A 57,671-nucleotide genomic window follows, 5' to 3' on the forward strand; every position below is an offset into this window, starting at 1 on the left:
CTGGACCCGGCGCCGCCCGCCACCAGCGTGACGCCCTGGCCCGCGATGTAGTTGGCGGTCGCCGACAGGGTGGTGGCCACGGTGCCGCCGGTCATGACCGCCGCCCCGCTGACCACCAGCTCGCCGCTGGCACCCAGCACCAGGGTCCCCGTGGACTGGCTGTAGTTGCCCGTCACCGCGATGACGGTGTTGAGCGACACCGAGGCGCCGCCGTTGACCAGGGTGTTGCCGCCGACATTGACCGCGTCACCCAGGACGATGGCGCCCGAGGCCAGGGTCACGTTGGCCAGGGTGCTGGTGATGGTGCCGCCGCTGTAGGTGCCGGCCACCGTGCCGCCCGACAGGACCAGCCCGTTGGTCGACAGGTTGATGATGTTGCCGCTGATGGTGCCGGTGTTGACCACCTGGCCCAGCGTGCCGCCCGACGCCACCTCAACCGCGATGGAGCCGGCGATCGTGCCGCTGTTGACCAGGGTGCCCAGGCTACCGGTCGAGGCCACGTAGACCGCGCCCGTGTTGGCGCCGCTGTAGCTCAGCGCGCCGCTGTTGACGATGGAACCCAGCGAGCCGCCGACATAGTCGTTGCCGACCACCGCCAGCAGGTCGTTGCCCGACACGCTGCCGGTCAGGCCCAGGCCGGTGATGCCGCCGCCCGCCACCACCGTGGTGTTGTAGGACGAGCCCGCGCCGCCCTGCACCAGGGTGACGTTGCTGCCCCCCGCCAGGTAGTTGCCCGTGGCGTTGAAGCCGCTGGAGGTCACCGTGCCCGTGGTGATGGAGGCCGCACCGGTCACCGACAGCAGCGCGCCGCTGCCCAGCACCAGGGTGCCGGTGGCGCCCTGCGCGTAATTGCCCGTGACGATGACGGTGTTGGACAGGCGCAGCGAGGCGCCGCTGTTGACCACCGTGCGGCCGGTGGCGGTGATGTCGTCGTTCAGCAGCAGATTGCCGCTGCCGAACACCAGGTTGGCGCCGGTGCTGGTGATCCGGCCCTTGTCGGCGCCGCCGACGCTGCCGCTGACCCCCGTCAGCACGCCCACCACCGTGCCCGTGCCGCCGCCGATGGTCAGGGCCGTGGACGCGCCGTTCAGGATGGAGCCCGCGATGGTGCCGCTGTTGGTGAAGGTGCCGATGGTGCCGCTGCCGCCCAGGCGCAGCGCGGTCGGGCCCTGGATCGTCCCGCTGTTGGAGAGGGTGCCGATGGTGCCTTCGTTGAACAGGGCGGAACGGGAGGCGGACGTGATGAGGCCGGCGTTGGCCAGCTGGGTGATGCCGCCGCCGGTGTAGTTGTCCAGGCCGTTGATCACGCCGCCCACGGTGTTGGACAGCGTGCCGATGACCCCCGCATTGAACACGCCCGCCAGGCGGGACAGGGTGACGTCGGTGATGCTGCCGGTGGCGGCGATGGTGCTGGCGTTGGACAGGACGCCGATGGTGCCGCCCGACAGGTTGGCGATGCCGGCCACCACGTTGAAGCCGGTGACGGTGTCGCGGCCGGTGACGGTGACCAGACCGCTGTTGGACAGGGTGCCGATGGTGCCGCCGTTGGCGACACCGGCGACGACGTTGCCGGTGCCGCTGACGATGCTGCCGCTGGCGCCGATGGTGCCGCCCGTGGCGTTGGTCAGGGTGTCCAGGGTGCCGTAGTTCAGCACGCCGTCCGCGATGCGGGCGGCCGTGGCCAGGATGCGGCCGCTGTTGGTCAGGGTGTTGAGCGTGCCGTAGTTGGCCACGCCCACCGCGGTGGTCGACCCGCTGGTGATGGAGCCGGTGACCAGCCCGGCGTTCAGGAGGGTGCCCAGCAGGTTGCTGTTGGCGATGCCATAGGCGCCGGCGATGGTGCCGGCCGCCCGGTTGTTCACCAGGGTGATGGTATTGCCGTTGTAGATGCCCGAGTTGGGCAGGCTGTCCAGGATCTGGCCGCTGTTGTCGATGGTGCCGATGACGCCGTTGTAGTTGGCGACACCCACGCGGCCGGCGATGGTGCCGCTGTTGACCAGCGTGCCGATGGAGGCGGCCAGCGTGCCGGCCGACGCCATGAAGATGCCGTTGCCGAGGTTGGCCTCGCCGTTCAGCACGCCGGTGTTGGTCAGGGTGCCGATGGTGGCGGTGCCCGCCACGTAGAGCGCGGCGCTGGCCTGGCTGTTGGTCCCCAGCACGATGGTGCCGGCCTGCGTGAACGCCGCCGTGCTGGTGCCGAAGTAGTCGTTCTCGACCACGGCCTGCAGGTTGTTGCCCACCTGGGTGCCGGTGACCCCCAGGCCGCCCACGTTGGACTGCACCACCGGCACACTCTGGCTGCTGACCAGGCTGTAGGTGGAGGCCGCCCCCGCCTGCACCAGGGTGGTGGTCTCTCCCGCCACATGGTTGGTCAGGCTGTCGAAGCTGCCGACCTTAATGTAGCCGTCGGTGATGATGGCGGACCCAGTGACCACCAGGGGGGCGTTCGGGCCCAGGACCAGGGTGCCGTTGGCGTTGTTCTGCAGGTAGTTGCCCGTGACCGTCACCCCCGGCGCCACGCCCAGCGTGCCGCCGCTGTTGTACAGCAGCCCGCCGCCGACGTTGACCTGGTCCGCCAGGTAGATCTGGCCGCCCGAGACCACCACGTTGCCGCCCGTGCTGGTGATGGTGCCCAGCGTGCCGCCGGCGCCGGTGAAGGTGCCCCAGGCGCCGCCGCCGCCCCCTCGCAGGTTGAGGTCCGCCGAGCTGTTATTGGCGATGTTGCCCAGGATGGTGCCACTGTTCACCACGGTGCCGATGGTGCCGTAGCTGCCGATCCGGATGGCGGTGAGGCCGCTGATGGTGCCGGTGTTCGCCAGCGTGCCGATGGTGCCCTTCACCGTGGTGCCGCCCGAAGCGAAGCCGTCGACGAAGACGGCGGCGACCGTGGCCCCGGAAGCCGCGGTGTTCTGGATCAGGCCACTGTTGCTGAGGGTGCTCAGGGTGCCGGCGACCAGCGTGGTGGTGCCGCCAACATAGACGGCACCATAGCTGGTGGACTGGTTCTGGATGGTGCCGCTGTTGTTGACCTGGCTGACGGTGCCGCCGATGAAGATATCGACGCCAGTGCTGGTATGGGTCACCAGGCCGGCGTTGTTGATGGTGCCGACCACGCCGCCGGGTGCGTTGATGGCGGCCAGGGCGGCGGACGCGATGGTGCCCGTGGCACTGTTGGTGATGGTGCCGATGCTGGCGCCAATGGAGGCGTAGATGCCGCCGGCGCCGCCAGTCACACCACTGATCAGGCCGCTGTTGATCACTTGGCCCAGGGTGCCGCCGGTCGCCACCCGGACGCCGTAGAATCCGGAAACGGTTCCCGCCGCGGCATTGGTCAGGGTACCCAGGCTGCCGCCAACATAGACGGCAGAGATCGAGCCCGAAGGCGCCAAGGTACCGGTGTTGCCGATGGAGGCCAGGGTGCCGCCAACATAGTCGTTGCCAATGGACAGGATCAGGTTGTTGCCGCTGACGGCGCCGCTGGCGGAGACCAAGGTGGGCGCCAGCCCGGTCGTGCTCACGACGACGGAGCTGTAGTTCGAGCCTGTCCCGCCCGCGACCAGGGTGGTCACGCTGCCGGTGGCCAGGTAGTTGTTACTGGCCGACAGGCTGGTGAGAACGGTGCCAGCCACGGTGGCGGAGTTGGACACCGCCAGCTTGCCATTGCCCTGCAGCACAAGGGTGCCGGCCGACTGATTGTAGTTGCCAGTGACGCTCACCAGGGTGTTGAGCGTCACGGCGGCGCCCAGGTTGCTCAGCGTGTGGCCGGTGATGGTGACACGATCATTCAGCAGGATGTTGCCGGTCGACAGCACCAAGTTGCTGAGGTTGTTGATGATGGTGCCGAGGTTACCGACGGTGTAACCGGTCAGGGTGCCGACGACGCTACCGCTGCCGCCCGCGATGGTCAGGTTGTTGGAGGTCCGGTTCCAGATGTTGCCGGCGAGGGTGCCGCTGTTGGCGATCAGGCCGATGGAGCCCGGGCCACCGTCGATCGTGTGGATGAACAGGACGTTTTCCGCGCCCCGGATCAGCCCGGTGTTGGTCAGCGTGCCGATCTTGCCGCCGTTGTAGATCGCGGCCGCCGTATTATTCGTGGTGTTGGAAGACGAAAGCGTTCCAGTATTGATGAAATTGGTGATGGTGGAGGTGTTGTTATTGGACACCGCCAGCACACCGGCCAAAATGGTGGCGTTGTTGATCAGCGTGCCCATGACGCTCTGGTTGTTGATACCAGAGTAACCGGCATTGATGGTGCCGCTGTTGATCAGCGTGCCGACGGGAGCCGAGATCGATAGCACCGTGGAGCCTGAGCGCACGATGCCGCTGGCGATGGAAACAAGGGTTGAAGTGATGGAGACCTTGATCTGGGTGCTGCCGCTGGTCGAGACGATCGTATCGGCCTGGACGGCCTGCGGTGTCGCCAAGGCCACACCCACCATCACCAGCGACGAGCCCGCCAGCAACGTCTTCCGCAGGTCCGCACCGCTGCGCCGCGCCTTGATCATCGTACAGTCCCCCAACCTAGCCCATTGACGCGTGAGCCGAACACGCCACGAGGCGCTGGCGCGCCTGGGCGGAGAATTAGCATTCACGCGATGATTTGACATCTATCGACAGTAATATGACGGGGAATAGTTGAGGCCACGTCAACGTCACATATTATCACAATCGATATTCCGCATTTTCGCCACAACTGTTGGCCACCCATCCTTTGGGGGTACCTTTAGTGTCTTCAATTAGTTCGTGAGCAATATTATTTTTGTTTTGTCACCATGAATCTATTGTATATGTTAATCGAAATTCATTCTCGCATTCTCGAAAACCTAAATTATTTATAATTAGGTTCGCTTAACCCCGAATGGGACGCCCTATCCGTTGCCGCCGCGATCAGCAACAAGATCTCTTGAGTTTCAGCGCCAATAATTTGCACGCATGAATACATTCGTATTTCGCCGGCATGGATAAGGTGAATATCGCCGAGATACTTTTATTCGCGGTGGATTTAAAATGGCGGGACGCGCCGCGATGGGCTTGCCCCGCACCATCCGAAAAAGCGGGTGGGGGCCCCTCATCCCCACAGGCCTGTACATAAGGAATAGTCCAAACCTCGGCCTAAGCTTCCGGCATAAATGTGGCGCGCGCCGCCCTCACCGCCTCGACGATGAACTCGGACGTGATGCGCACCCGCGCCAGCGCGCGCAGGTCGGAATGGACAATCAGCCAGAAAGAGCGGGTCAAGGACACCGACTCGGGCAAGACCCGGCGCAGGCGCGGCTCCTGCCCCGCCATGAAGCACGGCAGGACGCACAACCCCTGCCCCGCCAGGGTCATCTGGTACTGGGCCAGCAGGTTGGAACTGGTGATGCTGGGCACCAGGTCCTTTTCAATCAGGGGGACGTAGTCCAGTTCCGGCGCGTAGATAAGTTCCCCCACATAGCCGATCAGCCGGTGATCGCGCAGGTCGGCCCGACGCTGGGGCGGTCCCCGCTGATCGAGGTAGTCCTGAGCCGCGTACAGGCCCAGCTGATAGTCGGTCAGCTTGCGGGCGTGCAGGCGCCCCTCGCGCGGCGGCGCGAGGCCGATGGCGATGTCGGCCTCGCGCTTGGTCAGGCTGAACAGCCGGGGAGTGGTCACCAGTTCCACCACCAGGTCGGGGTGGGCCGCCCCAAGGTCACCAAGGCGCGGCGCCAGGAAGACGGTGCCGAAGCCATCGGGCGCGCCGATGCGCACGCTGCCCGCCACCTTGAGGCTGGAACCCGCCACCTCCCCCAGAATGCCCAGCGCCACGGATTCCATGGCCTGGGCGGAAGCCAGCAGCTTCTCCCCCTGGGGTGTCAGGGCGTATCCCTGGACGCTGCGGGTAAACAGCTGGGTCTGCAGGGTGCGTTCCAGGTCGGCGATGCGGCGGCTGAGGGTGGAATGATCCACGCCCAGGCGCCGGGCCGCCGCCGTCAGCTTGCCCGCCCGCACCACCGCCAGGAAGGACTGTAGGGCGTCCCAGTCAAATGAGCTTTCCATATGGGAATTTCCGCACAGCCGAGGGCGAAATCAGCCCCTATACGTGCAGGAATATGAATGCTTAACTGGCGCAAAACAACCACAGCAGGAGGAACGCGCATGACCCGGGAACTGACCCATTTCGTCAACGGCCGTCCTGTGCCGGGCACGTCCGGCCGTTTCGGCGACGTCTACGACCCCAACACTGGCGAGGTGCAGGCCAAGGTGCCTCTGGCCTCGAAAAGCGAGGTGGAGGCCGCCATCGCCGCCGCCGAGGCGGCTCAGCCGGCCTGGGCAGCCACCAACCCGCAGCGCCGCGCCCGCGTGCTGATGAAATTCGTGGATTTGGTGAACCGTGACATGAACAGCCTGGCGCGGCTGCTGTCTTCCGAACACGGCAAGACCATCGCCGACGCCAAGGGCGACATCCAGCGCGGGCTGGAGGTGGCGGAATTCGCCATCGGCATCCCCCACCTGCTGAAAGGGGAATACACCGACAGCGCCGGCCCCGGGATCGATGTCTACTCCATGCGCCAGCCCCTGGGCGTGGTCGCCGGCATCACCCCATTCAACTTTCCAGCCATGATCCCGCTGTGGAAGGCCGCCCCGGCCATCGCCTGCGGCAACGCCTTCGTGCTGAAGCCGTCGGAGCGCGACCCGTCGGTGCCCCTGCGGCTGGCGGAACTGTTCCTGGAGGCAGGCCTGCCCGAGGGCGTCTTCAACGTGGTGAACGGCGACAAGGAAGCGGTGGACACGCTGCTGACCGACCCGCGCATACAGGCCGTGGGCTTCGTCGGCAGCAGCGCCATCGCCAACTACATCTACGCCACGGCGGCGGAACACGGGAAACGGGCCCAGTGCTTCGGCGGCGCCAAGAACCACATGATCATCATGCCCGATGCCGACCTGGACCAGGCGGTGGACGCGCTGATCGGCGCCGGCTACGGCTCGGCGGGTGAGCGCTGCATGGCCATCTCCGTGGCCGTGCCGGTGGGCCGGGCCACGGCCGACGCCCTGGTGGAACGGCTGGTGCCGCGCGTGGAATCCCTGCGCGTCGGCCTGTCCACCGATGAGGGCGCCGACTATGGCCCCCTGGTGACGCGCGAGGCGCTGGAACGGGTGCGCGGCTACATCGACACCGGCGTCAAGGAAGGGGCCAAGCTGCTGGTCGACGGGCGCGGCTTCAAGATGCAGGGGCACGAGAACGGCTATTTCATCGGCGGCAGCCTGTTCGACCACGTCACGACGGACATGAGGATTTACCAGGACGAGATTTTCGGCCCGGTGCTGTCCGTGGCGCGGGCCGACAGCTATGAGCAGGCCTTGCGCCTGCCCAATGAGCACGTCTACGGCAACGGTGTCGCCATCTTCACCCGCGACGGCGACACCGCCCGCGACTTCACCAACCGGGTGAACGTGGGCATGGTGGGCGTGAACGTGCCCATCCCCGTGCCTCTGGCCTATCACACCTTCGGCGGCTGGAAGCGCTCGGGCTTCGGCGACCTGAACCAGCACGGTCCGGACAGTGTCCGCTTCTACACCAAGACCAAGACGGTCACCTCGCGCTGGCCTTCCGGCACCAAGGAGGGCGCCAGCTTCGTGATCCCGACGATGAGCTGATACGGCAGGGTCGGGGCCGACTTATTCCAGCCGGCCCCGACCCACCGCCAGTTCCATGAAGGTCAGATCCAGCCAGCGGCCGAACTTGGTGCCGGCTTCCGAGAAGACTCCGGCGGTACGGAAGCCGACCTTGGCATGCAGGGCGATGGAGATGGCGTTCTCGCTGGCGATGGCCGCGATCATGCGGTGGACGCCGCGCTCATGGGCGCAATCCACCAGGGCGCGCAGCAGCGCCTCCCCTATCCCCCGCCCCTGGGCACCGGGCGCCACGTAGACGGAATTCTCCACCGAATGGCGGAAACCGTCGAAAGGGCGCCAATCGCCGTAGGCGGCATAGCCCACCACCTGATCCCCCGCCACGGCCACCAGCACGGGGAAGCCCCGAGCCATGCGGGCCTCGAACCACTGGCGGCGGTTCTCAAGATCCACCTGCACGTCGTTCCAGATGGCCGTCGTGTGCACCACCGCGTGGTTGTAGATGACGCGGATGCCTTCCAGATCGTCCAGGGTGGCGGGACGGATGGTGACGGATGAGCCCTGGGCCATGGCGAGATCGTTCACTATAGTTTCATCGCGTCCACTATGTGATACAGTGGCGGTATCGGCAAGTGGGGTTTTGAGGACGATGACTGGAAATGGGGATGAATTGGATGCGCGGCTGGGGGCCCGCATCCGGATGGAGCGTGAGGCGCGCGACTGGTCCCTGACCGACCTGTCGGAGCGGGCCGGCGTGTCGCGCGCCATGATCAACAAGATCGAGCGGGCGGAGAGCAGCCCCACGGCCTCCCTCCTCGGCCGGCTGTCGGGCGCGTTCGGCCTCACCCTGTCGGCCCTGCTGGCCCGGGCGGAGGATGACGGGCGCCGGCGACTGCTGCGCGCCGGGGAGCAGCGCAGCTGGCGTGATCCCGCCACCGGCTATGTCCGCCGCCTGGTGGCGCCGCCGCCGGGGTCCGACATGCCCCTGGAACTGGTGCACATCGACCTGCCCGCCGGCGCCCGCGTGCCCTTCCCCGCCTCGGCTTACGCCTTCACCCGCCACATCATCCACGTGCTGTCCAACGAGCTGACCTTCACCGAAGGCGACATCGTCCACCAGTTGGCGGCGGGCGACAGCCTGGAACTGGGCCCACCGGCCGACTGCGTGTTCGAGAACCGGAGCGACCGGCCCTGCACCTATCTGGTGCTGATCCTTCAGCCTTGAAACGGCTCGGCGAAGTCCGTCGACCGCGTCAGGTCCTCCCACGCCGCGATCTCGGCCTGTAGCGCCGCCAGCTTGTCGCGCACCAGGCCCAGCGCGTCGGTGCCGAGCACCAGGTGCACCGGCGGCGCATCCGCCTCGACCAAAGTCAGCAGCGCTTGGGCGGCCTTGGCGGGATCGCCGGCCTGACGACCGCTCTTCTCCTCCCGCGCCCGGCGCAGGGGGTCGAACAGCCGGTCGTAGTCCGCGATGGCGCGGGCCGAACGGACCATGGAGCGGCCGGCCCAATCGGTGCGGAAGGAACCCGGCGCCACAGCCGTCACCCGGATGCCCAGGTCCCGCACCTCCTTGGCCAGCACCTCGCTGACGCCCTCCAGCGCGAACTTGCTGCCGCAGTAATAGGCCAGGCCCGGCATGGTGATGAAGCCGCCCATGGAGGTGATGTTGACGATGTGTCCCGCCCGCCGCCGACGCATGAACGGCAGCACCGCCTGGATCAGGGCCACGGCACCGAAGACATTGACCTCGAACTGCCGGCGCATTTCCGCCAACGGAGATTCCTCCAGGATACCCTCGTGGCCATAGCCGGCGTTGTTGACCAGAACGGCGATGGGGCCAACATCCCGCTCCACCCCCGCCACGGCCGGCGCGATGGCGTCGGTATCGGTGATGTCCAGAGCGATGGCGTGGGCGCGGGTATCGTGCAGGGCGGTGAAGGCCTGGGCGTCCGCCGCGCGCCGAACGGTGCCCACGACAGTATTGCCGGCCGCCAGCGCCGCTTCCGCGAAGGCGCGGCCGAAGCCGCTGCTGACGCCGGTGATCAGGAAAATCTTGGATTGGGCCATGGGGTCACCCCAGCGCTGGTTTGAGAATGCGCGGGAGTGGGCCACAGCCGCCGGATCTGCGGTATGCTACATAAACTCGATGCGCCTGTTAGCTGGAGAGATAGAATGCGCGGCAGTGAATTCGCCGACCTGCGGGCCTTCGCCATGATCGCCGAACATGGGAACTTCTCCCGCGCCGCGGCCCAATTGCGGGTCACCCCATCGGCCCTCAGCCAGACCATCCGCGGGTTGGAGGAACGGCTGGGCGTCGCCCTGTTCAACCGCACCACCCGCAGCACCGCCCTGACGGAAGCCGGCGCGCGGCTGCTGGCGGGGTTCAAGCCGGCCCTGGAACAGATGGAGGCGGCGGTGGCGGACGTCGGCAATCTGCGCGGCACGGCCACCGGCACGGTGCGCCTGCATTTGCCCCGGCTGGCGGCCGCCACGCTGGTGGAACCGGTGCTGGGCCGCTTCCACGAGACATATCCCGACATCGTCCTGGAACTGGCCATCGACGACGCGGTGGTGGACATCGTGGAAGCCGGGTTCGACGTGGGCATCACCCTGGGCGAATTGCTGGCCAAGGACATGGTGGCGGCGAAGCTGGGACCCGACCTGCATCAGGTGGCCGTGGCCTCGCCTGACTATATCGCCCGCCACGGCCAGCCCAGCACACCCGCCGACCTGCACAGCCATCGCTGCATTAATTGGCGCAAGCCCGGCAGCGGCAAGCTGTACAATTGGGAATTCCAGGCCGACGGCCGCTGGTTCGCCGTGGCGGTGGAGGGACCGCTGGTGGTGTCCCATCGCGACACGGCCTTGGCAGCCGCCGCGCAAGGGGTGGGAATCGCCTTCGCCTATTGGTCGGACCGGTGGATGAAACCGCTGATCGACCGGGGCGCCCTGGTGCCGCTGTTGCAGGAGTACTCACCCCCCTTCCCCGGTTGGTACTTGTACTATCCCAAGCAGCGCCACACCCCACCGGCGGTGCGGGCGCTGGTGGATTTCCTGCGTCGCACGGCGCAAGAGCCGACGGCTTGATCATTTCAAACAGCAATTACTGAAATAGAAATTCATGTGATTATGTGATCATAAAGGCACCGCTATCCTCCCGGTCATCGCCACCACGGGAGTGACAGCCGATGCTGATCGCGCACTACAGCCACCGCCTGACGGCCGACTACGACCTGGATATCCTGCGCAAGCGGGCCGAGACCAACGCCGCCCGCTGGGCCGCCATGCCCGAGCTGTACTTCAAGGGCTTCCTGCTGCGGGAGGCGGGCCGATACGGGGCCATCGCCAACGCCTATTCCGCCCTGTACCTGTGGCGGCAGGACGCGGCCTTCCGCGATTTCCTGGTGCACAACCGCTACAAGGCTGTCACCGACACCTTCGGCCGGGCGGATATCGATGTGCGCGTGGCGCTGGACGCGCGCAAGGGTCGCGCCCGCGACGCCCGCTACGCCGTGGTGGACAATGCCCCCATCTCAGTGGACACCGCCCTGGGCGGGCTGTGGGCCGATGAAATCGCGCTGAACCGTGAGGTGGCGGAGGGGGACGACATCGTGGCGGCTGCGGTGGGCGTTGACACCCGCACCTGGACCCTGACCCGGGTTCGCCTGGCTACGGAGGCGCCCCCGAACCCGCCGGCCACCACCGTGACCTATCAGGTCCTGCAACTGGCCCGGCCCCTACTGGAAACGCTGCCCTCAAGCCGGCAGGAGTGAGGGCGCCAGCTGGAAGCGCTGGAACCGGCCCAGCGCTTCCTCGATGGCGGCCTTGAGATCCGGCCGTTCCGGCACCATCCAGGTCCAGCGTTGCACCAGCAGGCGGCCGGCCTGGCGGTCGGTCTTCAGGTCCAGGGCCGCCACGATCTCATCCCCCACCAGCACCGGCAGGGCGAAATAGCCCAGCACCCGCTTGGCCGCCGGCACATAGGCCTCGAACCGATGGACATAGCCGAAGATGGCCTCCAGCCGCTTGCGTTGGATGACCAGGGGGTCGAAGGGCGACAGGATGTGCACCAAGCCGGCCGGGACGGGCGGCAGCGCGCTTTCCAGCACCGCGGCCTCGGCCCAGTGGGGCACCTTCTCCGCGCCGGTGATGGTCACCTGAATCAGGCGGCGGGCGCGTACCGCCTTCTCGATCAGGGGCAAGACCTGGGCCTTCAGGCCCAGGTTGCCGTAGCAGATGGACTCCAGGCTGACGACGCCTTGGCTGCGCAGCGCGCGGTTCAACAGATAGTCGGCCACCTGCCCTGGTGTCGCCGGGCGAGGCCGCCGCTCCCAGCCGAAGTGGCGGTCGGTCAGCTCATAGGCCTTCAGCATGCCGTCGCGGCGGGAGATGGTGAGATCCCCGTTGTAGAAGCCGAAGTTCAGCAGGCGCTTGGACGGCTTGCGGCTGGCCCACAGGTGCTCTTTCTCCACCAGCACCTCATCGTCGATGTCGCGGATGCTGAGTGCCCCTTCCTCCCCGATGCGGCGCAGCAGGGCGTTGTAATCGCGCCGGTTTATGGCGGCGTAGTTGGGCGGCGGGTTGTCGCGCATCTGGCGCATGTCCGGCGCGAAATAGCGATAGTCCGCCGTGGGGATATAGGCCAGGGCGTGCGCCCAGTATTCGAAGACCGACTTGTCCACCGACTGCGCCGTCGCCAGGTCCGCCCGGACATAGTCGGGGATGCGCGTCTGCAGGATGTGGTGGTGGCTGCGCTCGATGACGTTGATGGTGTCGATCTGGACATACCCCAGATGCTGTGTCGCCCGCGCCACCGCCTCCGGTCCTGCGCCGAAGGGGGCCGGTTCCAACAGACGCTGGGCCGCCAGCCACAGGTGGCGGGCACGGGACGCGGAAATCTCGACAGGCGTGCTGGGCATCAGGCCGAATCCTCGGGGGCGTGGAAGCCGTCTTATAACCACCGGCGGCCGCCGCGCCTGTGATGAATGTACGGCGTATCCCCTTGACGCCCGCCGCCTGGCCGGGCCCATAGTCGCCCGCGTTCAAGCCTTGAGGAAGTCCCCGGTGAGCGAAGCGTCCCCGACCGTCCCCATCCCTGCCCACACCCTGCACATCTGCGTCACCTGCCGGCCCAAGGGCGCCCCGCCGGAAGCCGTGCGCGACGGCCGCCTGCTGTACGAGGCCGTGGCCGCCCTGCACGCCGACTGGCCGGGCCGCGACCAGGTGGCCCTGAACGGGGTGGAATGCATGAGCGGCTGCGACCGCGCCTGCACCGTGGCCCTGTCCGGCCGGGGCAAGCCCAGCTACCTGTTCTGCGACAAGGCGCCGACGCCCGAGACCGCCGCCGCCGCCCTGGACCTGGCGGCACAGTATGCCGCCAGCGACACCGGCGTGCTCATGCGCGGCGACCGCCCCGGCCCCTTCCGCTCCGGCATCCTGGCCAAGATTCCGCCGGGGTTGTAAGGGGTCACCTCGCGAACAGCGCCAGATCCGTGCCCTCCGCCATCAGGCGATAGCCGGTGTCGCCCGGATGCAGATGGTCGCCGCCATCGGCCTCCGGCAACAGATGGCCGGGATTCTTGGGATCCTGCAACGTGCGGTCTAGGTCGATGACGGCATCGAAGGCGCCGCTGCCGCGCATCCAGGCGTTCACCTTCTGGCGGTTGGGCTCCATGGCCGGGTCGCAATAGCCGATGCCCTGGCAGGGCAGGATAGTGGCGCCATAGACCAGCAGGCCGCGCGCATGGGCGCGGGCGATGATCTGGCGGTAGGCGTCGATGATGGCCTCCGGCGTCGCCCCCACCTCCTTGCGTTCCGCCGCCTTCAGGGCCGTCGCCAGGTCGTTGATGCCCTCCAGCACAATGACCCAGCGCACCGCCGTCTGGTCCAGCACGTCACGGTCCAGCCGATCCAGCGCGCGCGGGCCGATGCCGTCCAGCAGCAGGCGGTTGCCGCCGATGCCGGCATTCAGCACGCCCACCGGGCTTTTGCCCTGCAGCAGGCGTCGGGCCAGGGCGTCCGTCCAGCGGCCGTTGCCGTCGGTGGTGCTGTCACGTCCGTCGGTGATGCTGTCGCCCAGCACGACCACGGCATTGGCCGTGGCCGGCGCCTCCACATCCACGCCGGTGAGGATGTACCAGTGCGTGACTGTCGCGGCGTTGGGCAGATCGGCAGCGTCCAGCGCGTCACCGGTGGCGATGTAGCTGGTGGCGCGGGCCCCTGGATGCCCGGTGACCGTGGCCGGCACATCCTTCAGGCGCAGGCTGACGGCCAGGTCCACCATGTCGGGCACGGCCATGTCCACCGGGTCGGACCAGACCATGCCGCCGGCCGGAATGGTGACGGACGCCTGGCCGTTGAAGGTCAGGGCGTGGTCGCTGCCGGCGCGAATGGCGGCGCTGGGCGTTTTTCCCTCCTTCGCCGACAGGGCGACATGGGCGCCGGGAATGGTCAGCGGCGTCGTGCCGAAGGCGTTGGACAGGCGGAAGCGCACGCGGGCACCGCCTAAGGTCAGATGCACCACCTGGCGCAGGGTGGCGTCGGTGAAGCCCGGCGCGGGCGGCGTGGAATCGGCGCCGCCCGCCTGGGCGGATGCCATCCAGCTGCCCACCCACCGGGTGGTGAGCTGGTCAACATTCTGGGGGGCGGCATGAACCGTGGTGGAGGCCAGCAGGGCACCAGCCAGGAGTAGGGAACGGAGGCGCATGAGGCGTTTCCTGAATCTAGGGGGGGTCAGCGGCACAGACCGTCCAGCCAGGTGGATGGGTCGGCGCTGTGCGCCGGCTGCGGCAGGTTGCGGGCCGTCATTTCCCGGTCCAGCAGGCTGCCCGTGCCATTGGATGGCGTGTCGGGGTTCGTGGCGTAGATGGGGTCCGCCTCCGCCTTGGCCAGCGGCACGAAGGCCACGCCTTTGACCTTCATCAGCGACAGCAGTTCCGGCAGCATCACCGTCTCGAACCCGCCGATATGCAGCAGCATGACGTGGGGCACGTCGCGGCCGTACAAGGCCTGGGCCTGCTGCCACCCGATGGTCAGCGATTCCGCCGCCCGGTCCAGGTAGCTCTTGCGCAGCCGCGCCACCGCCGCCTGGTCGCCCTTGGCCATGCAGCGGGCATAGGGCGCGTTGTAGATGTAGTCGTTGAAGCTGAGCGTCACCTCGGCCACGCGATAGCCGTGGTCCTTCAGGAAGGCCGCCACCTCCCGCCGCTTTTCCGGTGTCTCGCCGATGTGCAGATAGGGGAAGCGCAGCCAGTGCCAGTCGGTGTTCTTTCCAGTTCCTGGCCCCATGTATTGCGTGAGCGCCGCCTCATCCGCTGTGACGGCGGCGGTGAAGGCGGCCACGTCGTGACCATGCAGGTCGTCATGGGCATAGACGTGGTTGCCCAGCGGATAGCCGGCCTGGCGCCACAGGGCCAGCACCTGGGCGGCATCGTCGCCCTCGTCCGCCAGGCCCTTGGCGTTGACGAAGCCGTAGACCTCCGCCACGCCGGCGCCCTTGAAGGCCCCCAGCACGCGGTGCGCCACCTCAGCCCGGGTCAGGCCGGGTGGCAGGGGGCCGTGCACCGGCAGGTCGTCCATGGTCAGGGCCACTTGCATCTGGGCGGCCTGCGGGGGCGCCTGCTGCGCCAGCACAGGGGCCGCGGTCAGCATCAGGCCGGCGGCCAAGGCCAACAGTCGTTTCAGGCGCATGACGTTTCCTTCCCCACCCTTTTCTTATCGCGCAGCCAAGCGGGCACTTTCCGGCGGGCCCAGGTAGCTGGGCTTCACCCCGCCCAGATCCACCACCAGCTTGGTCAGCACCACCGCCGGATCCACCATCCAGATGTGAAGCGTGTGATAGCCGGCGCTGGCCACGGTGTGGTGGCTGGTGGGCTTGCGCGCGTTATCCTCAACCGACTTGGACCAGTCGGCGACCCCGTTCAATGCCAGGATGTCCACCACCTGCGGCGCCTCGTCATCGATGGCGACGGCATAGCGCAGGCCGCGCCCGGGCACGAAGTTCAGGGTGGGGCCGACGATGGCCTGCACTGTCAGCGGGCCCGCCGCCGGCAGGTACACGCGGTAGTCCAGACGCGGCCCCTGCCCGGCCGCGAAGCTGGCCGAGGTCACCGGGAAGGGCGCCAAGCCCGACAGGGTGCGGCCATAGTCCGGAATCTTCTGCCAAGCAGCCCCGCCGGCGTCGGCCTTGGCGGTATAGTGCTCCGCCTCCATCGACACATAACCGTCGGCGGCGATGAAGGCCGGCTGGCCATCCGCTGGAACGGGAGTGTTCACGGCCCGCAGATGCACGGTGACGCTGCCCCCGGCCCCCGTGATGGTGACGCTGCCGGGGCTGATCCCGGCCGGCGCCTTGGCCCAGTCCACCGCCACCTGCAGGCGGGTCTCCTGCGTCACCGTGCCCTTGGCCTGGCTGAGGATGATCCAGGGCGCGCTGGCCTTGGCGGTGTAGGCGAAGGGCTTCGATCCCCGGTTGAAGACATCGATGTAACGGCTTGGTTTATTGGCCACATCCAGGTCCGGCAGCACGGCGGCGTCCTTGACGGGCTTGCCGTCCAGGGCAGGCCAGGCCTGGGTCTTGCCCTCCACTGCCACGCCCATCCTGGCCTCCGCAGGCAGGGCCAGCTCCCGCGTCTCCGGCATGATGTCGACAAGCGGTTCCCGCCAAGAGGCGTAGCCGATGTGGGTCTGGTCCATCATGTGGTCCCACTTCCCGCCGTTCAGCGCGTGGTATTGCTTCGTCAGGTCGGCATCGGCCTGGAACAGGGCACGCGCCTTGGCGGCCTCCGTATTGGCGGACGCGCGGCCCTGGTCGGCATACAGGCGGTTGCGGCCGACGGCGACGTACAGCTCCGTCACCTGGGCCGCCGCCTTGGCCGGGTGCAGCACCAGCTGGAAGAAGGCATCGCGGGCGTCGGCCGGCAGGGCCTGATAGACGGCTTCCGCCTTCGCCACCAGGTCCCGGTAGTCGGCCACCACCCGCTCCGCCTCGCGGTAATCGGTCAGGCTGAAGGTGTTGGCGTCCAGCAGCTCCGGCTTGCGGCGGCTGATCAGCATGCCGTAGCGGGTCACCAGTGTCGCGATCTCGGCGGCGTGCTCCGGCCCGAATTCGCGCTCGGCCCAGGCGGCCATGAACTCCGGCAGTTTCTCCTTGGGCCAGCGCTTCGGGTCCCTGGCGTAATCCAGGAAGAACTCGATGGGCAATTCCATGGGCTTCAGGTCGCCCACATTCACGATCCACACCCGGTCCGCGCCATATTCCAAGGTCAGGTTCATCTGTTCCCAGACCTTGGGAATAGAGTTGGTGTTGATCCACTTGTAGTTCCGGGGATCACCGACATAATCGAAGTGGTAGTACATGCCGGCCCCGCCGGAGCGCTTGCGCTCCTCCGCCGTGGGCAGGCGGCGGACGTCGCCCCAGTTGTCGTCGCACCACAGCAGGGTCACGTCGTCGGGCACACGCATGCCTTTTTCGTAATACTCCTGCACTTCCTTATAGAGCGCCCAGATCTGCGGGATCTGGGTGACGTCGGGGTTGACCTCCTTGGCCAGGATTTGGCGCTGATCGGCCACGATCTTTTCCAGCAGCGCCGTGTTGGCCGCCGCCGCGTCGCCGGTCATGGGCATGTCACCATCGCCGCGCATGCCGATGGTGACGATGCTCTCGTAATCCTTGTTGCGGCGCACGCCGTCCGACCAGAACTGGCGCAGCACCTCGCCGTTCTGGGCATAGTCCCAGGGGCCGCTACCGTGCCGCTTCCATTCCTGCTGCGACCGCAGCATGGGTTCGTGATGGGAATTGCCCATGACCACGCCATACTCGTCGGCGATCTTGGGGTTCAGCGGATCATCCTCGTTGAAGGCGTTGCCCCACATGGCGGGCCACAGGTAGTTGCCCTTCAGCCGCAGGATCAGCTCGAAGACACGTTCGTAGAACTGGTGGTTCAGGCCGCCGAACTTCTCCCTGGCCCAGCCGGTCAGGGCCGGCGCCTCGTCATTCAGGAAGATGCCGCGATACTTGACCGGTGCCGGATCCTCGCCATAGGTGCCAGCCTTCACATAAAGGCTGTCGCGGTGCCGCACCGGCACATCCGCCCACCATGCCCAGGGCGACACGCCAATCTGTTCCGAGACGTCGTACAGGCCGTAGATGGTGCCGCGCTTGTCGCTGCCGGCGATGACCAGAGCGCTGGGGATGCCAGGCGCCGGGTTGGCCACCACCTGGATGCGGAATGCCTCCCACTTGCCTTTGAGGACGCTGGCGTCGATTTTGCCCTCCGCCGCCAGCTTGTCGATGGTCGGGCTGTGACCCAGGGTGCCTACCAGAATGGGCAGCGCGCCCAGATCCGTGTCCTGGCCGAGCGCGGGCGTGACGCCGGTGACCTTGCCGATGTCGGCCGCCAGATCCCGGGCGGCGCGCTGCACGCCGGCATAGTCCTGGGCGTCGACATGCAGGCGGGCGGCGACCCCGCCCTGCACGATGGCAAATCCGCCGGGCGTGGCCTGCGCCTCGACATACCTGGGCTGACCCAGGGCCCAGGCCTGGGGGGCCAGCGCGACCGTGGCGGTGGCCAGCAGAAGGGAACGGATGAAACGCTTCATGGTCCTCACTCCGTGACCGTCAGGACGGCGGTCTTGAGGTCGACGGAATTATCGCCGACCATGATGTCGAAGGCGCCGGGCTCCACCACCCGCTTCATGTCCTGGTTCCATAGGGCCAATGCCTTGCCGTCGACGGTGAAGGTCACCGTGCGGCTCTCGCCCGGTGCCAGCGTGATGCGCTGGAAGCCCTTCAGTTCCTTCACCGGCCGGGTGACGGAGGCGACCTGCTGGTGCAGGTACAGCTGCACCACCTCATCCCCCGCCCGCTTGCCGGTGTTCCTCACGTCCACCGACACGGTCATGGCGCCATCCTTGGCGATGGTGGGCGTGGACAGCCGGGGGGCGCCCACGTCGAAGGTCGTGTAGCTGAGGCCGTAGCCGAAGGGAAACAGTGGGTCGGTGGTGTCGAACAGATAGCCGCGCCGCGCGCTGGGCTTCTTGTTGTAGAACATGGGCAATTGCCCGACAGAGCGCGGGACGGTCACCGGCAGCTTGCCGCCCGGGTTCACATCGCCGAACAGCACGTCGGCCATGGCGGTGCCCCCCTCCTGCCCCAGGTACCAGCCCTCCACCAGGGCGTTGGACTTGGCGGCCACGTCCACCACCGACAGCGGTCGGCCATTCTGCAGCACCACGACCACGGGCTTGCCCAAGGCGAACAGGGCCTTGGCCAGGTCGTTCTGCTGGCCCACCAGATCCAGGCTGTCGCGGTCGCCCAAATGGTTGTTGGCCCAGCCCTCCCGGCTGGTCTGTTCATTGTCGCCGATGACCAACACGATGTGATCGGCGACCTTGGCCACGGCGACGGCCTGCTGGATCAGCCGGGCGTTTTCCGCTGGATCGGCCAGTTCGACGGTGTCGCCGTACCAGTCGTCATCCTTGGTGATGCGCACGCCCTCGGCATAGGTCACCTTCACGCGTGAGCCCACCTTGGCCTTGATGCCATCCAGGATGCTGATGGTCTGCTTGGGCTCTCCAGAGTAGCCACCCAGGTGGGCCTTGGCGGCGTTGGGGCCGATGACGGCCAGGGTCTTCACCTTGGCCATGTCCAGCGGCAGCACGCCGTCGTTCTTCAGCAGCACCACCGACTTCTGCGCCGCCTTCAGGGCCACGGCCCGCGCCTCGCCGTTCGCCGTCAGGGCCTCGGCCTTGTCCGCGTCGGCATAGGGGTGCTCGAACAGGCCGGCCTGGAACTTCAGTTCCAGGATGCGGCGGACAGCGCGGTCGATCACCTCTTCCTTGATCCTTCCGGCGCGCACGGCTTGGGCCAGGCTGGCATAGGACTCGCCGTCCGGCAGATCGGCGTCCACCCCGGCCTGGATGGCGCAGATGGCGGCCGACGGCAAATCCGGCACCACATGATGGATGCTGACCAGCTGGTCGATGGCGGAATAGTCGCTGATGATGGAACCCTTATAGCCCCATTCCCCGCGCAGGATGTCGTGGAGCAGCCACGTGTTCACATGGCTGGGCACGCCGTCGATCTCATTGTATGAGGCCATGACGGCGCGCACGTTGGTGCGGTGGATGACCTGCTCGAACGGCGGGAAGAACATCTCCCGCAAGGTACGCTCCCCGACGGAGGCGGGGCCGACGTTGGTGCCGCTTTCGGGCTGGCCGTGGCCGGTCAGATGCTTCAGCGTGGCGAAGACCTTGCCGTCGGCCAGGGGCAGGCTGTCGCCCTGCAGTCCCTGGACGGCGGCCACGCCCATCTCCCCCGCCAGGTAGGGATCCTCGCCGAAGGTTTCCTCGATGCGCCCCCAGCGCGGGTCGCGCGCCACATCCACCACGGGCGACAGCACGAGGCTGACGCCGCGCACGCGGATCTCACGTGCGACGACGCTGTCGACCTCACGGATCAGGTCCGGGTCCCAGCTGCTGGCCTGGGCGATGGCCTGGGGAAAACTGGTGGGGCCGATGGCGGGGTAACCGTGCAGGCCTTCCTCATGGAACAGCACGGGGATGCCCAACCGCGTCTTCTCCAGCGCCCAATGCTGGACGGCGTTCACCATGGCGACCGTACCCCTTGTGTCACGCCAGTGCTGCACCCGCAGGGAGCCGGAGCCCTTTTCGTCATTGGGACGCGTGAACTGGCCCAGGCCGTTGGGGTATACGCCGCTGGCCTTGGCCGGGTCGAAGTTCATGCCGGCGTCGAAGATGGCGGGCTTGTGGTCCCACACGGCAATCAACTGGGCCACCTTCTCATCCAGCGTCATGCGCGCCAGCAGGTCGTCAACCCGGGCGGCCACCGGCGCGCCCGCGTCCTTATAGATTGCAGGCTTGTCGGCCGCATGGGCCGCGGCACTGATGGCCACGGCGGCGACGCCGGCCAGGATCAGGCGGCGGCCGATCCGATGGCCGATCCGATGATGGATGAAGTCATGGCGTATACGCACGCTGGCTTCTCCCTATCGTTCTTTTTTCAAGGCATCCGGCCCCCGGACACCCCGCCCTGTCAGGGCCACCATGGTACCGTTACCATGGCCACAAAACCATAAGCCGGCCGGGGCCGGCCCTACCAAACAGCCAAATCGTTATAAGGGCGCGTCGTCGGCGAACAGGTCCGGGAACCGGGTGGCCAACTGGGGAAGAGAGGTCAGGATTTCCTGCAGGTGCTGGCGCATCGCCGCCTCCGCCCTGTCCGCGTCGCGGTCGGCGATGGCATCGACGATGGCCTGGTGCTGCGTGATCAGCAGGGAAAACGGCGTCGCCTCCGGCATGCTGAGATAGCGCACGCGGTCCATCTGGGCCTTGGTTTCCTCCACCACCCGCCAGGCGTATTCGCAGCCGACATGCAGCGCGATGTCACGGTGGAAGCGCTCGTCCAGGTCCAGGAAGCCTGCATGGTCGCGGTCCTCGGCGGCGTTGGCCTGGGCGCGCAGGTTGTCGCGCAGCAGGTCGATGTCGCGGCCCTTCATCTCCGCCACCGCGCGGCGCACCACCGCCAGTTCCACCGCCTCGCGCACGAAGCGGGCGTCGAACACCTGGCGCACGGAAATCTTGACGATGAAGGAGCCGCGCTGCGGCCGGATGGACAGCAGCCCCGCCTCGCTCAGCTTGATGAAGGCCTCACGCACCGGCTGGCGGCTGACGCCCAGCTGGTCGGCGATATCCTGTTCGGAGATGGCTTGGCCGGGGCGGAACTTCATGGCGACGATGGCGCCCCGCAGTTCCCGGAACACGCGGCGGGCCACAGGCTCCGCACTGTCCGCCTGGATACGGTTCAGGACGACACGGTCATTTTCCGCCAACACCAGACGCACCCCATTAGAGTTGCACGGGCCCGGGCCGAAATGGTCCCGGCATGGAGCACCCTCGCGGCACACCGCCCATCCCCGTTTCCACCCTGCGACATTCGGCCGGCGTCTTCCAGAGGGCTTCGCCCCAAGGAAACGCATTTTTCGAACGCCGTTGCTCTCACAATTCATACATACTACCATACTAGATGACAAACAAGGCCGCGATGTTGGTCGGGGAATGGGAGGGCGCGTTTCACGCGGCAGCGCCTGCCCCTCCCAATGACAGCGCACTGCCCTGTTGACCATACTGGTATGGTAGTATACATGAATGGTAACCGACGAACGGCATGAGCCGCTCGCGCAGGGAGAGAACACAGTCCCCAAGACCGCCTCGGGGGCCTTATCGAAAACCATCGCCGGACCCGCCGCCCGCCTCATGGCCGGCCCCGAGCCCACCTGGACCCGCCTTCGGAGCTGAAAGTATGAAGATCACGGACGCCTACGTCATCGTCACCTGCCCGGCGCGGAACTTCGTCACCCTGAAGATCCGCACGGATGAAGGCGTCTATGGCATCGGCGACGCCACCCTGAACGGGCGTGAGCTGGCGGTCGCGTCCTACCTGACCGACCATGTCATCCCCTGCCTGATCGGCCGTGATCCCCACGATATCGAGGACATCTGGCAGTATCTGTACAAGGGCGCCTATTGGCGCCGCGGTCCCGTCACCATGTCGGCCATCGCCGCGGTGGACACCGCCCTATGGGACATCAAGGCCAAGGTGGCCGGCCTGCCGCTGTACCAATTGCTGGGTGGCAAGAGCCGCAACGGCGTCATGGTCTACGCCCATGCCAACGGCCAAACCGTCGACGACGCCATGGACCAAGTGCAGCACTATGTCGACCAAGGCTACAAGGCCATCCGCGTCCAGGCGGGCGTGCCCGGCCTGAAGGGTGTGTACGGCGTGGCCAAAGGCATCAATTACGAGCCGGCGACGCGCGGCCTGCCGGCGGAATTGGCCTGGTCCACGGAGGCCTACCTGGATTTCGCCCCCAGCCTGTTCGCCGCCGCCCGCGACCGTTTCGGCTGGGACCTGCATCTGCTGCACGACGTGCACCACCGCCTGACCCCCATTGAGGCGGCGCGCCTGGGCAAGGCGCTGGAACCCTACCGCCTGTTCTGGATGGAAGACCCCACCCCGGCGGAAAACCAGGAATCCTTCCGCCTGATCCGCCAGCACACCACGACGCCCCTGGCGGTGGGTGAGGTGTTCAATACCATCTGGGACTGTAAGGACCTGATCCAGAACCAGTTGATCGACTACATCCGCACCACGGTGGTCCACGCGGGCGGCATCACCCACCTGCGCCGCATCGCCAACCTGGCGGAGCTGTACCAGATCCGTACCGGCAGCCATGGCGCCACGGACCTGTCGCCGGTGTGCATGGGCGCCGCCCTGCACTTTGACCTGTGGGTGCCCAACTTCGGCATCCAGGAACGCATGGTGCATGAGGACGTGACCGAGAGCGTCTTCCCCCACGCCTACAGCTTCGACCAAGGCTACATGCACCCGGGCGAGGCACCGGGCCACGGCGTCGACATCGATGAGGCGGAGGCCGCCAAGTACCCCTACCAGCCCGCCTACCTGCCGGTGGCCCGTTTGACGGACGGCACGCTCTGGAACTGGTGAGTTGGTTTGGGACCGGGCGCGGCCCTGAACGCGCCCTTGCATAAGAACAGCGCCGCGCGGGCGTCAAAGCCGCCGGTGACGAATGGGAGAGAGACGTTCATGGCGTGGCCCGCGGAAGCCACAGGTGCACCGACCCCACCGCCGGCCAAGCCAGGTCGGCGGCGCTGGATCGTCGTCGCCTTGCTGTTCGCCGCGACCGTCATCAACTACGTCGACCGCCAGATGCTAGGCCTGCTGAAGCCACTGCTGTCGCAGGAGTTCCAGTGGTCCGACACCGACTACGCCGACATCATCTTCTGGTTCCAGGCCTCGTACGCCGTGGCGTATCTGGTGTTCGGCCGGGTCATCGATCGGGTGGGCGCCCGCTGGGGCTATGCCCTGACCTTCGTCATCTGGAACCTGGCCCACATCGCCCATGGCCTGGCCAGCGGCCTGGTGCAGTTCACCCTGGCCCGCGTGGCCCTGGGTGCCGGTGAGGCCGGCAACTTCCCCGCCGGCCTCAAGAGCGTGGCGGAATGGTTTCCCCGACGGGAGCGCGCGCTGGCCGTGGGCATCTTCAACGCCGGTTCCAACGTCGGCGCGATCGTCACCCCTTTGGTGGTGCCCGCCATCGTCGCCGTCGCCGATTGGCGCACCGCTTTTGTGGTAACCGGTGTCATCAGCTTTGCCTGGCTGGGCGCCTGGCTGGTCCTCTACCGCCGGCCGGAAGAGGACCGGCATCTGACTGGGGCGGAGCTGGCCCACATCCGCTCCGACGCCATCTCCCCCACCATTGCCGTTCAGGGCCCGCGCCTGCGCTGGGTACTGCGCCAGCGGCAGACCTGGGCCTATGTGTTGGCCAAGTTCCTGACCGATCCCATCTGGTGGGTGTTCCTGTTCTGGCTGCCAGACTTCCTGGGTCGCCGCTTCGGGCTGGACCTGTCCGGCTTCGGCCCGCCCCTGGTGGCGATCTACCTGATGTCCGACATCGGCAGCGTGGCCGGCGGCTGGCTGTCGTCACGCCTGATGCGCCGGGGTCTTGGCGCCAACCGGTCGCGCAAGGTCGCCATGCTGGCGTGTGCCGCCTGCGTCATTCCGGTGCTGGCGGCCCCCTGGGTCAGCGGGCTGGTGGCGGCGGTCCTGATCATCGGCCTGGCGACTGCTGGCCATCAGGGTTTTTCCGCCAACCTGATGACCCTGCCCTCCGACCTGTTCCCCCCTCCGCCGTCGCCACCGTGGTGGGCCTGGGCGGTACGGCGGGGGCTGTGGGCGGCATGGTGATGTCCAAGTTCACGGGATGGATTTTGCAGACCACAGGCGGCTATGGCCCCATCTTCCTGACGGCGGCCCTGGCCTATCCCCTGGCGCTGCTGGCCCTCCAGACATTGAGCCCCCAGCTGCGGCCCGCCGTACCGGAGAGTGGAGGTGCCGCATTCTAAAGGCGTACAGAAATCTCCTTAAGTATTTTTCGTTAATGCGATCGCCTTATTTTTGAAGGCGACGTCGTATTCGTTTGTTTTTTAAAATAAAATGTCCAAATAATGTCAATATTGTTCAAAAAATATATTGACAATATTGCCGTTTCCTGGAAATGGTAACGCTACCATTTAAAAGCGCCTAGAACGTGCTGCTTGAGGGAGGGGAGCGGAATGGGACGCCTGCATTCGGCCACTGGCCGGCACACAGACACCTGGCGGTTGACGCTGACACCCTACCGCTACCGCTGACCCGTACCCGCGCGGGGAAAACCCGCGCAAAACCAGAACCTTAACAACAGACCGCCCAATCCGGAGAGGGAGCCGTGGGCGATCGGGGAGGAAAGAAATGGTATATTCAAAGAACTGGAAGGCATTGCTGACGACCACCGCCCTGGCCGGCTCCGCGCTGCTGGGCATGATGTCGATGCAGGCCTACGCCCAGACGGCGTCGACGGGCGATGACGCCGCGCTGGAGGAAATCACCGTCACCGGCATCCGGCGCAGCCTGTTGGACGCCACCGAGCAGAAGCGCAATGCCGTCGCCTTCGGCGACAGCATCTTCGCCGAGGACATCGGCAAGCTGCCGGCCACCAACCTGGCCGAAACCTTGAACCGCATCCCCGGCGTCAAATTGAACCGCGACATCGACGGCGAAGGCGTTCAGGTCTCCATCCGCGGCCTAGGCCCCAGCTTCTCCAAGGTGCTGCTGAACAACACCCAGATCGCCGTGGCGTCGGACGGCGGCACCAACGGCGGCAACGCCAACCGCGAAGTCGACCTGGACCTGTTCCCGTCCGAGCTGTTCACCCGCCTGGACGTGGAGAAGACGCCGGTCTCCTCCACCCTGGAAGGCGGCATCGCCGGCACCGTGAACCTGCACAGCGCCCGCCCCTTCGACAATGAGGGCACACACGTCACCTTGATCGGTCAGGGCCAGTACACCAACGCCGATGGCGAGGTCAGCCCCCGCGGCGCCATGGTGGCCAGCCACACCTGGGGGCCCTTCGGCGTCCTGGTCGGCGTGTCCGGCGTGAAGACCACCACCCGTATCGACGGGTTCGAGACCATCGGCTGGACCGACGGCAACCTGCCCGCCGGCAGCGGCGACGTCGGCACCGGCAACGGCTTCGTCTACGCCAGCACGGCGCCCAGGAACGTCGCCGGCCTGACCGCCGGCCAACCGGTGAACCTGGCGCAGACCTCCGGCCTGACCCTGCCGCAACTGGGCAGCGCGCAGATCCCGCGCCTGGGCCGCAACAGCTACACCTTCGGCGACCGCTCACGCGTGTCCAGCCTGCTGTCGCTGGAATACCGCCCCAGCGACGAATGGCACTTCGCCATCGACGGCCTGTGGGCGCAGTCCGACCGCGACTACCAGCGCCTGAACATGAACTGGTACGTGCGCAACTCCGGCCCCGGCACCAGCCCCACCTCCACCGGTGGCATGGTCCCCTTCAACCTGACCGTCGACAGCAACAATGTCGTGACCCAGGGCACCTTCGCCAATTCCAGCTTCTTCCTGGAAAACGACATCTTCAACCAGCATACCGAGTTCTACAACATCAACCCCACCCTGACCTGGAAGCCGTCCAAGGACTTCAAGGTCGATGCCCAGGTCAACTACGGCCACAGCACCTTCTTCCGTGAACAGCCGCAATTCGACGTGCAGACGCCGGCGCAGTCCGGCCTGGTGGTCAACTACCAGGCCAATGGCGCCAACGGCCAGCCCATCATCGTGCCCAACCGCGACCTGAACGACCCGAACCTGGGCTGGAAGTGGTACCGCGTGAACGTGCAGAACGTGTACCGCGAAACCACCACGCGCGGCGCCCACATCGACACCCAGTATGGCGACGACAACGTCAACCTGAAGGTGGGCGGCGCCTATGACATGGCCAGCCGCATCATCCGCGCCTACGACAACAGCACGGCCTTCCAGACCGCCGTTTGCGGCGCCACCTGCGACGGCAACTCCGGCCTGGTACCCAATTCCCAGATCGGCCAGTACCTGCAGCCCATGAACATCAGCGACTTCGGTCACCTGGCCGGCGGCAACGTCGGGTACACCCAGTGGATCATGACCAACCTGTCGGCGCTGGAGAAGGCCACCAACTACGACTACTACAAGCAGACGGCGCCGCAGACCCGCAGCGCCGTGACCGGCGGTTCGGTCGGCAACATCTCGGAAAAGACCTTCGGGGGATATGCCGAGGCGAACGCAAAGGACACCCTGCTGGGCCATGACGTGGCCATCAACATGGGCCTGCGTTACTTCCACACTGACCAGACGGTGACCAGCCCGCTGGTGACCGCGTCCGGCGCGCTGATCGACCAGACGCTGAGCACCGGGTACAGCGACGTGCTGCCCTCCGCCAACGTGGTCTACAGCCTGACGGACGACATCAAGCTGCGTGCGTCGGCTTCACGCAGCATCACCCGCGCCGACGCCAGCCAGTTGCTGCCGGGCACCACCTTCTCCGACATCTCGGCGCAGGTGGCCAGCGCCGGCAATCCGAACCTGAAGCCCTACACCTCCAACAACATCGACATCGGCGGTGAATGGTACACGGGCGGCCTGGGCTATATCGGCGCGGCGCTGTTCCGCAAGGACATCGACGGCTTCACCGTCACCACGCAAAGCACGGTTCCCTTCACCGCCCTGGGCATCAACTTCAGCGACCTGCAGACCAGCCAGCAGCAGGCCCTGCTGCTGCGCGGCGGCCCGAACGTGGCCACCGTGACGCTGACCCAGCCCGTGAACCTCAGCAAGCTGCTGCTGCAGGGTATTGAACTGACCTGGGTGCAGCCGCTGGACTTCATCGTCGAGGGCCTGGGCTTCTCCGCCAACGGCACGCATATCGAGCAGAGCTCCGACAGCGGCCTGTTCGCCACCGGCATCGCCCCCTACAGCTACAATCTGCAGGCCTATTATGAAGGCCACGGCGTGTCGGTCAGCGTGAACTACGTCTGGAACGACCAGTCGACAGCCGCCAACGCGCCGCAGAGCAACATCAACGAGGCGCTGATCGCCGAGGCGCGTGGCCAGTTGGATCTGTCCATGGGTTATCAGCTGCCCTTCTTCAACGACAGCCTCCGCCTGACCGTGGACGCCCTGAACATCACCAACGAACCGCTGGTGACGTTGTTCGGCCACTCCAACTCGCCTTACAGCATTTATTACCCGGGCGTGCAGGTGATCTTCGGCGCCCGCGCCAAGTTCTAAGGCCGAGATTCACCACGTTTAGTATCCCCTCCCGGACGGTCCCTGGGGTCTCCCTTCCCGGGACCGTCCAAACTTGAGTTTTGGCAGTTAAAACAAAAATCCCCGGGGGTGCCCGTCCCCCGGGGATTTCCTTTTGCGATGTTCTCGTTCATCACCCCAGTCGGCGATAGTCGCCATCGGCGTAGAGCAGTGGGTTGACCTCGGGCCGGCTGCGGGTCCACAGCACCTCGCCCACGATGACGCGGTGGCTGCCGTGCGGCAGTTCGGCGGCACGGCGGCAGATCAGCGTGGACTGGGCGCCGATCAGGCAAGGGGCGCCCATGATGTCCTCCCACACGCCGGCCTTGAAGCAGTCGGCCGTGCGGTTGGGAGCGCCGAAGGTGCGGGAAATCTCTTCCTGGTCGGCGTAGAGGATGTTGATGGCGTAGGTGTCCACCGCCAGGATGCGGTCGTGCATGCTGCCCGACTGGTTCAGCGCGATCAGGACCGAAGGCGGCTCGAAGCTCAAGGAACACAAGGCGCTGACCGTGGTACCGGCCGCCCCGTTCGCATCCCGCAACGTGACCACGGAAACGGAGGCCGCGAGGCGGCGCATGGCCTGGCGCAGGCCATCCATAATGCTGGCGGGGTCGTCAGGCGGTGGGACAGCGGGCAAAGTGGACATAAGGCCTCAATGGACAACGCGGGAGCGGGCCGCACACCTTACCTTTCGATGAAGGTGTTGCCAGCCCAATGTTTCGGCACAAGACCCAAGCGGGGGCATAGGACACCGCTTCATCCGGGATGACAAGGCGGATCAACGCTTTGTCAAAGGACCGTGCGCTGCGGTACCACATCGGCGCGCCGGGCCGTAATTGAATAGTTCTCAACAAGGGTTTGCCGCCGCCCAATCTGTCGGCGCCAGGCGCCCGATCGGTCACCCACGGGGTCTGTCCATGTCGAAGCGGGTGTCCGGCGTGATGGCGGCGTAGGCCGAGGGACCACCGCCGCGCAGAATGATGCCGGCACCGAAGGTGTCGAAGACGCCGTCGACGATGAGGTGCCGGGCGATGTGGATGGCGACGGCCTCGCCCATCACCAGCCAGGAGTCCACGGCGGTGCCGTCATGGCGCCGTAGGCGGTGGATGTCCGTCACCCGGCACTCGAAGTGGACGGGACTTTCCGCCACGCGCGGCACGTCGATGTGCACGGCCGGCAGCCGGGTCAGGCCGGCGGTCTCGAACTCGTTGGTCCCGTACGGCAGGGGGGCGCTGGTGGCGTTCATCTGTTCCGCCAGGTCGCGTGTGGCCAGGTTCCAGACGAAGGCGCCCGTTTCCTGCGCGTTGCGCAGGCTGTCCTTGGCGCTGGTGCTGCAGAAGCCGACGATGGGCGGACGGTAGTTGAACAGGTTGAAGAAGCTGTAGGGCGCCAGGTTGACGCTTCCGTCCCGCCCCTTGCTGGAGATCCAGCCGATGGGACGGGGTCCCACCATGGAATTCAGCGGATCGTGCGGCAGCCCGTGGCCCTTGGCCGGCTCGTACGAATAAAGGTCATGGTGCTGGCGCATGGCGTCCCGTTCCGGCGGTGGGGCGGCCGTTCCGCTGTCACGGCCGCCCCAAATTGCTAACCGCCTGAACATAAGGGGCCAGGCGCCCGGTTTGAACGCGGCGTCGACGCACAGGTCTGTTGCGCCATCGGCAAGACCACGGCGTCCCTTAGGCGACCTGCCTGGGCGCCACCGCCGCGGCCCCGTCACCCTGGGTGCCGTCGCCTTTGCCCTTGGGCGTGTCCTCCAGCGCGCCGATGCTGACCTGCAGCAGGCGGCTGATGCCCTCGGCGTAATCCTGGCTGGCTTTCAGGGCGAAGCGCTGGCCGCATTCCTGCAGTTCCTGAGGGGTGCGGCAGGCCAGCAGCTCGGCGCAGGCCTCCCTGTCCTCGTGCATGCGCAGTTCCCAGAAGCGGGTCATTTCCTGGAAGAAAGCCATGCCGCCATGGGCCATGCGCCCATAGGCATGCTGGATGTCGTCCAGCCAGGCGGCGTTGTCGGCCAGCATGGTGCCGAAGATGGCGTGGTTGGCTCGGTCGCTCGGTGGAAACGGTGCTTTGACAGCGTCAGGCATGGTGTCCTCCCCTCTGTTGCGATTCCCGGCACGGGGCATGGGCATGGCCCCGGCGCCGCAGGCGAGACGAACGAAGTAAGCGTAGTGGCCTCCGGCGCCCCGCGCCTTGAGATGCCTCAAGGAAGCCGGCTTCCGGGTCCCCGCTGGATGGAGTGGCGGGGCCAGCATAGCACAAGCCGCCGGACGGCCCCATCCCCCGTCCGGTCCAGCGGTCTATTGTTTTTGGCGCCGTTCCGGGAACGGAAAGGGCGGCCCGGCTCTTGAACAAATGAGCGATCATCAACGACGGAGCGCCCGCCATGGCCCACTATTCCACCGACCACGGCACCACCATCGCCCGGGCCCTGGGCAGCCCGGCCGCCACCCCCGCCACCGCCATCGACGTTCCCGCCATCGACATCGTGGAGGCGGAGGAGGCGCTGTACGTCGTCGCCGAACTGCCGGAGGACGTGCTGTCCCGCCCGTTCGCCGTGACGCTGAGGGATCGCAGCCTGGCGCTGTGGGGACCGGGGGTGCCCCGGCGGCTGGTGTCGCTGCCCTTCCGTCCCGACCCTCGACTGGTGCGGGACCGAGTTCCATCGCGGCGTGATGACCGTGACCGTGCCCAAAGCGGGATCCCTTGCGGGCTGAGAGGGGGAGCATGGATCGGACCGCCCCACATACACCGGCATTGGACCGCCTGCCGGCCTTCGATCCGGGCAGCGGCCTGGTCAACACCGTGCTAGAGACACCCAAGGGGTGTTCCGGCAAGCTGAAGTATGAGCCCGGCCAAGGTATCTTCACGCTCAGTTACCTGCTGCCGCCGGGCCAGGTCTTCCCCCACAATTTCGGCTTCATTCCAGGAACGGAAGGTCAGGACGGCGACCCCCTGGATTTGCTGCTGGTGCTGGACACGCCCCTGCCCACCGGCCTGCTGGTCAAGACGCGGCTGCTGGGCGTCATCATGGCGGAGCAGACCGACCATCGGGGCAAGACTGTCCGTAACGACCGGCTTCTGGGGGTGCCCGATCAGGCACGCGAGCCTGTCGCCGATGATCCCGTCCCCGTGCTGTCCCGGCAGTTGCTGGAGGACGTCGAGGCCTTCTTCATTGATTACAACCGCCGCCGCGGCCGCCATTTCCGCCCGGTGGGCGTGGGCGATGCGGACGAAGCCCACGCCATCCTGACGGCTGCTCTGGTCAAGGCCTGACCCCGCGTGAGGCCAGCCGGTACAAGCAGGGCATGACCAGAAGCACCAGCGGCAGTTGCACCGCCAGACCCGACAGGATGGCGATGGCCAGCGGCTGTTGCATGCCCGCCCCCTGTCCCAGACCGAAGGCCAACGGCAGCAAGGTCAGCATGGCGGCCAGCGTGGTCATGGCGATGGGACGGAAACGGTTGCGCCCGGCCTGCGACAGCCGTTCGGTCAGGGGCATGTCCGCCGGCAGGCTTTCGAATTCCGAGAAGAAGAAGATCGCCACCTCCGTCACGATGCCGATAACCATGGTCATGCCCATCATGGCGGTGATGTTCAACTCGGTACGGGTGAGCCACAGCCCCACGAACACCGCGCCGGCCGCCAGCACGGGCATGAGCAAGATGACGGTGGCAGTGACGAAGCTTTCATAAAGGAACAGCAGCAGGACGAAGACGGCGGCCACGGCCGCGGCGAACACCGTCAGCAGGCCACGGAAAGCGATGCGCTGCTGCTGGTAGAGCCCCCCAATTCATAGCGCAGGGGCGCCTTCACCAGGTGCTGGCCGTCCAACAGGGCCGTCACGTCGGCCGCGACGGAACCGATGTCCCGGCCCTCGATGCGGGCGGTGACGGCGATCATGCCCTGCAGGTTCTCCTGCCCGATCTCCGGCTCCCCGCTCACCGGCACCACAGCCGCCACCCGCTTCAAGGGAAACATGTGGCCGTCCGGTGCGCGCAGGCGGAGGTTGGCGACGTCGGTGTCGGTGGTGCGCACCGACGCCGGCACCCAGACGCGCACGCCCACCTGCTTGGTTGCCAACGCCGTCCGCAACGGCAGTTGCGTCGCCACTGCCCCTTGCAGATAATCGGCCACGGCGGCGGTGACGCCGGCCACGTCCATGCCCTCCACCGCCGCCTTGGCGGCGTCCACGCGGATGTCCAGGGCGTCCCCCGCCGGATTGATGCCGTCCTTGATGTCGACCACGCCGTCCACCTTGGCCAGGGCCGCCGCCACGGCGCGGGTGGCGGGCAGCACTGTGTCGGGATCGTCGCCGAAGATCTTGACCTCGATAGGCTGTGGCACGGCCGTCAGATCGCCGATCAGATCCTCCATCTGCTGGGCGATCTCCACCTCCAGCCCCGGCACCTCATGGGCGATGCGGGCGCGCACCTCGGCGATGACCTCATCGATGTCGCGGCGGCCGGTAGGCTTCAGGCGCACGAAATAGTCGCCCCGGTTGGCCTCGTTCAGTTCCCCGCCCAAACCGGCGCCGATGCGCCATGACCAGGTGGCGACGTCGGGCGTGTCGGCCAGGATGGCGTCGACCTGGTGCAGCAGGCGTGCGGTCTCGCTGATCGCCGTGCCGGGGGCGCTACGGTAATCCAGGACGAAGCCGCCCTCGTCCATATCGGGCATGAAGCCGGAGCCCACGGCCCGGTAGGCCAGGCCGCCCAGCACGATCAGGGGCAGCAGGCCCGCCAGCGTCAGCCAGGGCCGGGCCAGCAGGCGCGCCGACAGGCGGGCGTAACGGTCGTCCAGCCAGGCCTGCACCCTGCCGGCGCCGTGCGACCGCCGAATGTCCACCAGCCGTTCCACCGCCAACGGCACAGCCAGCCAGGTGATGACAAAAGAAAACGCCAGGCCCGAGGCCATGGTCAGCGACAGCGCCTGAAAAAAGGCGCCGGTGACGCCGTCCAGGAAGGCCAGGGGCACGAAGATGACCAGGGTCGCGGCACTGGACCCGGCCAGCGGTCGCGTGAATTCCCGTGCGGCGGCCAGGACGCCGCCCTCCCCATGCCCTTCCCGCAGTCGGCGCACGATGTGTTCCACCATGACGATGGCGTCATCGATGATCAGGCCCACCGCCGCCGCCATGCCGCCCAGGGTCATGATGTTGAAGCTGAGCCGCAGGACAGCCAGCAGCGCCACCGTGGCCGCCAGGGCCGCCGGCACCACCAGGGCGGCGATCAGGGTGATGCGCACGTCGCGCAGGAACAGCCACAGCACCAGGGCAGCCAGCACGATGCCGATCAGCACGGCGTCGCGGACGCTGGCGGCCGAGGCCAGCACCAGTTGGCTCTGGTCGTACCAGTTGCTGACGGTCACCCCCCTGGGCAGGCTGGCCGCCGCCAGCCGGTCTCGCACCAACGCCGCGATGCGCACGCTGTTGCCATCGCGCTGCTGATAGACGTTCAGCAGCACGGCGTCGTGGCCGCTGGCCGTCACCCGCGTCCACTGCGGCACGGTGCCGTCCAGCACCTGGGCCACGTCGCCCACGGTGACCATGCCGCCGGGACCGCTGGCCAGCACGACGCGGCGCACGGCGTCCAGACCGCCCAGGCTGTTGTCCGACACCACCAGGAACAGCTTGTAATGATCCTCGATGCGCCCCACGGCCTGCACCAGGCTGGCGTTGCCCACCGCCTTGACCACGTCCTCGAACGCCAGGCCATGGGCCAGCAGGCGGTCGGGATCGGCGATGACCTGGAATTCCTGCTCCGCCCCGCCGGCGACACCCACCTCGGCAACACCCTCGATGCTGGCCAGCAGGGGACGCAGCTGGTACTGCGCCAGGTCCCGCAGCCGCGTGGGCGACAGGGTATCGGAGGTCAGGCTGTAGGCGATGATGGGGAAGACCGTCGGTTCCATGCGGCGCACGGTGGCGGTGGAGCCCACCGGCAGGGTGGGCAGCACCTGCCCCACCGCCGCGTTCACCTGCAGTTCCGCCGTGGTCATATCGGTGCCCCAGGCGAAGGTGATGGACAGTTCCGCACTGCCCCGGCTGGTGGTGGAGCGCACGTCCGTGACCCCGGGCACCCGGTGCACCGCCTGTTCCAGCGGCCGCGTGGCCAGCAGCAGCATCTGCGGCGCCGGCCGGTCGCCGGCGTCCAGCGAGACACGCACCCGGGGGAAGGTCACGGTGGGAAACAGGGTGACGGGCAGGCGAACCGCCATGATCAGGCCCGCCAGCACCGGCAGGGCCAGCAGGCACAACAGCGAGCGGCGATGGGCGGCCACCCAGGCGGTGAAGCCGGTCATCGGGCTGCCTCGACCTTGACGACCGCGCCATCCTCCAGCCCGTAATTGCCCAGGATGATGACCGGCAGCTTGGGGTCCAGCGTGTCGCCGCTGACCTCCGTGCCAGCGGGGCCTTCAACGCCGGTCTCCACGCCCACGCGCCGGGCCTTCGCCCCCGCCACCTGGAACAGGTAGGCGCCTTCCGCATCCGTCAGCACCGCTTGTCGCGGGACGACATAGCCGTCGTGCCGGTCGGTGATGACGGCGATGCGGGCCGGGGTGCCCGGCAGCGCGCCGCTGCCGGCCTCCAGGACCACGGTCACATCCACCAGGCGCGTGGTGGGGTTCAGCATGCCGGCGATACCGGCCACCGTGCCATTCAAGGCCGCGCCGGTGCCCAGCAGCGGCGTCACCGTCACAGGCTGCCCCACCTTAACCGCGGTGATCTTGGTCGGGTCCACCCCCGCCACCACGCGCACGCCGGCCCCCCGGCCCAGGCGCACCACCGGCGCGCCGGGCTGGATGCGGTCGCCCAGGGCCACGGGAATGCTGTCGACATAGCCATCGAAGGGAGCGGCCAGGGTTTCGGTGGTGTGATCGGTGCCCAGACGCTGCTCCGCCTCCAGGGCGCTGCGCGCATCCCGCTCGGCCTGCTCTGCCGCCGCCACCTGGGAATTGGTCGCGAGGTGCTGGTCGCGCAAGGCGCGCGCCCGCTCCAGCTCCCCGGTGGCGAAGGTCAGGGCCGAGCGCGCCTTGGCATAGCCGGCGGCGGCCGTGGGGTCCGTCGCCAGGTCCACCAGGGGGGTACTCCTGGCCACCGGCTGGCCAGGCCGCACCAGCACGCGGGCCACTTGCCCCGCCCGCTGGAAGCTGACGTTGACCAGGGCGTCGCTGTCCGGCGTCAGGGTGCCATAACCGCCGACGGTGACGCTGACCACCTGGCGGACCAGGGGCGCGGCGCGCACGGTGACGACGGGAGCCGGCTCTTCGGCGGCATGGGCGCCACCGGCCAGCAGGATCGCGGCCAGCAGCGTGGCGCGCAGGGCGGACTTGGTCATGGGGTCGCCTTCTCGGTCGCGTCTGGGGCCGTGGCCAGGTTTTCCGGCAGGTCGCCGCCGATCAGGGTCATCAGGTCGACGCGCTGTTCCTGCACCGCCTGGTCCAGCTTCAGCGCCTCAAGCCGGCGGGACAGCAGGGTGCCCTGCAGGTCGGCGAAGGTGCGCTCATCCAGGCTGCCGGCGCGGAAAGCGGCATCGGCGTCGGCCGCTGCCCGTTCCAAGGTGGCGATGCTGTCGGCCGTCGCCCGCGCCTGAGCCTCCAGCTGGTCCAGGGCCAGCAGGCCTTGGCCGACGCCGGCCACCGCGGCGTCCAGGCGCGCCTGATAGTCCTGGCGCAGCTGCTCCCGTGTCGCGCGCTGCACGGCGATGGCGCCCTGGTTGCCATCGAACAGGGGCAAGTTGATGGACAGGGCCAGGCTTTGCGTCTTGACGTTGGAGGTGTCGCGGGCGCGGTTGCTGCCGATGCTGAGGGCCGGGAACTGGCCCAGGACCGCCTGCCACACCGCCTGCTCCTGCGCCTGGTAGCCGGCCTTCAGCGCCAGCAGGTCGGGCCGGCGGCCGGCCAATTGCGGCAGGTCGGCCCGGATGCGGTCGGCCGGCGGCAGGGGTAGGTCGCCGGCCGTCAGGGGCGCCAGGGCCAAGGGGGCGGCTGGCGTCAGGCCCAGCAGGGCGTTCAGGTCCATACGGTTGCGCAAGGCCTGCTGCTCCAGGTCATGCAGCTGAGTTTCCACGCCGTTCAGCGCCGCCAGGTCGCTGACGACGTTGGGCAGGGTTTCGTCCCCCCGGCCCATGGCGGTGCCGGTGCGGCGGTAGCGGTCGGCGAACAGGGCGCGATTGGCCTCCAGCACGGCGCGCTGGCGCTCGAAGGCCTGGGCCCGCACCACCAGCAGCCGCGCCTGGGACACCACCTGCCATTCCTGCCACAACAGGTCCAGCTCCGCCCCCCGCAAGGTGGCCGCCGCCGCGTCCTTGCGGGAGGATCGGGTGAGGAAGGGCATGACGTCCTGCATCAGGCCGATGGTGAAGGCGTCCATCACCGCGGGGCCCGAGGTGAGGAAGCCGTAGTCGACCGACAGCTGCGGGTTGGGCAGCAGGCCCGCCGTGAACGCCTCCGCCACCGCCACGCCATGCTGGGCGCGGGCGCCCTTGAGCCCGGGATTGCGGGCCACGGCCACCATGGCCACCGCGTCGATATCCAGCGGGCGGGCCGGGTCGACCGTGTGGCGGCGCAGGGACGGCAGGGGCATGGCCGCCGGATCCACAGTGATGCCCGCCAGGCCCCCCGCCAGGTCGGGCCCGTCGGCCAGGGGGGCCGGGCTGTAGCTGGCGCAGCCGGCCAGGCAGGTCCCGGCCAGCAGGCAGGCCAGGCCCCGTGATTTCCAAATACGTGGGATCATGCGATGCGTTCTGGAAGAAGAGGTCGCGAATTCATGACGCAGGACGCCAGAAGGCGCGGACACCCTCCATTGACTTTTCAGTTAGTCTTCGACACTCACACATTTGTCATGGGTGGAGACGACCTTCATTGGACTGGTTCCAGCACCAGCAAATGGAAGCTGCCCGGCACCGGCTTCGGCCGTCGCCCGGCCTCGCCCTCGAAGGTCGCCGTCGGCAGATAGACGCGACCGGTCACGGGGTCCAACGCACCGGTGCGCGCGCCCTTTTCCGTTGGCACGATGGCGGTGACGGCGGGCACGCCCCGGGCATCCTGGCTCAACACCGCCAACACGCCGTCGTGGCCGCAGGGGATCAGGAAGCGGTGGTTCTTGGCATCCAGGATGACGGCGTCGGCGCCCTTGCCGATGGGCAGGCTGGCCAGGACATGGCCGTCGGCGGCGTTCATGGCCACCGCGCGCCCGCTGGAGCAGGCGGTCACCAGCACGCCCGTCGCCGGATCCAGCGCCAGGCCGGTGGGACCGTCGCAGTCCGGCAGGGGCCGTCGCGCCAGCACGGCGCGGCCGGGCAGGTCGACCACCACCAGCTCGTTCCTGTCCTCCACATTCACGTACAGGTGCCCCTGCGCGTCCATGGCGGCGAATTCAAGCGCCCCACCCACGGCGATATGGCCGACGACGGCCCGGGCCGCAGGGTCGATCAGCGTGATATCTCCCTGCTTGCCGTCCATCACCGCGACCTGTCCATCAGCCTGGACCACGGCATCCGGCTTGGCGCCCGTGGGCAGGCTGGCCAGGACGGCGCCGTCGGCCGTGTTGAACAGGGTGGCGGTGTTGCTGTCGCCATTGGTGCTGACGGCGAGGCCGCCGCCCAGCGGCAACACGCCGTGCACCCGCTGGCCCGGCACCAAATTAGGCGTCAGCCGGCCGCTGCCCAGATCCAACACCAGTACCCCGTCGCCCCGGGCGACGTAGAGCCGGCGGGCCTCGGCGTCCACGCTGGCATAATCCCACGCCCCGTCGGGGATGGCGATGCTGGCGGCCTTGCGATAAGGGACATCGGCGGCCAGGGCAGGCCCAATGGCGGCAAGGCCGGCGGACAGGAGGACGACGGCGGAGATGGACACATGGCTGAGCATGGCGGCGAACTTCCGAGCGGTGGGACCCGTCCGCTCAATAACCGCATCGCCAAGGCCGGAGCGCTAACTTTTGCGTTAGGGCCGCTGTCCTTGGATGCCCTGCGACACTAAGGCCGCTATCGTGCGCCCAGATGCTTGGAGCACCCGGACATGCCCAGAATATTGGTGATCGAGGATGAGGAGCGAACGGCGCGCGAGATCGTGGACGCCTTGAAGGCCGAGGGCTATGCCGTCGACCTGTGCGCCGATGGTCCCGCCGGGCTGGCGGCGGCGCGCGGCGGGCACTATGACGCCATCACCCTGGACCGCCTGCTGCCGGGCTTGGACGGACTGAGCCTGCTGGCCGACCTGCGCCGCGAGGGGGTGACCACGCCGGTGCTGGTGGTCAGCGCGCTGGACGGGGTTGACGACAAGGTGCGCGGCCTGCGGGCCGGGGGCGACGACTACCTGACCAAGCCCTTCGCCCTGGCGGAGCTGGCGGCGCGGGTCATGGCCCTGGCCCGCCGCCGGGCGGACAAGCCCGCAGGCACCCTGCTGCAGGCGGGCCCCATCGTCATGGACCTGATGGACCGGCGGGCCACGCGCGGGGCGCGGGACCTGGACCTGACGCCCCGGGAATTCCGCTTGCTGGAATATTTCGTGCGCAACGCGGAACAGACCCTGACCCGCAGCATGCTGTACCAGGCGGTGTGGGAATACAGCTTCGACCCCGGCACCAACGTCATCGACGTCCATATCGGCCGCCTGCGCCGCAAGGTGGACTGGGATAACGAGGACCCGATGATCCGCACCGTGCGCGGCGGGGGCTGGCGCCTGCATGCCCCGGATTGAGCGGCTTCGCCTGGCGGATCTGCCACGCACCACGGCCTTCCGCATGACCCTGCTGTTCGGCGTGCTGATGATCACGGCCGTGCTGCTGGTCCTGGGTTTCGTCTATTGGCGCACCGGCGTGTTCCTGACCCGCCGGCTGGATGACACCCTGGTGCGCGAGACCGAGGAGTTCCTGCGCACCTCCGTGCCCGAGCAGACCACCCATATCGATAGCCTGGTGGACAGCGACGGCCGGGGATACTGGAAGGCCCTGCTGCTGGCGCCGGACGGTCACGTCCTGGCCGGAAACCTGCCGGCAATGCCACCCGAACTGGCGGGCGTCGACGGCAAGGTCCATGCCCTGCCCCACGGTGCCGGGCCGGCGCCGCAGCAGCATCACAAGGCGCGCGGCCTGGCCCGGCGGTTGCCGGACGGTGGCGTCCTGGTGCTGGCCCTGCGCACGGACGAGGTGCATGAGGTGCGCGAGCTGATTCTGCGCGCCATGGCCGCCGGCCTGGTGGGTAGCGTGGGCCTGGCCCTGGCGGGCGGCTTGGCGTTGAGCTTCGGTACCCTGCGTCGCATCGAGGCCATCCACCGCGCCAGTGCCACCATCATGGCGGGCGACCTGTCGCAACGCCTGCCCACGCGCGGGTCCGGTGACGATTTCGACAAGCTGACCGCCATCGTCAACGCCATGCTGGGCAAGATCGAGGGGCTGATCGGCGACGTGAAGGCGGCGGGCGACAACATCGCCCATGATCTGCGCACCCCCCTCACCCGCCTGCGTACCCGGCTGGAGGGCGCCCTGCGCCGGGGCGGCGATGTCGAGGCCCATCGCGCCGCCATGGAAGACGCCATCAGCGACGCCGATCAGATCCTGGCCACGTTCCGCGCCCTGCTGCGCATCGCGGAGGTGGAGGACGGCCGCCGCCGGGCCGCCTTCGCCCCCGTGGACCCCGCCGCCCTGGCGATCGCCGCCGCCGAACTGTATGAGCCCCTGGCCACCGCCCAGGGCCTGGCCTTCGCTGCCGACATCCAGCCCGCTGGCGCGGTCACCGGTGACGCCGATCTGCTGTTCGAGGCCTTGGGCAACCTGTTGGACAACGCCATCAAGTTCACGCCCCCCGGCGGCGCGGTCAGCCTGACCCTGCGGCAAGAGGCGGGCCGGGCGCCGGAAATGGTCGTGCGTGACACCGGCCCCGGCATCACCCCGGAGCAGCGGGAGGCGATGTTTCGCCGCTTCACCCGCGGTGACCATGCCCGCCACACGCCGGGCAACGGCCTGGGCCTTAGCCTGGTGGCCGCCGTGGTGCAACTGCACGGCTTCCACCTGGACATGGAGGATGGGCAGCCGGGCTGTGTCATGCGCATCCGGCTGGGCCACGGGGCGGGCTAGCTACTCCGCCGCCAGCAGTTGCCGGGTCAGGCCATCGCAGTCCACGTCGTCGGCGCCGCCAAAGTCGGGCAGCGGGATGGGGATCAGGCGGCCGATGGTGATGCGGGGGGACCGGATCTTGCCCCTGACCACCACGGGGGCACGCAAGTCCAGGAGATCGAACTTCTTGGTGTCAGCCGTGATTTCCGTATCCACCTCCTGCGTCTTCAGCCGCACCTCACCGTTGACGTGGACCACCGATTTACGGGTGTCCATCAGGGTGCGGTCAAAAGCCACCTGGCCGTGGTTGAAATTCAGGCGGCCCAGGGCGCAGCGGATGGGGATCTGGTCGTCGCCGGTGATGTACAGCACCAGGGCGTCGGCGATCTGCAGGCCGGCCAGGCTGACCATCAGCGAACTGATGGTGCCGCCGGACATGGTGACGACGATATTGCCTGTGGCCGACCCCATGACCTCCGCCAGGGAATGGCCGTTGCCCACCAACTGCACGCGGCCCCGCAGCTTGCCCTTGGTGGTGTCGAAATAGTCCGACCCGCGGAAGAAGGTCTTCAGATCCACATCCTGGTAAGCCAGGTTGGCGCGGGTCTGCGGGTTATCGGTGCGGGCGTCCAGCGCCATGGTGCCGGCCAGGGCGCCACCAGCCACGTTCATGCGCAACGGGTCCACGGACGCCTGCCCATCCTGGACGCGGACGCGGAGATTCAGGGCCGTCACCGGCAGGTAGTCGGGTGCCACCACGTGGCGGGCGTCCAGGCTGACGTCCATGTTCATGGCGCGCAGCCGTTCCATTTTCAGCGGCACGTCGGGAAACAGATCCCCCTTCACCTCCAACTGGGCCTGGGTCTTCTTCTGCTCCACCGAGACGTTGCCCTTGGCGCCGGGCGTGGCGCCCACCAGGGGGGCCAGGTCGGCGAAAGCCAGGTGGTCGGACGTGAGATGGGCCGTGAGGAAAGACGGCTTGGCATGGTGGTCGATGGCGATGTCCCCGGCCAGGTCGCTGTCGCCCGCGTGCCAGGCCATGTCCACCACCCGCCAGACGCCGGGCTCATGCGTCAGCTTGCCATTGATGCGATACGGCGGCGTCGGCGGACCCGGGATGCCCAGCAAGGGAAAGATGTCCGCCAGGTTGGGGCCGGACAGCGCCACCTGCACGTTGGAACCTGTGAATTGGAAGGGATCCTCCAGGGTGCCGTTCACCGTCAGCTTGGTGGCCCCGTAATCGACCTTCAGGTCCACGGGATACGGCTGGTCCGTGTCGCGCAGCATCAGAACGCTGCCGCCGACGAAATGAACGGTCAGGGGCTGGTTCTCGATGCTGCCCTTCAGGTCCAGCTCGGCCTTGGGTTCGGCGGGGGCCTGGCCGGTGGCCGTCCGCACCGTGCCGTCGAGGTTCAGCTTGCGCTTGGCGTCGCGATAGCTGACGCGGCCATCGTCGATCTCCAACCGGCCGATCAGCGGCACCTCATCCCGGCTTTCGGGCTTCAGCTGGTTCACGGTGCCGCTGGCCACGGGACTTTCCCCCGGGCTCCAGTTCCATTGTTCCTGGTCGTTCTTTTCCAGCGCCACGACCGGCTGGCGCAGGATCAACTGGGGAAACACAAGGTCGCGGTGCAGGAGCAGTGGTTTGAGCTCGATATCCAGTTCGATCCGCTTGGCCGTGAACAGGTGCGGCGCCTGGCCCCAGTCGGTGTTGGAGACCTGGACGTCGTCCAGCAGGATGTGGGTCACCCAGCCCCAATGGACGGAGATCTTGCCGATCTTGGTCTTGCGTCCAGAAAAGGCGTCGGCCCGGTTTTCCAGCTGAGCGCGCACATAGTCGGACGTGACGAAGAAATAGACCCCCGCTCCGGCCAGCAGCACCAGCACAACCAGTACCCCCAAGGACCAGCCGATTATCTTGAATGCCCGTCGCATGGCCCAAATCCGTAAAGCACGTTCCGTCCAGCAAGCCCAACGTTCATCCCGTCCCAGCCAACCGCCAAGGTGGTGTCGCGGTTCCCTCGGATGCTTTTGGGATGCCTTTGCCGGCTGCCGCCCCTATGGTGGCGGCCAATAAGGCTTTGAGGAACGAACCCATGCTGTTGCACCTGTCCACCTGGTCGGAGACCGAGCGCCATCTGGAACGCTCCAAGACCATCGTCATCCCCATCGGCTCCAATGAGCAGCACGGCCCCACCGGCCTGCTGGGGACGGACTGGCTGTGCCCGGAGATCATCGCGCACGAGGCGCACAAGGGCGGCGCCGACATCCTGGTGGGGCCCACGTTCAACATCGGCATGGCCCAGCACCATCTGGGCTTCCCCGGGACCATCAGCCTGCGTCCCTCCACCTTCATGGCGGCGATCGGCGACTGGGTGCGGTCCCTGGCCGTGCACGGTTTCGAGCGGATCTGATTTCCTGAACGGCCATGGCGGCAACGTCGCCACCATCGAGGCCGCCTTCTCCGAATTGTATGCCGAGGCCAGCTTCGCCAAGCGCCGCGCCGGCTTCGCCCTCAAGCTGCGCAACTGGTGGGACCTGCCTGGCGTCAACGCCCTGGCGCAGCAGCTGTTCCCCGCCGGCCACGGCAGCCACGCCACCCCGTCGGAAATCGCGGTGACGCAATGGGCGTATCCGGACGCCATCAAATCCGCCGAGTACACGCCCAAGGTCGCCGGCTCCGGCCCCATCCGGGAGGCGTTGGACTTCCGCGCCCGGCATCCGGACGGCCGCATGGGGTCCGACCCGGCGCTGGCCACGCCGGAAAAGGGTGGCCAGCTGGTGCGGCTGGCGGTGATCGGCCTGGTGGCCGAGGTCGCGGCCTTCGGCAACGAGCCCACCGTCTAAAACGTGAAGAAGGGGGCCTTGCGACGTCGCAAGGCCCCCTTCCCATCACCGGCCGACCTGTCAGAAGTCGGCCGACAGCTTGACGTAGTAATAGCCACCGTTGAAGCCATAGGGCGTGTTCTGCGGGTAGGTATCGACATTGATGCCGAACCAGCGCGTGGCCGGATTGGTCTTGCCCGGGTAGCGGTCGAACAGGTTCTGCGCCCCCAGATCGACGCGGAAACCCTGCGTGACGCGATACCCGATGTTGAGGTCGGTCAGGAAAGCCGGGCTGACGGCGCGGGCCACGTAGTCGCCCACGCTGCTGTAATCGTGCGCCACGTAATAGCTGTGGCCCCAGCGCGTCTCCCGCAGGGTCACATCCCACGGTCCCAGCGTCCAGTTGGCGGCCAGCGAAATCTTGCTGCGCGGATCGTAGGAGGTCAGCGAGGTGATGGCCGTGGCGTCCAGGATGGTCACGCCCGCCAGGGCCTTGGGCGCGGGCTGCTGCTTCAGGATGCTGGTGACGTTGTAGTTGCCGGCCAGCGTCCACTTGATGGCGCCCAGGTTCGCCAAGTCGGTGGTGTAATCCAGGTTGAGGTCGGCGCCTTGGGTGCGGGTGTCCACGCCGTTGAGGTAGAAGGTGACGGAGGTGTTGCCCGCCGATATGCCCGCCGGCAGGCTGGCGCCATTGGCCAAGATGGCCGCCTGGGCCAGGGAACCCGACAGGGCGCCGGAGTTGATGATGCGGTTCTGGATCTCGACCTGGTAGAAATCCAGGGTGGCGTGCAGGCCCGGCACCGGTTCCAGCACCAGCCCGGCGCTATACTCCGTAGAGGTCTCGGGCTTCAGCGCCTGGACCCCCAGCAGCTTGGCGCCCGGGGAGTTCACCGGCAACTGCAGCGAGGCTGACGTCGGGCTGACGTTCAGGGCCGAGAAGTACTGTTGCGCCAGGGTCGGAGCGCGGAAGCCGTTACCCACCGCCCCGCGCACCGCCAGCCAGGGCGTGATGTCATACCGGCTGATCACCCGCCCGCTTTCGCTGTCGCCGAAGTCGTCATAGTGCTCGATACGGCCGGCCAGTTCGAACTGCCAGTTGCGCAGCAGCTGGGTCGACAGGTCGATGTAGCCCGCGGCGCTGTTGCGATCCGCCGTGTGCGCGTCCGTGGGGGTGAAGCCGGCATAGGAGGCGGAGCCGCCAGCGGCGTAGGAGGCGTATTCGCCGGCGTCGACCTCATAGACCTCATGCCGGTGTTCCAGGCCCCAGGCGACGTTCACCGGCTTGGCGAACAGGCCGACGTCGAATTCCCGCACCAGGTCCAGGTTGGTGGTCTGCTGGGTGGACACCAGCTTGCCGGCGTTGAAGCTGGTCTGCTTGGCATAGGCCGCGTTGTAGAAGCCGCTGCCGGCATTGGCCAGGTTGGGGTTGCCGGAATTGATGACGCCGATGGCCAGCCAATCATGGCCATAGGTGCTGCTGAGATCCCAACGCCAGCCGGCCAGGTTGTCGCCCCGGGCACCCAGGGTGAAGCCGACGTCGTATTCGTCGGCCGTCTCCTCGGGGAAGAAGCCGTTGGGCCAAAGGGCGGGAATGCGGGAACCGGGGCGCCAGTTCTCATAGGATTCCGCCGACCGGTGGCTGGCCGTGCCGAAGCTATAGAAGGTGACGCTGGGGGTCAGCGGAGCCTCGGCGTTATAGCCGACATTGACCACGTCGCTCAGCGGATCGCCATAGATGCGCCCCTTGACGACGGTGCCCGACGGGGCGCGGGGATCGTCGCCCGTGCGGTTGGTGAAGTCGTGGTGACGGTAGTCGGCCGTCACGTTCAGGAAGCCGCCGTCGCCCAGGTCGAAGCCGTGGAAGATGGAGCCCTGGGCCGTGGCGCCGTCGCCCCGGCCGGTGATGCCGCCCAGGGTGGAGACGTGGGTGCCGCTTTCCGCCTTCTTCAGGATGATGTTGATGACGCCAGCGATGGCGTCGGACCCGTATTGCGCGGCGGCGCCATCGCGCAGCACCTCAATATGGTCGATGGAATCCAGCGGGATGAAGTCCAGGTCGGCGGGGTTTGAGCCGCCGTTGGGCCCGCCGTCGGCATAGATGTTCGCGGAATTGTGCCGCCGCTTGCCATTCACCAGCACCAGGGTCTGCCCGGGGCTCAAGCCCCGCAGGCGGGCGGAGCGCACCAGGTTGCCGACGTCACCGCCGAACTGGTCGGCGGTGAAGGACGGCAGGGTGCCGCGCAAGGCGTCCAGCAGGTTGGTCTGGCCGGTGGCCTGCAGCGTCTCGCCGCCCAACACCTCGATGGAGGTCAGGCTGTCCTGCACCCTTTTTCCAGCCTCACGGGTGCCGGTGACAATGATCTCGCTCAGGTCTTCGGCGGCGGCGGGCGCCGGATCGGCGGCCCAGGCGGTGGCAGGCAGCGTTGTCGCCAGGGCCACGCCGGCCAAAAGGCGGATCTGAGGACGACGGTGACGCGACACGGGAAACGGCATGGGATGGCCCCCTTCGGATTTTCTTGATTGGGATTTTGCTATGGCCTGCCGGCGCCACGAGGCGTTGCGGCGGGCACACCCAGGGTTGTCGCCCCTGCGTGCACCGCACAAATTGGATTGCCCAATGTGTCTATTGAGCCGCCGTCAAACTATAAGCAATGAAGTGGAGTCTTGGATTTGCACTACGGTGATAAGCAGCGCATATGGCAAAATCGATGCGCGGTTTTTAAAATATTAAACTATCCAATTTAACGAATTGGATGTTGATTTTAATTTAATATCGTCCCGCGCCACGGCCCGCCACTGTCCCTGGTATCAAGGGATGCGTGGAGGAATCTTGAAAATGGCCATCACCCGTCGGGGCCTGCTGGCACGGGCGGCCCAGTGGGGCGGCTACGCCGCCGCCTACGGCACCATGAACGCCCTGGGCCTGATGCCCGTGGCCACCGCCTATGCCGGGCCGCCCGCCCTGCCCGCCACCACCGGCCGGGGACGCCGGGTGGCGATACTGGGCGCCGGCATCGCCGGCCTGGTGACGGCCTATGAGCTGGAGCGCGCGGGCTTTGAGGTCGTGGTGTTGGAGGCGCGGGCCCGCGTCGGCGGCCGTACCTGGTCCATCCGCGACGGCGACCGCATCGAACTGGTGGGTGAGGCCGAGCAGAAGGCCCAACTGTCACCCGGCCTCTACTTCAACGCCGGCCCCGCCCGCATCCCCAGCCACCACCAGGGACTGCTGGGCTATGCCCGGACCCTGAAGGTGCCGCTGGAGGTGGAGGTGAACAGCAGCCGCAGCGCCCTGATTCAGACCAAAACGGCCAACGGCGGCCAGCCCATTCAGCAGCGCCAGGCGGTGAACGACGTGCGCGGCAGCCTGTCGGAGCTGCTGGCCAGGGCCACCCAGCGCGGCGCCCTGGACCAGGAGCTGACGGCGGAGGACAAGGAGCGTCTGCTGGCCTTCCTGAAATCCTACGGCGACCTGTCGCCGGAGGGCCGCTATGACGGGTCGAACCGGTCCGGGTACATCCAGCCGCCCGGGGCGGCCGACCAGGTGGGAACGAAGCGCGCGCCCCTGCCCCTGCGCGACCTGCTGGGGGAGGACACGGTGCCGCCCGCCATCCTGTTCGAAGAGAACATCCTGATGCAGGCCACCATGTTCCAGCCCGTGGGTGGCATGGACCGCATCCCCGTGGCATTGGCCAAGGCGCTGCGGGCCACGCCCCTGCGGAACGCTGTGGTCGAACAGATCCGCTCCACCGCCAGCGGCGTCACCGTCCGATATCGCGACAGGCTGGGCGGCCAGCGTCGCGAAGTGGCCGCCGACTACGCCGTGGTCACCATTCCCCTGCCCGTCCTGGCCGGCATCGACAGCGATTTCCCCGCCCCGGTGAAGGCCGCGATCGCCGGCGCCATCTATGACGCCGCCAATAAGGTGGCCTTCGAGGCCCCCCGCTTCTGGGAGCGGGAACAGATCTACGGCGGCATCTCATACACCGGTGGGGAGACCTCGCTGATCTGGTACCCCAGCGGCGGCTTTCACCAGGAAACCGGTTTGCTGGTCGCGACGTACAACGCCGGCCAGACGGCGGCGGCCTTCCAGAAGCGCCCGCTGGCGGAGCAGGTGGCGTTGGCCCGCGCCTCGGTCGAGCGCCTGCACCCCGGCCACGGGGGCGACCTCGCCAGGCCACTGGTGGTGAACTGGACCAAGGTGCCATTCAACCAGGGGCCCTGGCTGCACTGGGACCAGGACGGCAACGATCCCGCCGCCTACGCCCTGCTGAACCAGCCCACCGGTCGGGTCTATTTCAGCGGCGCCCATCTCAGCCAGTTGCCCAGCTGGCAGGAGGGTGGTGTTCTGGCGGCCCAGCGCACGGTGGTCGAGCTGGCCCGCCGGGTTGCCGCCGACGCTCTGGCCGGCCCGGCACCCAAGGCCGCCCAACACGGATAACAGTCGAAAAGGAGATCCCAGGAAATGCGTTTGCCCGTCCTGTTGACCACCCTGGCCCTGCTGGCCGCCACGCCCGCTTTGGCCGAAACCGGCATCGTCCGCACCCAAGGCCCCAACGCCGACAGCCCCATCGCCGCCGCTGTGACCGTACCCGCCGGGGCGGAGACGGTGTATCTCAGCGGCGCGCTGGCCTCCGTCATCGATCCCAACGCCCCGAAGGGCAGCGTCCAGGCCTATGGCGACACCCAGGCGCAGACCTTGAGCGTGCTGGGCAAGCTGAAGGCCACGCTGGAAGGGCTGGGCTATGGGCTGGGCGATGTGGTGCAGGCCCACGTCTTCCTGGCGGGCGATCCCAACAAGGGCGGCGACATCGACTTCGCCGGCCTGCAGGCCGCCTGGACACAATACTTTGGCACGGCGGCCCAACCCAACAAGCCGGCGCGCAGCACGGTGAAGGTGGCGGCGCTGGTGCTGCCCGGCGCCCTGGTGGAGATCGAGGTGACCGCCGCCAGGGTGAAGCGCTGACCTGACGGTTACGGCGCTGTGTCGTCCAGCCACAGCGCCACCCAGGCCAGGGGCACAAGGCAAGGGTGGGCTAAAGGCGTCAGGCGATGTCCGGCAGGTGGTCCAGAATCTTGTCCAGGGTGATGGGATAGTCCCGCACCCGCACACCGGTGGCGTTGTAGATGGCGTTGGCGACGGCCGCCCCCACGCCGCAGATGCCCAGCTCGCCCACGCCCTTAGCCTTCATGGGGGAGGAGATGGGGTCGACCTCATCCAGGAAGACCACCTCCTGGTGCGGGATGTCGGCATGCACCGGCACCTCATAACCGGCTAGGTCGTGATTGACGAAGAATCCCCGGCGCTTGTCCACCGCCAGTTCCTCCATCAAGGCGGCCCCCGCCCCCATGGTCATGGCGCCGATGACCTGGCTGCGGGCGGATTTGGGGTTCAGGATGCGGCCGGCGGCGCAGACCGCCAGCATACGGCGCAGCCGCACCTCCCCCGTGGCGACATCCACCGCCACTTCCACGAAATGGCCGGCGAAGGTGGATTGCTGGTATTTCTTGTCCAGGTCGCCGTATTCGATCATGTCTTCCGCCACCAGCTCCCCGTCCCTGGCCGCCTGTCCCAGGGGCACCGTGTGCCCCCCGGATGAGACCTGTCCGTCGGCGAAGCGCGGCTCGGCGGCGTTGAAGCCCAGCTTCCGCGCCACGGCTTGGCGCAGCTTCATACAGGCCGCATAGACGCCCGCCGTCGAATTGTTGGCGCCCCACTGCCCGCCGGAGCCGCAGGAGACGGGGAAGCCGCTGTCGCCCAGGCGCACCGCCACCTTGTCCAGCGGCACCCCCATGGTTTCCGCCGCCGTCTGGGCGATGATTGTGTAGGTGCCGGTGCCGATGTCGGTCATGTCCGTTTCCACCGTCACCATGCCCTGGCCGTCCAACCGCACGCGGGCGGCGGATTTGGTCACCAGGTTGTTGCGGAAGCCCGCCGCCACGCCCATACCCACCAGCCAGCGGCCCTCGCGCACACTGGCGGGCTTTGGGTTACGCTTGGCCCAGCCGAAGCGCTGGGCCCCCTGCTGCAGGCAGGCGATCAACTGGCGTTGCGAGAACGGGCGGCCCGGCTTTTCCGGGTCCTCCTGCGTGTCGTTCAGGATGCGGAACTGGATGGGGTCCATGCCAAGCTTTTCCGCCATCTCATCCATGGCGACCTCCAGCGCCATCAGGCCAGGCGCCTCACCGGGGGCACGCATGGCGTTGCCTTCCGGCAGGTCCAGCACGGCCAAGCGCATGGCGGTCAGACGGTTGGCCCCGGCGTACAGCAGGCGGGTCTGCTGCACCGCCGTTTCCGGCTTGCCGCCGGGCAGATCGCCGGACCAGCTTTCATGGCCGATGGCGGTGATCCTGCCGTCCCGCGTGGCGCCGATGCGGATGCGCTGGATGGTGGCCGGGCGGTGGGTGGTGTTGTTGAACATCAGGGGTCGGGTCAGCGCCACCTTCACCGGCCGCCCCGCCGCCTTGGCACCCAGGGCCGCCATCAGCGCGTCACTGCGCACGAACAGCTTGCCGCCGAAGCCACCACCGATGTAGGGCGAGATCAGGCGGATATTTTCCTCAGGCATGCCAAGGGTTTGCGCCACGTCCTTGACGCCCCAGTTGATCATCTGGTTGGACGTCCACAGGGTCAGCTTGTCGCCGTTCCAGGCGGCGATGGTGGCGTGTGGCTCCATCATTGCGTGGCCCTGGTCGGGCGTGGTGTAGGTGGCGTCCAACCGAACCGGCGCGGCCGCGAAGGCGCCGGCGAAATCACCGATGGCGCTGTCCGGCTCGTCCTTGGCCACCGTCGCGCCGTCGCGCGCGGCCGCCAAGTCGTAGGCGCCGTTCTCCGCCTGATACGCCACCCTGATCAGCCCGGCGGCGTCCCGCGCCTGCTCGAACGTCTCCGCCACCACCAGCGCCACGGCCTGATGGTAATGCTGGATTTCCGGCCCACCCAGCAGCGCGGCGGTGTTCCATTTGCCCTTGCCCAGCTTGCCGGCGTTCTCCGCCGTCACGACGGCGATGACGCCGGGAACGGCCCGGGCGGCGGCGGCATCCAGGGCGGTGATACGACCCTTGGCGATGCCGGCGCCCAGGATGAAACCGTAAGCCTGGTTGGCCACCACGCCGTGCCGTTCATAGGCGTAGGGCGCGGTGCCCGTGGTCTTCAGCGGCCCGTCGATGCGGTCGGTGGCCTTGCCCACCACCTTCAGCTGGTCGATGGGGTTGGTGCCGGCGGGGGTGTCGAACTTCATGGCCTTACCCCCTCGCCTCGATCAGCACGGCGGCCAGCGTACGCTCGGCCAGCTTGACCTTGAACCTGTTGTCCGCGGTGGCGCGCGCATCGGCCAGCAGGACGGCGGTGACATCCTTGGCGCCCTGTCGCATGTGCGCCTCCGCCGCCTCCACCCGCCAGGGCTTGGGCGCCACGCCCCCCAGCGCCACCCGGCCCCATGCGATCCCGTTGGGGCCGTCGGGCTGCACGATGGCGGCGACGGAAACCAGCGCGAAGGCGTAGGAGGCGCGATCGCGCACCTTGTGATACAGCTGCGCGCCGCCCACCGGCTTGGGCAGGGTCACGGCCGTGATCAGTTCCCCCCGCTCCAGTGTCGTTTCCACATGCGGGGTGTCGCCCGGCAGGCGGTGCAGGTCCGCGATGGGAATGGCGCGGGTGGCGCCGCCGGGGCGCACCGTTTCCACCGTCGCGTCCAGCACCCGCATGGCCACGGCCATGTCGCTGGGGTGGGTGGCGATGCAGGCGTCGCTGATGCCGACCACGCCCAGCTGCCGCGTCACGCCGCCGATGGCGGAGCAGCCGCTGCCCGGCTGGCGCTTGTTGCAGGGTTGGTTGGGGTCGTAGAAATAAGGACAGCGGGTCCGTTGCAGCAGGTTGCCGGCGGTGGTGGCCACGTTGCGCAGCTGGCCGGAGGCGCCGGCCACCAGGGCGCGGCTCAACACCCCGTAATGCCGCCGCACCCGCATGTCGGCCGCCAGATCCGTGTTGCGCACCAGGGCGCCGATGCGCAGGCCGCCCTCGGCCGTATCCTCGATCCTGTCCAGCCCCAGGCCGTTCACGTCGATCAGATGGGCCGGCGTCTCGATCTGCAGCTTCATCAGGTCCAGCAGGTTGGTGCCGCCGGCGATGAAGCGGGCGCCGGGGATGCTGGCCGCCTTGGCCACGGCGTCGGCCGGGGACGTGGCGCGCTCATAGGTGAAGGGCCTCATGCCGGATCCTTCCCGTTTTGTTGGCCCGCCGTGCGCTGGCCCGCGACCTCGGCCATGGCGTCCAGGATGTTGGAGTAGGCGCCGCAACGGCAGATGTTGCCGCTCATCCGTTCCCGCATTTCCGCATTGGTGGCCCGGGGCGCGTCGGCCAGGCTGGCGGTGACGTGGCTGGGAATGCCGGCCTTGATCTCCTCCAGAACGGCAACGGCGGAACAGATCTGGCCCGGCGTGCAATAGCCGCACTGATAGCCGTCATGCTTCACGAAAGCGGCCTGCATGGGGTGCAACTTGTCCGGCATACCCAGCCCTTCCACCGTCGTGACGCTGCCGCCCTCATGCATGACGGCCAGGGTCAGGCAGGAATTGACGCGGCGGCCGTCGACGATGACGGTGCAGGCGCCGCACTGGCCATGGTCGCAGCCTTTCTTGGTGCCAGTCAGGCGCAGGTGCTCGCGCAGCGCGTCCAGCAGGGTGGTGCGGGTATCCACCTCCAGCGTGCGCGCGGCGCCGTTCACGGTGAAGGACACTTTGTTCATGACGGGGTTCATGGCGGGCACCGGACCAGGACGGGGGGCGGACGGCGCATCGCCATCGGCCGGCATAGCCTGGCCGTGGCGCGGCGTCGCCGTCAAGGCGGCGGACGCGGCGGCCCCCAGCAAGAGCCCGCGCCGGCTGACGTCGGCATTACCAAGATTTCGCATGTCGTCCCCTTTGCCCAACTGCCCAGCGATCCTGCCCAGGCCCCACTCCTGAACCCGGCTGGCCCGCCTTGGTTCCCGTCGGTGAAGCGGAACCATGGCCGCGATGGCGGGTTTTGTTGCCCCCATCCCCATGTGAAAGAGGAGGCTCCGATGCAGGCGGTGCGCATTCACGGCTTTGGCGGGACCGAGGTTCTGACGCTGGAAGACGTGCCCAGGCCCGAACCCGGCGATTACGAAGTGCTGGTTCGGGTGCAGGCGGCCAGCGTGAACCCCGTCGATTATAAGATCCGCAACGGCAAGTACCTGCCGGCCGACCAATTGCCCCTGACCCTGGGACGCGACATGTGCGGCACGGTCGAGGAATGCGGCCGCGCCGTCACGGGCTATAAGAAGGGTGACGCCGTCTTCGCCATGCTGCCCACCGATCGGGGCGGCTATGCCGAATACGTCGTGGCCAACGTCGCCCATTGCGCGCCGAAGCCGGAAACGCTGGACGCCATCCAGGCTGCCGCCGTGCCGCTGGCGGCCCTGACCGCCTGGCAGGGCCTGTTCGACCATGGGCGGCTCCAGGGCGGGCAGCGGGTGCTGGTCCACGGCGCCGCCGGCGGCGTGGGCCATTTCGCCGTGCAGTTCGCCAAGGCCTATGGCGCGACCGTCTACGCCACCTGTTCCGAAGGGGACCTGGAGTGGGTGCGCTCCCTGGGCGTGGACAAGGCCATCGACTACAAGAACCAGCGCTTCGAGGACGAGGTGTCGGACATCGACCTGGTCTATGACCTGGTGGCCGGCGAAACCCAGGACCGGTCGTGGTCGGTGCTGAAGCAGGGCGGCATCCTGGTGTCCACCCTGACGGAGCCCTCGGCCGACAAGGCCAGGGAGCGTGGGGCGGAAGGCACCCGCTACACCGCCCACCCCGACGGCCGCCAGCTGGCGGAGATCGGCCGCCTGATCGACGCCGGCCGGATGCGGGTGCAGGTCGACAAGGTCTTCGCCTTGGATGAGGCGGCCGAGGCGGAGCACATGCTGGAGGACGAGCATGTGCGGGGAAAAGTCGTGCTTAAAGTCGCGTGAGCGGCGGGCGGGCCTCAGGGCCCGCCGTGCCCGCCCGTGGCGCCGAAGACCTGGCCGGTGGAGAAGGTGTCCTCGTTGCTGGCCAGCAGCACGTAGAGCGCCGCCAGCTCAGCCGGCTGGCCCGGCCGGCCCAGGGGCGTGTCCGACCCGAAGGACACCAGCTTTTCCGGCGGCTGGCCGCCACTGGGCTGCAGCGGCGTCCAGACCGGGCCCGGCGCCACGGCGTTGACGCGGATGCCTTTCTTGGCCAGTTGCTTGGCCAAACCCTTGGTGAAGATCATGATGGCGCCCTTGGTCGCCGAATAATCCAGGATGTTGGGCGACGGGTCGTAGGCGTTGACCGAGGCGGTGTTGATGATAGCCGCCCCCTTGCCCAGGTGGGCCAGGGCGGCCTTCGTGATCCAGAACATGGCGTAGACGTTGGTCTTGAAGGTGTCATCGAACTGCTCGGTGCTGATGTCGGTCAGGCTGTCCACCGAATGCTGCCGGGCGGCGTTGTTGACCAGGATGTCCAGCCCACCCAGTTCGCGCGCCGCGTCCGCCACCAGCTTCTGGCAGAAGGCCTCGTTCCGGATGTCGCCCGGCAGGGGCACCGCCTTGCGTCCGGCGTCCTGGATCAACGTCACCACCTCCCTCGCGTCGGGTTCCTCCACCGGCAGGTAGCCGAAGGCCACGTCGGCGCCCTCGCGGGCGAAGGCGATGGCGGCGGCGCGGCCGATGCCGCTGTCGCCGCCGGTGATCAGCGCCTTGCGCCCCGCCAGCCGGCCGGAGCCCTTGTAGCTATCCTCGCCATGGTCCGGCCGGGGGTTCATGCGGCTGGCCAGGCCCGGCGGTTCCTGTTGTTCCTGCCTGGGAAAGGGGGGGCTGGGATAATCGGGCGGCAAGCGCTTGCCGCCGGCGGGCGAGGCCACCGCCTGGGCCGGGCCCGCCGTGAAACCCGCCATCGCCGTACCCGCCGCCAAACCACCGATGATGGCGCGGCGGGAGGCGCCGTTGCCTTCTTCGCTCATGATCCTGTCTCCGCAAGGGGATATACCGCGTCAACAGGCGCGGGGGCGGCGGGTTCCTTCCCAGCCTGCCGGGAACGAAGCCGGGCAATGGCGCTTGAAGCTGTGTTTCCTTTTTGGAGGTGTCGCATGACCAAGCAGCTTCGGTCCCCGGGCGATCCCCTGGGCATCCCCGTCCCGCTCCGTGCCTATATCCGCCGGCCTTCACCCGCGACGATGCAGAATGCGCCGGGCCGCAAAACCTCGTGGATTCTGACCTATGAGGCCAAGCCCACCCATGAAACCGATCCACTGATGGGCTGGAAGGGCGGCGGCGATCCGCAGATGGACGTCTTCCTTGCCTTCGACAAGCTGCAGGAGGCGGTGGACTATGCGGAGCGCCACAACCTGCCCTATGAGATCAGCGATCCGGAGGAGCGGCCACGCCCCCTGCCCCGGCCGCAGACCCACCAGATGCGCCAGGTGCTAAGCGGCCCCACCCTGGCGCCGGCCCGTAAGGAGGATCCGAGCATCCGGGGCCATCAGACCGTGGCCACCACCCCGGGGCCCGTCGTGCCGCAAGCCATGGCCGATGGCCAGAAGGCGCTGATTGACAAGGCCAATGCCCCGCCACCCTATGTGCCGGACCGCGACGCGGTGGAGAAGGCCAGCGAGGACTCCTTCCCCGCCAGCGACCCGCCTTCCTGGACGCCGGTGACGGGGGAGACCAAGAAGACGGTCTGACGCCCAGCCACAGTCCAATACTTTATTCCAAACCCGCTTTTTTCGAGGCGTCCGGGGAATATCCCGCCGGTCCCACCCGTCTGAGGGGACAGGGACTGAGGGGAGCCGCCGTATGACGCCGAACAAAAACCTGTTTTCCGCCGCGCTGGCGGTGGCCTTGGCCGTGGGGGGTGCCGGCACGGCCCACGCTGCGGGCGATGCCGCCAACGGCGCCACCGTCTTCAAGAAATGCGCCGCCTGCCATTCGGCGGAGCAGGGCGTGAACAAGGTGGGGCCCAGCCTGTTTGGCGTGGTGGGCCGCCCGGCCGGCAGCATCGGCGACTACAGCTATTCCCCCGCCGTGCGGCAGGCGGCAACCAAGGGCCTGGTATGGTCTGAAGAGAACATCGTCGCCTATCTGGCCAATCCGCATAAATACCTGGGCGATTTCGTCGGCGACCCGTCGGTCGCCAACAAGATGCCCTTCAGCCTGGCGGACGAGCAGCAGCGCCGGGATGTCGTCGCCTACCTCAAATCCCTGGCGCCGCAATGAGGCGCGCCATCGTTCTGGCCCTGCTGCTCGCCTGCGGCCTGGCGGGCCTGGCCCGGGCGGAAACGCCCATGCCGCCGCCCGACCAGGCGGCCCTGCGGGATGAGATGGCGCGCATCCATGCCGGCCATGTGGATGCCGACGCCCTGCGTCGCATCGACAGCGACATCGCCGCCATGCCCCCGGGCGCGGCCCACATGGGCATTGCGGCGCAAGCCCCCTACCCCAGCCTGAAAGCGGCACAGTTCAGCCCCGCCCCAGCACCCCAGCCGCCGGCATCCAAATGGACCCGCCTGGCCAGCTACGCCCCAGACGCACTCACGGGCGACACCCCAAAAGTGGACACGCCCAAGGCCGAAGCGCCCAAGCAGGAACCCGCCAAGGCGGATGCCAAGCCCCAGCGCACCTATGTCGGTCGGGAGACGTGCGAGAGCTGCCACCAACAGGAGGCCACCAACTGGGCGCACACCATCCACGCCAAGGTGTTCCAGCAGAATCCGCACACGGAGCTGCAGGCCCAGAATTGCGAGGCCTGCCACGGCCCAGGCTCGGCCCATGTCGAGGACCCGTCGGACCTCAGCACCATCATCAGCTTTTCCAAGAAAAGCAAAACCCCGGTGGCGGAGCAGAACGGCCAGTGCCTGACCTGCCATGCCGGCGGCCAGCGCATCTTCTGGCATGACAGCATCCATGACAGCAACCAGCTAGGCTGCGCCGATTGCCATAACCCCATGACCACCTTCGGCGCGCGCGGCCTGACCGCCCGGGAAAGCATCAACGAGACCTGCTTCCAGTGCCACAAGGCCCAGCACGCGGAGTTCGCCCGCCGGTCGCACATGCCTCTGCTGGAAGGCAAGCTCAGCTGTACCGACTGCCACAACCCGCACGGCTCGACCACGGCCCCCCTGCTGAAGGCCGACAGCGTGAACGAGGTCTGCTTCACCTGCCATGCCGACAAGCGCGGGCCCTTCCTGTTCGAACATGCGCCGGTGCGGGAAAGCTGCCTGAACTGCCATTCGCCGCACGGGTCCAACTTCGAGAACCTGCTGAACGCGCCGCGCCCGGTGCTGTGCCAGCAGTGCCACTCTCAGGTCGGCCACCCCGGCGGCCTGCTGACGGCCGGCAACATGGCACGCGGGCCCATGCCCGATCCGCGCCTGATCGCCACCAGCTGCCAGACCTGCCACGTGAACATCCACGGGTCCAACAGTCCCTCCGGCGCACGGTTCGAACGATGAGACCTCGTCTGAAGACCTCCACCCGTTGGCTGCTTGCGGCCACCGCCCCCTTTGCGGCGACGGCAGCCCAGGCCGACAGTGGCACCACCGGCTACGGCGGCCCGGGCAACGTTCTGAACCCCACGGCCCAGGTCATGAACCGGGCGCGGGACAATGACGGCCTGTCCATCATCGACGACGTGACGCGCACGCCCACGGGGCTGATGTACCCCGTGCCCTTCCGCACGCCGGAAATGACGCAGAGCAAGAGCGACCCCGACTGGTGGACCCAGGGCTGGTTCGAGGCCGGCATCATGGGCACCTTCGGCCAGGACAGCCGCTCGGCGGCGCTGAACGAATACGGCGACTGGAAGAACGGCTTCACCATCACCGGCCTGGGCTTCTCGGCGGAGAACCGCAAGACCGCCCTGCACACCTCCGCCTACGGCCAGAACCTGGGCCGCACCGACCAGTATTACCAAGTGGATGTCGGCCGCTATGGCGTGTTCGACCTGCTGGCCTATTTCGACAGCATCCCACACACCTTCTCCACCACCGCCAAGTCGCTGTGGGACGGGGCGGGCACCGGCAACCTCACCCTGCGCGGCGGCCTGACGCCCGGCGGCTCCACCCCGGCGCAGGTCAACGCCGTGGCGGCGACGGTGGGGCCCAGCACCCTGCGCATCCTGCGGGAAAAGGCCGGCAGTTCCCTGACCTACACGGCGGATGAGCATACCGAGCTGTTCCTCAAGATTTCGGATGAGCAGCGCAACGGCACCCAGCCCATCAGCGCCACCTTCGGCTATCCATTCCAGAACGGCGCCACCCAGCTGATCCAGCCCATCCATTACCAGACCGTCGATGTCACCGGCGGCGTGCGCTACAAGGAACAGAACTTCCAGGCCAACCTGGCCTATGCCGGGTCCTTCTTCCGCAACGACATCCTGGATCTCACCTGGCAAAACCCGGGCCTGACGTCGAACACCACCGCCGGCGCCTACATCCCTCAGACCGGGCGGCTGAGCCTCGCGCCCAACAACGACTATCACACGGTGAAGGGCGATCTGGCGGTGCAGCTGTCGCCGGTCTCACGCTTCACCGCCAGCCTGTCCTACAGCCTGATGCGCCAGGATGACGAGCTGCAGGCGCCCAGCACGGGCGGCGGCCTGATCGCCAGCGGCGCCAACACCATCAACCTCGGCCAATGGAACAGCGCCTCGGCGCTGAGCCAGCCCACGGCCAACGCCGCCATCAACATCCTGAACGCGGTGGCGCAATATCACTACACCGTCAGCCCCGACCTGGGCCTGACGGTGGAGGTGCGCGACCGGGATGAAGCCAACCGCACCAACTACGTCGCCTACAACCCGCAAACGGGGCAGTACGGCTACATCGCCATCGACGGCGGGCTGGCGCCCTTCATCCCGTCCTTGAGCGGCATCTACCAGGCCAACACCCCGGGCAGCCTGGTTCAAATCCGCAACATGCCCTTCGCCAACAATGAGTTGCAGGCGACGGTC

The 57,671-nt window shown here is 67.6% G+C and carries 44 protein-coding genes and 1 pseudogene (1 of these 45 running past the window's edge); 22 read left to right on the top strand and 23 right to left on the bottom strand.

Annotated features, from left to right (window positions below; translation table 11 throughout):
* A partial coding sequence (locus UAA55_RS00005) for a beta strand repeat-containing protein (RefSeq protein WP_322950618.1) occupies nt 1-4,505 on the bottom strand: 4,505 nt, incomplete at its 3' end.
* Nucleotides 4,506-5,112: 607 nt separating this feature from the next.
* Nucleotides 5,113-6,018: a LysR family transcriptional regulator gene (locus UAA55_RS00010; RefSeq protein ID WP_322950619.1), complete on the bottom strand. Its 906-nt coding sequence runs from the start codon at nt 6,016-6,018 to the stop codon at nt 5,113-5,115.
* A 99-nt stretch (nt 6,019-6,117) separates the two neighbouring features.
* Between UAA55_RS00010 and UAA55_RS00015 the strand changes: the two genes are divergently transcribed.
* Nucleotides 6,118-7,617, top strand: a complete 1,500-nt coding sequence (locus UAA55_RS00015) for a CoA-acylating methylmalonate-semialdehyde dehydrogenase (RefSeq protein ID WP_322950620.1) — start codon at nt 6,118-6,120, stop codon at nt 7,615-7,617.
* 21 nt (nt 7,618-7,638) lie between these two features.
* On the opposite strand, the gene UAA55_RS00020 is transcribed toward UAA55_RS00015, so the two are convergent.
* Nucleotides 7,639-8,178, bottom strand: a complete 540-nt coding sequence (locus tag UAA55_RS00020; RefSeq protein ID WP_322950621.1) for a GNAT family N-acetyltransferase — start codon at nt 8,176-8,178, stop codon at nt 7,639-7,641.
* Nucleotides 8,179-8,242: 64 nt separating this feature from the next.
* Between UAA55_RS00020 and UAA55_RS00025 the strand changes: the two genes are divergently transcribed.
* A complete protein-coding gene (locus tag UAA55_RS00025; protein ID WP_322950622.1) occupies nt 8,243-8,818 on the top strand; it encodes a helix-turn-helix domain-containing protein in 576 nt (191 codons plus the stop codon).
* Here UAA55_RS00025 and UAA55_RS00030 read toward each other — a convergent pair.
* Nucleotides 8,809-9,660, bottom strand: a complete 852-nt coding sequence (locus UAA55_RS00030; protein WP_322950623.1) for an oxidoreductase — start codon at nt 9,658-9,660, stop codon at nt 8,809-8,811. The two genes, UAA55_RS00025 and UAA55_RS00030, sit on opposite strands and share 10 nt — an antisense overlap.
* 105 nt (nt 9,661-9,765) lie before the next feature.
* Between UAA55_RS00030 and UAA55_RS00035 the strand changes: the two genes are divergently transcribed.
* Together UAA55_RS00035 and UAA55_RS00040 are read left to right on the top strand one after the other, a co-directional pair.
* The gene (locus UAA55_RS00035; protein WP_322950624.1) at nt 9,766-10,680 is read left to right on the top strand and encodes a LysR family transcriptional regulator; all 915 of its coding nucleotides are present in this window, start codon (nt 9,766-9,768) and stop codon (nt 10,678-10,680) included.
* 101 nt (nt 10,681-10,781) lie between these two features.
* Nucleotides 10,782-11,366 carry a DUF4865 family protein gene (locus UAA55_RS00040; protein ID WP_322950625.1) on the top strand — a complete coding sequence of 195 codons (585 nt, stop codon included), beginning with the start codon at nt 10,782-10,784 and terminating at the stop codon, nt 11,364-11,366.
* Here the strand turns inward: UAA55_RS00040 and UAA55_RS00045 are convergent.
* Nucleotides 11,349-12,512 carry a winged helix-turn-helix domain-containing protein gene (locus UAA55_RS00045; protein ID WP_322950626.1) on the bottom strand — a complete coding sequence of 388 codons (1,164 nt, stop codon included), beginning with the start codon at nt 12,510-12,512 and terminating at the stop codon, nt 11,349-11,351. The two genes, UAA55_RS00040 and UAA55_RS00045, sit on opposite strands and share 18 nt — an antisense overlap.
* A gap of 145 nt (nt 12,513-12,657) precedes the next feature.
* Between UAA55_RS00045 and UAA55_RS00050 the strand changes: the two genes are divergently transcribed.
* Entirely contained in the window at nt 12,658-13,056 is a 399-nt protein-coding gene (locus UAA55_RS00050) for a DUF1636 domain-containing protein (protein WP_322950627.1), read from the top strand.
* A 4-nt stretch (nt 13,057-13,060) separates the two neighbouring features.
* Here the strand turns inward: UAA55_RS00050 and UAA55_RS00055 are convergent, their stop codons facing one another.
* From UAA55_RS00055 to UAA55_RS00075, 5 genes are all read right to left on the bottom strand, one after another.
* The gene (locus UAA55_RS00055) at nt 13,061-14,299 is read right to left on the bottom strand and encodes an SGNH/GDSL hydrolase family protein (RefSeq protein WP_322950628.1); all 1,239 of its coding nucleotides are present in this window, start codon (nt 14,297-14,299) and stop codon (nt 13,061-13,063) included.
* 26 nt (nt 14,300-14,325) lie between these two features.
* A complete protein-coding gene (locus UAA55_RS00060; RefSeq protein ID WP_322950629.1) occupies nt 14,326-15,282 on the bottom strand; it encodes a polysaccharide deacetylase family protein in 957 nt (318 codons plus the stop codon).
* Nucleotides 15,283-15,306: 24 nt separating this feature from the next.
* Nucleotides 15,307-18,192 (bottom strand): glycosyl hydrolase 115 family protein, encoded by a 2,886-nt coding sequence (locus UAA55_RS00065; protein ID WP_322950630.1) that lies wholly within the window; start codon nt 18,190-18,192, stop codon nt 15,307-15,309.
* Between the two features lie 5 nt (nt 18,193-18,197).
* Complete coding sequence (locus tag UAA55_RS00070; protein WP_322950631.1) at nt 18,198-20,588, bottom strand: glycoside hydrolase family 3 N-terminal domain-containing protein; 2,391 nt, start codon at nt 20,586-20,588, stop codon at nt 18,198-18,200.
* Nucleotides 20,589-20,726: 138 nt separating this feature from the next.
* Nucleotides 20,727-21,446 carry a GntR family transcriptional regulator gene (locus tag UAA55_RS00075; protein ID WP_322950632.1) on the bottom strand — a complete coding sequence of 240 codons (720 nt, stop codon included), beginning with the start codon at nt 21,444-21,446 and terminating at the stop codon, nt 20,727-20,729.
* 467 nt (nt 21,447-21,913) lie between these two features.
* On the opposite strand from UAA55_RS00075, the gene manD reads away from it, so the two are divergent.
* The 4 genes from manD to UAA55_RS00095 all read left to right on the top strand — a co-directional run bounded on the left by manD (nt 21,914) and on the right by UAA55_RS00095 (nt 27,799).
* A complete protein-coding gene (manD, locus tag UAA55_RS00080; protein WP_322950633.1) occupies nt 21,914-23,119 on the top strand; it encodes a D-mannonate dehydratase ManD in 1,206 nt (401 codons plus the stop codon).
* A 99-nt stretch (nt 23,120-23,218) separates the two neighbouring features.
* Nucleotides 23,219-24,379 (top strand): MFS transporter, encoded by a 1,161-nt coding sequence (locus UAA55_RS00085; RefSeq protein ID WP_322950634.1) that lies wholly within the window; start codon nt 23,219-23,221, stop codon nt 24,377-24,379.
* Complete coding sequence (locus UAA55_RS00090) at nt 24,379-24,537, top strand: hypothetical protein (protein ID WP_322950635.1); 159 nt, start codon at nt 24,379-24,381, stop codon at nt 24,535-24,537. Before UAA55_RS00085 ends, UAA55_RS00090 begins: the two co-directional genes overlap by 1 nt.
* Nucleotides 24,538-24,922: 385 nt before the next feature.
* Nucleotides 24,923-27,799: a TonB-dependent receptor gene (locus UAA55_RS00095; protein WP_322950636.1), complete on the top strand. Its 2,877-nt coding sequence runs from the start codon at nt 24,923-24,925 to the stop codon at nt 27,797-27,799.
* 151 nt (nt 27,800-27,950) lie between these two features.
* Here the strand turns inward: UAA55_RS00095 and UAA55_RS00100 are convergent, their stop codons facing one another.
* The 3 genes from UAA55_RS00100 to UAA55_RS00110 all read right to left on the bottom strand — a co-directional run bounded on the left by UAA55_RS00100 (nt 27,951) and on the right by UAA55_RS00110 (nt 29,898).
* On the bottom strand, nt 27,951-28,463 hold the full coding sequence (locus UAA55_RS00100) for a flavin reductase family protein (RefSeq protein WP_322950637.1): 513 nt from the start codon (nt 28,461-28,463) through the stop codon (nt 27,951-27,953).
* 252 nt (nt 28,464-28,715) lie between these two features.
* Nucleotides 28,716-29,345, bottom strand: coding sequence for a flavin reductase family protein (locus tag UAA55_RS00105; RefSeq protein ID WP_322950638.1), 630 nt, complete (start codon nt 29,343-29,345; stop codon nt 28,716-28,718).
* A 148-nt stretch (nt 29,346-29,493) separates the two neighbouring features.
* Complete coding sequence (locus UAA55_RS00110) at nt 29,494-29,898, bottom strand: hypothetical protein (protein ID WP_322950639.1); 405 nt, start codon at nt 29,896-29,898, stop codon at nt 29,494-29,496.
* Between the two features lie 299 nt (nt 29,899-30,197).
* Between UAA55_RS00110 and UAA55_RS00115 the strand changes: the two genes are divergently transcribed.
* The gene (locus UAA55_RS00115) at nt 30,198-30,623 is read left to right on the top strand and encodes a hypothetical protein (RefSeq protein ID WP_322950640.1); all 426 of its coding nucleotides are present in this window, start codon (nt 30,198-30,200) and stop codon (nt 30,621-30,623) included.
* A complete protein-coding gene (locus UAA55_RS00120; RefSeq protein ID WP_322950641.1) occupies nt 30,539-31,087 on the top strand; it encodes an inorganic diphosphatase in 549 nt (182 codons plus the stop codon). The genes UAA55_RS00115 and UAA55_RS00120 overlap by 85 nt, the downstream gene beginning before the upstream one ends.
* Here UAA55_RS00120 and UAA55_RS00130 read toward each other — a convergent pair.
* The 4 genes and pseudogenes from UAA55_RS00130 to UAA55_RS00145 form a co-directional block, all read right to left on the bottom strand.
* Nucleotides 31,077-34,114, bottom strand: a pseudogene (locus UAA55_RS00130) (efflux RND transporter permease subunit). The gene UAA55_RS00120 and the pseudogene UAA55_RS00130 overlap by 11 nt on opposite strands.
* Nucleotides 34,111-35,151: an efflux RND transporter periplasmic adaptor subunit gene (locus tag UAA55_RS00135; RefSeq protein ID WP_322950644.1), complete on the bottom strand. Its 1,041-nt coding sequence runs from the start codon at nt 35,149-35,151 to the stop codon at nt 34,111-34,113. Before UAA55_RS00135 ends, UAA55_RS00130 begins: the two are co-directional and overlap by 4 nt.
* Nucleotides 35,148-36,548 carry a TolC family protein gene (locus UAA55_RS00140; protein WP_322950645.1) on the bottom strand — a complete coding sequence of 467 codons (1,401 nt, stop codon included), beginning with the start codon at nt 36,546-36,548 and terminating at the stop codon, nt 35,148-35,150. Before UAA55_RS00140 ends, UAA55_RS00135 begins: the two co-directional genes overlap by 4 nt.
* A 125-nt stretch (nt 36,549-36,673) precedes the next feature.
* Nucleotides 36,674-37,684: a YncE family protein gene (locus tag UAA55_RS00145; protein ID WP_322950646.1), complete on the bottom strand. Its 1,011-nt coding sequence runs from the start codon at nt 37,682-37,684 to the stop codon at nt 36,674-36,676.
* A 150-nt stretch (nt 37,685-37,834) separates the two neighbouring features.
* Between UAA55_RS00145 and UAA55_RS00150 the strand changes: the two genes are divergently transcribed.
* Nucleotides 37,835-38,515 (top strand): response regulator transcription factor, encoded by a 681-nt coding sequence (locus tag UAA55_RS00150; RefSeq protein WP_322950647.1) that lies wholly within the window; start codon nt 37,835-37,837, stop codon nt 38,513-38,515.
* Nucleotides 38,502-39,890 carry an ATP-binding protein gene (locus tag UAA55_RS00155; protein ID WP_322950648.1) on the top strand — a complete coding sequence of 463 codons (1,389 nt, stop codon included), beginning with the start codon at nt 38,502-38,504 and terminating at the stop codon, nt 39,888-39,890. Before UAA55_RS00150 ends, UAA55_RS00155 begins: the two co-directional genes overlap by 14 nt.
* Here the strand turns inward: UAA55_RS00155 and UAA55_RS00160 are convergent, their stop codons facing one another.
* On the bottom strand, nt 39,891-41,804 hold the full coding sequence (locus UAA55_RS00160) for an AsmA family protein (RefSeq protein ID WP_322950649.1): 1,914 nt from the start codon (nt 41,802-41,804) through the stop codon (nt 39,891-39,893). It abuts the gene before it with no gap.
* Between the two features lie 161 nt (nt 41,805-41,965).
* Between UAA55_RS00160 and UAA55_RS00165 the strand changes: the two genes are divergently transcribed.
* On the top strand, nt 41,966-42,283 hold the full coding sequence (locus tag UAA55_RS00165; RefSeq protein WP_322950650.1) for a creatininase family protein: 318 nt from the start codon (nt 41,966-41,968) through the stop codon (nt 42,281-42,283).
* 55 nt (nt 42,284-42,338) lie between these two features.
* Nucleotides 42,339-42,716 (top strand): creatininase family protein, encoded by a 378-nt coding sequence (locus tag UAA55_RS00170; protein ID WP_322950651.1) that lies wholly within the window; start codon nt 42,339-42,341, stop codon nt 42,714-42,716.
* 60 nt (nt 42,717-42,776) lie between these two features.
* On the opposite strand, the gene UAA55_RS00175 is transcribed toward UAA55_RS00170, so the two are convergent.
* The gene (locus UAA55_RS00175) at nt 42,777-45,188 is read right to left on the bottom strand and encodes a TonB-dependent receptor plug domain-containing protein (RefSeq protein ID WP_322950652.1); all 2,412 of its coding nucleotides are present in this window, start codon (nt 45,186-45,188) and stop codon (nt 42,777-42,779) included.
* Between the two features lie 343 nt (nt 45,189-45,531).
* Between UAA55_RS00175 and UAA55_RS00180 the strand changes: the two genes are divergently transcribed.
* Nucleotides 45,532-47,133, top strand: coding sequence for a flavin monoamine oxidase family protein (locus UAA55_RS00180; RefSeq protein WP_322950653.1), 1,602 nt, complete (start codon nt 45,532-45,534; stop codon nt 47,131-47,133).
* Nucleotides 47,134-47,157: 24 nt separating this feature from the next.
* On the top strand, nt 47,158-47,658 hold the full coding sequence (locus UAA55_RS00185; protein WP_322950654.1) for a RidA family protein: 501 nt from the start codon (nt 47,158-47,160) through the stop codon (nt 47,656-47,658).
* A 79-nt stretch (nt 47,659-47,737) separates the two neighbouring features.
* Here UAA55_RS00185 and paoC read toward each other — a convergent pair whose 3' ends face one another.
* Genes paoC through paoA form a run of 3 tightly spaced genes read right to left on the bottom strand, consistent with a single transcriptional unit; the run spans nt 47,738 to nt 51,604 of the window.
* Nucleotides 47,738-49,933, bottom strand: coding sequence for an aldehyde oxidoreductase molybdenum-binding subunit PaoC (gene paoC / locus UAA55_RS00190; RefSeq protein ID WP_322950655.1), 2,196 nt, complete (start codon nt 49,931-49,933; stop codon nt 47,738-47,740).
* Nucleotides 49,934-49,937: 4 nt separating this feature from the next.
* Complete coding sequence (locus tag UAA55_RS00195) at nt 49,938-50,903, bottom strand: FAD binding domain-containing protein (RefSeq protein WP_322950656.1); 966 nt, start codon at nt 50,901-50,903, stop codon at nt 49,938-49,940.
* Nucleotides 50,900-51,604: an aldehyde dehydrogenase iron-sulfur subunit PaoA gene (gene paoA / locus UAA55_RS00200; protein WP_322950657.1), complete on the bottom strand. Its 705-nt coding sequence runs from the start codon at nt 51,602-51,604 to the stop codon at nt 50,900-50,902. Before paoA ends, UAA55_RS00195 begins: the two co-directional genes overlap by 4 nt.
* Before the next feature lie 150 nt (nt 51,605-51,754).
* On the opposite strand from paoA, the gene UAA55_RS00205 reads away from it, so the two are divergent.
* Entirely contained in the window at nt 51,755-52,675 is a 921-nt protein-coding gene (locus tag UAA55_RS00205) for an NADP-dependent oxidoreductase (RefSeq protein WP_322950658.1), read from the top strand.
* Nucleotides 52,676-52,689: 14 nt separating this feature from the next.
* Here UAA55_RS00205 and UAA55_RS00210 read toward each other — a convergent pair whose 3' ends face one another.
* Entirely contained in the window at nt 52,690-53,685 is a 996-nt protein-coding gene (locus UAA55_RS00210) for an SDR family oxidoreductase (protein ID WP_322950659.1), read from the bottom strand.
* Nucleotides 53,686-53,811: 126 nt separating this feature from the next.
* Between UAA55_RS00210 and UAA55_RS00215 the strand changes: the two genes are divergently transcribed.
* From UAA55_RS00215 to UAA55_RS00230, 4 genes are all read left to right on the top strand, one after another.
* The gene (locus UAA55_RS00215) at nt 53,812-54,405 is read left to right on the top strand and encodes an NADH dehydrogenase ubiquinone Fe-S protein 4 (protein ID WP_322950660.1); all 594 of its coding nucleotides are present in this window, start codon (nt 53,812-53,814) and stop codon (nt 54,403-54,405) included.
* Between the two features lie 112 nt (nt 54,406-54,517).
* Nucleotides 54,518-54,937, top strand: coding sequence for a c-type cytochrome (locus UAA55_RS00220; protein ID WP_322950661.1), 420 nt, complete (start codon nt 54,518-54,520; stop codon nt 54,935-54,937).
* On the top strand, nt 54,934-56,172 hold the full coding sequence (locus tag UAA55_RS00225; protein WP_322950662.1) for a DmsE family decaheme c-type cytochrome: 1,239 nt from the start codon (nt 54,934-54,936) through the stop codon (nt 56,170-56,172). The genes UAA55_RS00220 and UAA55_RS00225 overlap by 4 nt, the downstream gene beginning before the upstream one ends.
* Nucleotides 56,169-57,671, top strand: partial view of an MtrB/PioB family outer membrane beta-barrel protein gene (locus UAA55_RS00230; RefSeq protein ID WP_322950663.1) — the 5' portion only. Its footprint extends 1,005 nt past the window's final position; 1,503 of the gene's 2,508 nt are visible here — the first part of the coding sequence; its start codon is at nt 56,169-56,171; its stop codon lies off the right edge, out of view. Before UAA55_RS00225 ends, UAA55_RS00230 begins: the two co-directional genes overlap by 4 nt.

The sequence above is a fragment of the Nitrospirillum guanabarense genome, assembly GCF_034653355.1.
Taxonomy (GTDB): domain Bacteria; phylum Pseudomonadota; class Alphaproteobacteria; order Azospirillales; family Azospirillaceae; genus Nitrospirillum.

Coding starts and splice junctions, on each gene's coding strand:
- UAA55_RS00175 (WP_322950652.1), bottom strand. CDS start 45,188: ATGCCGTTTCCCGTGTCGCGTCACCGTCGTCCTCAGATCCGCCTTTTG.
- UAA55_RS00035 (WP_322950624.1), top strand. CDS start 9,766: ATGCGCGGCAGTGAATTCGCCGACCTGCGGGCCTTCGCCATGATCGCC.
- UAA55_RS00135 (WP_322950644.1), bottom strand. CDS start 35,151: ATGACCAAGTCCGCCCTGCGCGCCACGCTGCTGGCCGCGATCCTGCTG.
- UAA55_RS00055 (WP_322950628.1), bottom strand. CDS start 14,299: ATGCGCCTCCGTTCCCTACTCCTGGCTGGTGCCCTGCTGGCCTCCACC.
- UAA55_RS00180 (WP_322950653.1), top strand. CDS start 45,532: ATGGCCATCACCCGTCGGGGCCTGCTGGCACGGGCGGCCCAGTGGGGC.
- UAA55_RS00220 (WP_322950661.1), top strand. CDS start 54,518: ATGACGCCGAACAAAAACCTGTTTTCCGCCGCGCTGGCGGTGGCCTTG.
- UAA55_RS00185 (WP_322950654.1), top strand. CDS start 47,158: ATGCGTTTGCCCGTCCTGTTGACCACCCTGGCCCTGCTGGCCGCCACG.
- UAA55_RS00210 (WP_322950659.1), bottom strand. CDS start 53,685: ATGAGCGAAGAAGGCAACGGCGCCTCCCGCCGCGCCATCATCGGTGGT.
- UAA55_RS00155 (WP_322950648.1), top strand. CDS start 38,502: ATGCCCCGGATTGAGCGGCTTCGCCTGGCGGATCTGCCACGCACCACG.
- UAA55_RS00140 (WP_322950645.1), bottom strand. CDS start 36,548: ATGATCCCACGTATTTGGAAATCACGGGGCCTGGCCTGCCTGCTGGCC.
- UAA55_RS00095 (WP_322950636.1), top strand. CDS start 24,923: ATGGTATATTCAAAGAACTGGAAGGCATTGCTGACGACCACCGCCCTG.
- UAA55_RS00025 (WP_322950622.1), top strand. CDS start 8,243: ATGACTGGAAATGGGGATGAATTGGATGCGCGGCTGGGGGCCCGCATC.
- paoC (WP_322950655.1), bottom strand. CDS start 49,933: ATGAAGTTCGACACCCCCGCCGGCACCAACCCCATCGACCAGCTGAAG.
- UAA55_RS00160 (WP_322950649.1), bottom strand. CDS start 41,804: ATGCGACGGGCATTCAAGATAATCGGCTGGTCCTTGGGGGTACTGGTT.
- UAA55_RS00110 (WP_322950639.1), bottom strand. CDS start 29,898: ATGCCTGACGCTGTCAAAGCACCGTTTCCACCGAGCGACCGAGCCAAC.
- UAA55_RS00120 (WP_322950641.1), top strand. CDS start 30,539: ATGGATCGGACCGCCCCACATACACCGGCATTGGACCGCCTGCCGGCC.
- UAA55_RS00040 (WP_322950625.1), top strand. CDS start 10,782: ATGCTGATCGCGCACTACAGCCACCGCCTGACGGCCGACTACGACCTG.
- UAA55_RS00165 (WP_322950650.1), top strand. CDS start 41,966: ATGCTGTTGCACCTGTCCACCTGGTCGGAGACCGAGCGCCATCTGGAA.
- UAA55_RS00045 (WP_322950626.1), bottom strand. CDS start 12,512: ATGCCCAGCACGCCTGTCGAGATTTCCGCGTCCCGTGCCCGCCACCTG.
- UAA55_RS00215 (WP_322950660.1), top strand. CDS start 53,812: ATGACCAAGCAGCTTCGGTCCCCGGGCGATCCCCTGGGCATCCCCGTC.
- paoA (WP_322950657.1), bottom strand. CDS start 51,604: ATGCGAAATCTTGGTAATGCCGACGTCAGCCGGCGCGGGCTCTTGCTG.
- UAA55_RS00030 (WP_322950623.1), bottom strand. CDS start 9,660: ATGGCCCAATCCAAGATTTTCCTGATCACCGGCGTCAGCAGCGGCTTC.
- UAA55_RS00205 (WP_322950658.1), top strand. CDS start 51,755: ATGCAGGCGGTGCGCATTCACGGCTTTGGCGGGACCGAGGTTCTGACG.
- UAA55_RS00090 (WP_322950635.1), top strand. CDS start 24,379: ATGTCCAAGTTCACGGGATGGATTTTGCAGACCACAGGCGGCTATGGC.
- UAA55_RS00150 (WP_322950647.1), top strand. CDS start 37,835: ATGCCCAGAATATTGGTGATCGAGGATGAGGAGCGAACGGCGCGCGAG.
- UAA55_RS00085 (WP_322950634.1), top strand. CDS start 23,219: ATGGCGTGGCCCGCGGAAGCCACAGGTGCACCGACCCCACCGCCGGCC.
- UAA55_RS00145 (WP_322950646.1), bottom strand. CDS start 37,684: ATGCTCAGCCATGTGTCCATCTCCGCCGTCGTCCTCCTGTCCGCCGGC.
- manD (WP_322950633.1), top strand. CDS start 21,914: ATGAAGATCACGGACGCCTACGTCATCGTCACCTGCCCGGCGCGGAAC.
- UAA55_RS00065 (WP_322950630.1), bottom strand. CDS start 18,192: ATGAAGCGTTTCATCCGTTCCCTTCTGCTGGCCACCGCCACGGTCGCG.
- UAA55_RS00195 (WP_322950656.1), bottom strand. CDS start 50,903: ATGAGGCCCTTCACCTATGAGCGCGCCACGTCCCCGGCCGACGCCGTG.
- UAA55_RS00010 (WP_322950619.1), bottom strand. CDS start 6,018: ATGGAAAGCTCATTTGACTGGGACGCCCTACAGTCCTTCCTGGCGGTG.
- UAA55_RS00115 (WP_322950640.1), top strand. CDS start 30,198: ATGGCCCACTATTCCACCGACCACGGCACCACCATCGCCCGGGCCCTG.
- UAA55_RS00225 (WP_322950662.1), top strand. CDS start 54,934: ATGAGGCGCGCCATCGTTCTGGCCCTGCTGCTCGCCTGCGGCCTGGCG.
- UAA55_RS00060 (WP_322950629.1), bottom strand. CDS start 15,282: ATGCGCCTGAAACGACTGTTGGCCTTGGCCGCCGGCCTGATGCTGACC.
- UAA55_RS00105 (WP_322950638.1), bottom strand. CDS start 29,345: ATGCGCCAGCACCATGACCTTTATTCGTACGAGCCGGCCAAGGGCCAC.
- UAA55_RS00100 (WP_322950637.1), bottom strand. CDS start 28,463: ATGTCCACTTTGCCCGCTGTCCCACCGCCTGACGACCCCGCCAGCATT.
- UAA55_RS00015 (WP_322950620.1), top strand. CDS start 6,118: ATGACCCGGGAACTGACCCATTTCGTCAACGGCCGTCCTGTGCCGGGC.